This window comes from Corynebacterium marambiense (genome assembly GCF_016342275.1).
GTDB classification, from domain to species: domain Bacteria; phylum Actinomycetota; class Actinomycetes; order Mycobacteriales; family Mycobacteriaceae; genus Corynebacterium; species Corynebacterium marambiense.
Genome location: NZ_JAEIOT010000004.1, coordinates 403,700 through 460,689 on the forward strand (window position 1 = coordinate 403,700; position 56,990 = coordinate 460,689).

The 56,990-nt window shown below is 62.8% G+C and carries 55 protein-coding genes (2 of these 55 running past the window's edge); 26 read left to right on the forward strand and 29 right to left on the reverse strand.

The window, feature by feature from the left end; translation table 11 throughout:
- From JDV76_RS01930 to JDV76_RS01945, 4 genes are all read left to right on the forward strand, one after another.
- A protein-coding gene (locus JDV76_RS01930) for a hypothetical protein (protein WP_198735163.1) crosses the window boundary here: on the forward strand, positions 1-3 show its end. 417 nt of this gene lie to the left of the window's left edge; the window shows 3 of its 420 coding nt (coding positions 418-420); the start codon falls outside the window, past its left edge; the stop codon is at positions 1-3.
- A 65-nt stretch (positions 4-68) separates the two neighbouring features.
- On the forward strand, positions 69-1,964 hold the full coding sequence (locus JDV76_RS01935; protein WP_198735164.1) for a hypothetical protein: 1,896 nt from the start codon (positions 69-71) through the stop codon (positions 1,962-1,964).
- Between the two features lie 202 nt (positions 1,965-2,166).
- Positions 2,167-2,499 (forward strand): hypothetical protein, encoded by a 333-nt coding sequence (locus JDV76_RS01940; RefSeq protein WP_198735165.1) that lies wholly within the window; start codon positions 2,167-2,169, stop codon positions 2,497-2,499.
- Positions 2,500-2,785: 286 nt separating this feature from the next.
- Positions 2,786-3,331, forward strand: a complete 546-nt coding sequence (locus JDV76_RS01945; RefSeq protein WP_198735166.1) for an AbrB family transcriptional regulator — start codon at positions 2,786-2,788, stop codon at positions 3,329-3,331.
- Here the strand turns inward: JDV76_RS01945 and JDV76_RS01950 are convergent.
- Together JDV76_RS01950 and JDV76_RS01955 are read right to left on the reverse strand one after the other, a co-directional pair.
- Complete coding sequence (locus tag JDV76_RS01950) at positions 3,296-4,288, reverse strand: replication initiation protein (protein WP_198735167.1); 993 nt, start codon at positions 4,286-4,288, stop codon at positions 3,296-3,298. The two genes, JDV76_RS01945 and JDV76_RS01950, sit on opposite strands and share 36 nt — an antisense overlap.
- Positions 4,289-4,558: 270 nt before the next feature.
- Positions 4,559-4,705 (reverse strand): hypothetical protein, encoded by a 147-nt coding sequence (locus JDV76_RS01955; RefSeq protein WP_198735168.1) that lies wholly within the window; start codon positions 4,703-4,705, stop codon positions 4,559-4,561.
- Positions 4,706-5,103: 398 nt separating this feature from the next.
- Here JDV76_RS01955 and JDV76_RS01960 point away from each other — a divergent pair, with 398 nt between their 5' ends.
- Complete coding sequence (locus JDV76_RS01960; RefSeq protein ID WP_198735169.1) at positions 5,104-5,301, forward strand: hypothetical protein; 198 nt, start codon at positions 5,104-5,106, stop codon at positions 5,299-5,301.
- A gap of 1,047 nt (positions 5,302-6,348) precedes the next feature.
- Here the strand turns inward: JDV76_RS01960 and JDV76_RS01965 are convergent.
- On the reverse strand, positions 6,349-6,918 hold the full coding sequence (locus JDV76_RS01965) for a recombinase family protein (RefSeq protein ID WP_198735170.1): 570 nt from the start codon (positions 6,916-6,918) through the stop codon (positions 6,349-6,351).
- Positions 6,919-7,695: 777 nt separating this feature from the next.
- Between JDV76_RS01965 and JDV76_RS01970 the strand changes: the two genes are divergently transcribed.
- Positions 7,696-8,049 (forward strand): hypothetical protein, encoded by a 354-nt coding sequence (locus JDV76_RS01970; protein WP_198735171.1) that lies wholly within the window; start codon positions 7,696-7,698, stop codon positions 8,047-8,049.
- Positions 8,042-8,839, forward strand: a complete 798-nt coding sequence (locus JDV76_RS01975) for a nucleotidyl transferase AbiEii/AbiGii toxin family protein (protein WP_198735172.1) — start codon at positions 8,042-8,044, stop codon at positions 8,837-8,839. The genes JDV76_RS01970 and JDV76_RS01975 overlap by 8 nt, the downstream gene beginning before the upstream one ends.
- A gap of 9 nt (positions 8,840-8,848) precedes the next feature.
- Here JDV76_RS01975 and mobF read toward each other — a convergent pair whose 3' ends face one another.
- The 7 genes from mobF to JDV76_RS02010 form a co-directional block, all read right to left on the reverse strand.
- The gene (mobF, locus tag JDV76_RS01980; protein WP_232958787.1) at positions 8,849-12,895 is read right to left on the reverse strand and encodes a MobF family relaxase; all 4,047 of its coding nucleotides are present in this window, start codon (positions 12,893-12,895) and stop codon (positions 8,849-8,851) included.
- 175 nt (positions 12,896-13,070) lie between these two features.
- A complete protein-coding gene (locus JDV76_RS01985; protein ID WP_198735174.1) occupies positions 13,071-13,703 on the reverse strand; it encodes a hypothetical protein in 633 nt (210 codons plus the stop codon).
- A complete protein-coding gene (locus tag JDV76_RS01990) occupies positions 13,696-14,724 on the reverse strand; it encodes a hypothetical protein (protein ID WP_198735175.1) in 1,029 nt (342 codons plus the stop codon). The genes JDV76_RS01985 and JDV76_RS01990 overlap by 8 nt, the downstream gene beginning before the upstream one ends.
- Positions 14,721-15,626 (reverse strand): DUF8175 domain-containg protein, encoded by a 906-nt coding sequence (locus JDV76_RS01995; RefSeq protein WP_198735176.1) that lies wholly within the window; start codon positions 15,624-15,626, stop codon positions 14,721-14,723. Before JDV76_RS01995 ends, JDV76_RS01990 begins: the two co-directional genes overlap by 4 nt.
- A gap of 214 nt (positions 15,627-15,840) precedes the next feature.
- The gene (locus tag JDV76_RS02000; protein ID WP_198735177.1) at positions 15,841-16,083 is read right to left on the reverse strand and encodes a hypothetical protein; all 243 of its coding nucleotides are present in this window, start codon (positions 16,081-16,083) and stop codon (positions 15,841-15,843) included.
- Positions 16,074-16,649, reverse strand: coding sequence for a ParA family protein (locus JDV76_RS02005; RefSeq protein WP_198735178.1), 576 nt, complete (start codon positions 16,647-16,649; stop codon positions 16,074-16,076). The genes JDV76_RS02000 and JDV76_RS02005 overlap by 10 nt, the downstream gene beginning before the upstream one ends.
- A gap of 532 nt (positions 16,650-17,181) precedes the next feature.
- Positions 17,182-17,997: a hypothetical protein gene (locus tag JDV76_RS02010; protein WP_232958716.1), complete on the reverse strand. Its 816-nt coding sequence runs from the start codon at positions 17,995-17,997 to the stop codon at positions 17,182-17,184.
- A 1,182-nt stretch (positions 17,998-19,179) separates the two neighbouring features.
- Between JDV76_RS02010 and JDV76_RS02015 the strand changes: the two genes are divergently transcribed.
- Together JDV76_RS02015 and JDV76_RS02020 are read left to right on the forward strand one after the other, a co-directional pair.
- On the forward strand, positions 19,180-20,040 hold the full coding sequence (locus JDV76_RS02015) for a hypothetical protein (protein WP_198735179.1): 861 nt from the start codon (positions 19,180-19,182) through the stop codon (positions 20,038-20,040).
- A complete protein-coding gene (locus tag JDV76_RS02020) occupies positions 20,040-21,209 on the forward strand; it encodes a DNA adenine methylase (RefSeq protein ID WP_198735180.1) in 1,170 nt (389 codons plus the stop codon). The genes JDV76_RS02015 and JDV76_RS02020 overlap by 1 nt, the downstream gene beginning before the upstream one ends.
- Positions 21,210-22,273: 1,064 nt before the next feature.
- On the opposite strand, the gene JDV76_RS02025 is transcribed toward JDV76_RS02020, so the two are convergent.
- Positions 22,274-22,450: a hypothetical protein gene (locus JDV76_RS02025; RefSeq protein WP_198735181.1), complete on the reverse strand. Its 177-nt coding sequence runs from the start codon at positions 22,448-22,450 to the stop codon at positions 22,274-22,276.
- Between the two features lie 359 nt (positions 22,451-22,809).
- Here JDV76_RS02025 and JDV76_RS02030 point away from each other — a divergent pair, with 359 nt between their 5' ends.
- A complete protein-coding gene (locus JDV76_RS02030) occupies positions 22,810-23,163 on the forward strand; it encodes a hypothetical protein (protein ID WP_198735182.1) in 354 nt (117 codons plus the stop codon).
- A 420-nt stretch (positions 23,164-23,583) separates the two neighbouring features.
- On the opposite strand, the gene JDV76_RS02035 is transcribed toward JDV76_RS02030, so the two are convergent.
- From JDV76_RS02035 to JDV76_RS02045, 3 genes are read right to left on the reverse strand one after another with little or no spacing between them, the layout of a single operon-like run.
- Positions 23,584-24,435, reverse strand: coding sequence for an SDR family NAD(P)-dependent oxidoreductase (locus tag JDV76_RS02035; protein ID WP_198735183.1), 852 nt, complete (start codon positions 24,433-24,435; stop codon positions 23,584-23,586).
- On the reverse strand, positions 24,432-26,108 hold the full coding sequence (locus JDV76_RS02040) for a DUF885 domain-containing protein (protein WP_198735184.1): 1,677 nt from the start codon (positions 26,106-26,108) through the stop codon (positions 24,432-24,434). Before JDV76_RS02040 ends, JDV76_RS02035 begins: the two co-directional genes overlap by 4 nt.
- 29 nt (positions 26,109-26,137) lie before the next feature.
- Entirely contained in the window at positions 26,138-27,211 is a 1,074-nt protein-coding gene (locus JDV76_RS02045; protein ID WP_198735185.1) for a TIGR00730 family Rossman fold protein, read from the reverse strand.
- Between the two features lie 72 nt (positions 27,212-27,283).
- Here JDV76_RS02045 and JDV76_RS02050 point away from each other — a divergent pair, with 72 nt between their 5' ends.
- The 3 genes from JDV76_RS02050 to JDV76_RS02060 all read left to right on the forward strand — a co-directional run bounded on the left by JDV76_RS02050 (position 27,284) and on the right by JDV76_RS02060 (position 30,654).
- Complete coding sequence (locus JDV76_RS02050; RefSeq protein WP_198735186.1) at positions 27,284-28,042, forward strand: NAD-dependent protein deacylase; 759 nt, start codon at positions 27,284-27,286, stop codon at positions 28,040-28,042.
- Positions 28,039-29,490, forward strand: a complete 1,452-nt coding sequence (locus JDV76_RS02055; RefSeq protein WP_198735187.1) for a phytoene desaturase family protein — start codon at positions 28,039-28,041, stop codon at positions 29,488-29,490. The genes JDV76_RS02050 and JDV76_RS02055 overlap by 4 nt, the downstream gene beginning before the upstream one ends.
- Before the next feature lie 87 nt (positions 29,491-29,577).
- Positions 29,578-30,654: an ROK family transcriptional regulator gene (locus tag JDV76_RS02060; RefSeq protein WP_198735188.1), complete on the forward strand. Its 1,077-nt coding sequence runs from the start codon at positions 29,578-29,580 to the stop codon at positions 30,652-30,654.
- On the opposite strand, the gene JDV76_RS02065 is transcribed toward JDV76_RS02060, so the two are convergent.
- The 4 genes from JDV76_RS02065 to JDV76_RS02080 all read right to left on the reverse strand — a co-directional run bounded on the left by JDV76_RS02065 (position 30,645) and on the right by JDV76_RS02080 (position 33,361).
- A complete protein-coding gene (locus JDV76_RS02065) occupies positions 30,645-31,190 on the reverse strand; it encodes a gamma carbonic anhydrase family protein (protein WP_198735189.1) in 546 nt (181 codons plus the stop codon). The genes JDV76_RS02060 and JDV76_RS02065 overlap by 10 nt on opposite strands.
- The gene (locus JDV76_RS12450) at positions 31,178-31,753 is read right to left on the reverse strand and encodes an HAD-IA family hydrolase (protein ID WP_198735190.1); all 576 of its coding nucleotides are present in this window, start codon (positions 31,751-31,753) and stop codon (positions 31,178-31,180) included. Before JDV76_RS12450 ends, JDV76_RS02065 begins: the two co-directional genes overlap by 13 nt.
- A gap of 146 nt (positions 31,754-31,899) precedes the next feature.
- Positions 31,900-32,766 carry an EamA family transporter gene (locus JDV76_RS02075; RefSeq protein ID WP_198735191.1) on the reverse strand — a complete coding sequence of 289 codons (867 nt, stop codon included), beginning with the start codon at positions 32,764-32,766 and terminating at the stop codon, positions 31,900-31,902.
- A gap of 13 nt (positions 32,767-32,779) precedes the next feature.
- Positions 32,780-33,361 carry a nitroreductase family protein gene (locus JDV76_RS02080; RefSeq protein ID WP_198735192.1) on the reverse strand — a complete coding sequence of 194 codons (582 nt, stop codon included), beginning with the start codon at positions 33,359-33,361 and terminating at the stop codon, positions 32,780-32,782.
- A 105-nt stretch (positions 33,362-33,466) separates the two neighbouring features.
- Here JDV76_RS02080 and JDV76_RS02085 point away from each other — a divergent pair, with 105 nt between their 5' ends.
- The 3 genes from JDV76_RS02085 to JDV76_RS02095 are packed head-to-tail and all read left to right on the forward strand — an operon-like array spanning position 33,467 to position 35,347.
- Entirely contained in the window at positions 33,467-33,949 is a 483-nt protein-coding gene (locus tag JDV76_RS02085) for a MarR family winged helix-turn-helix transcriptional regulator (RefSeq protein ID WP_198735193.1), read from the forward strand.
- Positions 33,946-34,521: a DNA-3-methyladenine glycosylase gene (locus JDV76_RS02090; RefSeq protein ID WP_198735194.1), complete on the forward strand. Its 576-nt coding sequence runs from the start codon at positions 33,946-33,948 to the stop codon at positions 34,519-34,521. Before JDV76_RS02085 ends, JDV76_RS02090 begins: the two co-directional genes overlap by 4 nt.
- 40 nt (positions 34,522-34,561) lie before the next feature.
- The gene (locus tag JDV76_RS02095; protein WP_198735195.1) at positions 34,562-35,347 is read left to right on the forward strand and encodes a glycosyltransferase; all 786 of its coding nucleotides are present in this window, start codon (positions 34,562-34,564) and stop codon (positions 35,345-35,347) included.
- 368 nt (positions 35,348-35,715) lie between these two features.
- Here JDV76_RS02095 and JDV76_RS02100 read toward each other — a convergent pair whose 3' ends face one another.
- Positions 35,716-37,467 carry a gamma-glutamyltransferase family protein gene (locus JDV76_RS02100; RefSeq protein WP_198735196.1) on the reverse strand — a complete coding sequence of 584 codons (1,752 nt, stop codon included), beginning with the start codon at positions 37,465-37,467 and terminating at the stop codon, positions 35,716-35,718.
- Between the two features lie 74 nt (positions 37,468-37,541).
- On the opposite strand from JDV76_RS02100, the gene JDV76_RS02105 reads away from it, so the two are divergent.
- Positions 37,542-37,787, forward strand: a complete 246-nt coding sequence (locus JDV76_RS02105) for a hypothetical protein (protein ID WP_198735197.1) — start codon at positions 37,542-37,544, stop codon at positions 37,785-37,787.
- A 38-nt stretch (positions 37,788-37,825) separates the two neighbouring features.
- On the forward strand, positions 37,826-38,158 hold the full coding sequence (locus tag JDV76_RS02110; protein ID WP_198735198.1) for a hypothetical protein: 333 nt from the start codon (positions 37,826-37,828) through the stop codon (positions 38,156-38,158).
- A gap of 93 nt (positions 38,159-38,251) precedes the next feature.
- On the opposite strand, the gene amn is transcribed toward JDV76_RS02110, so the two are convergent.
- The gene (amn, locus tag JDV76_RS02115) at positions 38,252-39,697 is read right to left on the reverse strand and encodes an AMP nucleosidase (protein ID WP_198735342.1); all 1,446 of its coding nucleotides are present in this window, start codon (positions 39,695-39,697) and stop codon (positions 38,252-38,254) included.
- 381 nt (positions 39,698-40,078) lie between these two features.
- Here amn and JDV76_RS02120 point away from each other — a divergent pair, with 381 nt between their 5' ends.
- The 4 genes from JDV76_RS02120 to JDV76_RS12455 are packed head-to-tail and all read left to right on the forward strand — an operon-like array spanning position 40,079 to position 44,000.
- Complete coding sequence (locus JDV76_RS02120; protein ID WP_198735199.1) at positions 40,079-41,272, forward strand: sensor histidine kinase; 1,194 nt, start codon at positions 40,079-40,081, stop codon at positions 41,270-41,272.
- Entirely contained in the window at positions 41,269-41,901 is a 633-nt protein-coding gene (locus JDV76_RS02125) for a response regulator transcription factor (RefSeq protein WP_198735200.1), read from the forward strand. The genes JDV76_RS02120 and JDV76_RS02125 overlap by 4 nt, the downstream gene beginning before the upstream one ends.
- A 51-nt stretch (positions 41,902-41,952) precedes the next feature.
- Positions 41,953-42,636, forward strand: coding sequence for an ATP-binding cassette domain-containing protein (locus JDV76_RS02130; protein WP_198735201.1), 684 nt, complete (start codon positions 41,953-41,955; stop codon positions 42,634-42,636).
- A complete protein-coding gene (locus tag JDV76_RS12455) occupies positions 42,633-44,000 on the forward strand; it encodes an ABC-2 family transporter permease (RefSeq protein ID WP_232958718.1) in 1,368 nt (455 codons plus the stop codon). Before JDV76_RS02130 ends, JDV76_RS12455 begins: the two co-directional genes overlap by 4 nt.
- On the opposite strand, the gene JDV76_RS02140 is transcribed toward JDV76_RS12455, so the two are convergent.
- From JDV76_RS02140 to JDV76_RS02155, 4 genes are all read right to left on the reverse strand, one after another.
- A complete protein-coding gene (locus JDV76_RS02140) occupies positions 43,945-45,099 on the reverse strand; it encodes a hypothetical protein (protein ID WP_198735202.1) in 1,155 nt (384 codons plus the stop codon). The genes JDV76_RS12455 and JDV76_RS02140 overlap by 56 nt on opposite strands.
- Positions 45,100-45,554: 455 nt before the next feature.
- The gene (locus JDV76_RS02145; protein WP_198735203.1) at positions 45,555-46,454 is read right to left on the reverse strand and encodes an endonuclease/exonuclease/phosphatase family protein; all 900 of its coding nucleotides are present in this window, start codon (positions 46,452-46,454) and stop codon (positions 45,555-45,557) included.
- Positions 46,454-47,389, reverse strand: coding sequence for a Sir2 family NAD-dependent protein deacetylase (locus JDV76_RS02150; protein ID WP_232958719.1), 936 nt, complete (start codon positions 47,387-47,389; stop codon positions 46,454-46,456). The genes JDV76_RS02145 and JDV76_RS02150 overlap by 1 nt, the downstream gene beginning before the upstream one ends.
- Positions 47,386-48,153 (reverse strand): SDR family oxidoreductase, encoded by a 768-nt coding sequence (locus JDV76_RS02155; protein WP_198735204.1) that lies wholly within the window; start codon positions 48,151-48,153, stop codon positions 47,386-47,388. Before JDV76_RS02155 ends, JDV76_RS02150 begins: the two co-directional genes overlap by 4 nt.
- A gap of 12 nt (positions 48,154-48,165) precedes the next feature.
- Here JDV76_RS02155 and JDV76_RS02160 point away from each other — a divergent pair, with 12 nt between their 5' ends.
- The 4 genes from JDV76_RS02160 to JDV76_RS02175 all read left to right on the forward strand — a co-directional run bounded on the left by JDV76_RS02160 (position 48,166) and on the right by JDV76_RS02175 (position 52,946).
- The gene (locus JDV76_RS02160) at positions 48,166-49,665 is read left to right on the forward strand and encodes a succinic semialdehyde dehydrogenase (protein WP_198735205.1); all 1,500 of its coding nucleotides are present in this window, start codon (positions 48,166-48,168) and stop codon (positions 49,663-49,665) included.
- The gene (locus tag JDV76_RS02165; protein ID WP_198735206.1) at positions 49,652-50,905 is read left to right on the forward strand and encodes an FAD-binding domain-containing protein; all 1,254 of its coding nucleotides are present in this window, start codon (positions 49,652-49,654) and stop codon (positions 50,903-50,905) included. The genes JDV76_RS02160 and JDV76_RS02165 overlap by 14 nt, the downstream gene beginning before the upstream one ends.
- A 37-nt stretch (positions 50,906-50,942) precedes the next feature.
- Positions 50,943-52,007, forward strand: a complete 1,065-nt coding sequence (locus JDV76_RS02170) for an alpha/beta hydrolase (RefSeq protein ID WP_198735207.1) — start codon at positions 50,943-50,945, stop codon at positions 52,005-52,007.
- A 105-nt stretch (positions 52,008-52,112) separates the two neighbouring features.
- Positions 52,113-52,946 carry a MerR family transcriptional regulator gene (locus tag JDV76_RS02175; RefSeq protein ID WP_198735208.1) on the forward strand — a complete coding sequence of 278 codons (834 nt, stop codon included), beginning with the start codon at positions 52,113-52,115 and terminating at the stop codon, positions 52,944-52,946.
- Here JDV76_RS02175 and JDV76_RS02180 read toward each other — a convergent pair.
- The 5 genes from JDV76_RS02180 to JDV76_RS02200 all read right to left on the reverse strand — a co-directional run.
- A complete protein-coding gene (locus tag JDV76_RS02180; RefSeq protein ID WP_198735209.1) occupies positions 52,922-53,419 on the reverse strand; it encodes a DinB family protein in 498 nt (165 codons plus the stop codon). The two genes, JDV76_RS02175 and JDV76_RS02180, sit on opposite strands and share 25 nt — an antisense overlap.
- 804 nt (positions 53,420-54,223) lie before the next feature.
- Positions 54,224-54,997 (reverse strand): glycosyltransferase family 2 protein, encoded by a 774-nt coding sequence (locus JDV76_RS02185; RefSeq protein ID WP_198735210.1) that lies wholly within the window; start codon positions 54,995-54,997, stop codon positions 54,224-54,226.
- A gap of 178 nt (positions 54,998-55,175) precedes the next feature.
- Positions 55,176-55,616, reverse strand: coding sequence for a hypothetical protein (locus JDV76_RS02190; protein WP_198735211.1), 441 nt, complete (start codon positions 55,614-55,616; stop codon positions 55,176-55,178).
- Between the two features lie 34 nt (positions 55,617-55,650).
- Positions 55,651-56,082 (reverse strand): hypothetical protein, encoded by a 432-nt coding sequence (locus JDV76_RS02195; RefSeq protein ID WP_198735212.1) that lies wholly within the window; start codon positions 56,080-56,082, stop codon positions 55,651-55,653.
- A gap of 868 nt (positions 56,083-56,950) precedes the next feature.
- Positions 56,951-56,990: the 3' end of a hypothetical protein gene (locus tag JDV76_RS02200; protein ID WP_198735213.1), read on the reverse strand. It continues 119 nt past the right edge of the window; only the last 40 of its 159 coding nucleotides appear in the window; its start codon lies off the right edge, out of view — the gene reads right to left on this strand; it ends in the stop codon at positions 56,951-56,953.

Genomic DNA, 56,990 nt, shown 5'->3' on the forward strand with positions numbered 1-56,990 from the left:
TAGATGGCAGTTGTGCCGTTGCATGGACTTTCGCATGATTAAGACTTGATTCAGTTTGAAGGAAAGTAATGGCAACTGTGACATGTAGCGGTGTTTCATCGTCCGCGGGCTTCAAGCACTCTGTGCGCGTGCTGGCCGTTGCGCTGGTGTTGGGTGCGTGGCAGATGCTGCTGTTTACGGGATCAACCCCAGAAAAGCGGCGGGCAATCAACGTCGACGACACTTGGTATCGGTACCCGGTTGACGACGTGCACATCACCGCCGGTATGCCGCAGGTTGTTTTCTGTGCTGTTTTCTGTCTCGTGACCTGGCTTGCCGCCACCGGGTTTTCCGTCGTGAAAAACCGGTTCGTCGCCCCTGCTGTGGTTGCGGGTTTCTGGATTGGCCTGTTTGTTGTGCCGTTTATGCTCCTGCAACAAAAAGGAGAGTCGCTGGGGGGACCTTTTGATGGCCTGATCGCCGGCATGTTGTGGCTTGTGCTGCTCGGAGTTACCTCTGGATGGCTGCTTTCCTGGTGGCTGACAATACTGAACGTGGCTGAATCGGCGCTTGTGTTTGCACCAGTTGCGGGATGTGCTTTTGCCTGCAGCCCAGGGCTTGCGGCGAGCGGTACCAACAGCTTGTTCGCGATAGCTGCAGGCCTGTGCGCGATGCTCGGCGCGGGGGCTCGGCACTCAGCACGCTATCCGGTGCTCATCGGCCCGGTGGCATGTGTCGGTTTATGGATGATGTGGCCGGAAACAGTGCTGGCCGGTGCGCCGGAATACACGGCACGGGCTGTGCTGTCGGCGGCTTTTGTGCCGATTGTGTGCGAAGCGGTGTACCGCCGCGAACTGGTGTTGCCGCGTGGATCTTCCCCACAGGTAGGAGACGGCACACATGTGCCGCTGGATAGGGCGGAACTGGATTGGCTGAGTCCACCTCCTAATGCAAGTCGCCGGGAACCGACCAACGGACTCGACCCCCGCGAAGCGGAATTTCGACACGCGAAAGAACGGGGCCTGGCAACAGGATTGGCCGCATACTGGTGGACCGTTATCGCCCTTGCCGCTGTCACTGCCGCAGTTCCGGCAATCCTGATGAGGACACTGTTTGTCCGGGAGAACGAATTCATCGGTGTTGCGCCGACACCGGACGGGGTTCCTTTCTGGTCGGGCACACTGTTTCCGATGGGCGTGCATCAGTCGATCGCTGGCGGAATCGCTGTAGGCGCGCCCATGTCCGACAACAGCGACTGGTTTTTCATTGATCCTGCCGCCCAGGATCCGCTCACGGTTGTCTGCGTGCTGGCGGGACTGACCGGACTTGCTGTCATGATGCGGAAACTCAAGCTCATGAACTTCTTGATGGCCGCCTACAGTGTGACCGTGGCCGGTGGCGCATACATCGGATATGCCACGATTGAGGGCATGGAGAGCGATTTCAGGGTTGAACTGATGCTCGTTGCAAGTCTTGTCATGGGGCTGCTTGTCGTCATCCTCCCAGCGGCTGCAAGCGTCGTTTCCCGTAGCAGCGCGGCACACACGGAAAGCTATGCGCCGAGCAAAAGCCTGGTAGCCTTTGTCGTCTGTCTGGCGGCGGTGCTTGTCGCCGGTACTTCCTCCTGGCTGAGGGCCGGTGTCTTTGACCCGGTGCTCACGGCGTCCGACAAACCGACCGACCTCATCCTCGGGCAGATGTTCACACCGAATCTTGCGTTGGTGATCACCGTGGTTGCGGTGACGGTTGCGGCATCGCTTGGCTGCTGGTGGCTTCTGGGAAGTGTGCGGTGGCAGTGGTGTGTGCTTGTGGCTGTCGCCGGGTTGCTGGCGCTGCAAACCGCCGGGCTATTTACCAGCGGGATACCCGGGTGCGCTGTTGTTGGTGCCGGGGTTGCCGCCTGGGTTGGCGGGGTGATGAACGTAATAAAAATCCCGCGGCAGATCCCCAGGGATCTTGTATCCCGGAAAGCACGCGCACTGTAAGTGCCGTCCGGTCCTACGTCAGCTTTCTGTTTCCACCAAAAACTCTGCCGTCCCGAGCCGATATGATGCTTTCAGAACGGCAGGTGTGCTCATGGTGTTTCTATGCGGACCCACAAGTAGATTTAAAAACAGCCACATCCCCGCAAGGAGCCATTGACTTACGACCCACTACGCCCCCGTTATTAAATGGGACCAAGGACGAGTGTTCATTGCAGACCACAAGCCTTATCTCGCGCCCGATAGTCTCGACGATCTGAAAGGCCCCTACGAGGGAATCTTCATCCTTCCCCATTCAGTCTGTTGGCGAAACGAAGAGGTACGCACCTTTGATGAGACAGTAGACGTAGAACACCGCTGCGCCTCCCGTGACCTGATCTCCGAAGGCACGGACGAACAGTGGCGAGATTTCATCGACAAAGAACTACTGATCCAGGACTTCCCACATTTCTACCTACCCGAGAAAATAGGTCATGCAAAAACTGCACACAATCCGTTTGGCGTGCTTCACATCAAGTGCTGTTTTACTGTCATGTAGCCATAAAACTTAGTGCCACTCCCCAACAATGCTAGTCTAACAGCGAAAATAGGCACTAACCGCCAAAAGCACCACCGCTACATATGCGGTGGTGCTTTTTCCTTAAGGTGGTTAGTCGCTTGTCGGATCGGCGTAGTTTTTGAACAGTATTTCTAGCCGCCGTTCCTCGGTGGTGAACTCGCATGAATCCCCCAGCGCCTTATCCACCACCGCACCACCCCGCCAGACGCTCCCCTCACCACGCTAAAATCAGTCCCCACCGGCCACATATAACCCGTTTTCTCTAGTGCGATGGGACACGGGCGCCGACTGCCGCTACGTCACCCTCACCCAGTACCTCCGACTGCTGGCTGTGGGGCAGCCCGTGGGGACCCGGCTGCACATACCCGCACCATCGATACTCGGGCCGATGCTGCTCACCGTCCTCGCCCACACGCTTCTCGACGACCGGCTCACCCTCACCCTCCCCGGAGCCGTCACCGCAGTCGCGTTCATGGCAATCGGCTGGATGGCCGGCGGGGCACTATCCGTCCCAGCGCTGAAATCCTTCGCCCGGACCCTGCCCGCCACACTGCTGTTCATCACCGCCCTCATCGCCGGCTGCGCCGCCACCGCTCTACTGCTGACCTGGTGGCTCGACATCCCCTACCTCGACGCGTACCTCGCGACCAGCCCCGGCGGACTCGAGACCGTCCTCATCATCGCCGACGAGGCCGACTCCGGGCCCGTCGTCGCCGCGGTCCAGATCATCCGACTGATCGGCGTACTGATCCTCGCAAGCTGGATGCCACAGGTACTACACCGGATCGCACGCGTCCGCCACCGGGACTGAACAGGCTGGACGATAGGCCAGCACCGTATGACCGCCACTGGCCGGGGCGGTTTGCCCACGGGACTCTCGAGACCCACTTCCGCGCCGCAGATCTGCACCCAGCGCGGCGGGCCATCGCCGGACGGTCACGCACCGGAGGCATATCCCCCTAGCGGCCGCGATCCGCTCCCACCCGGATGAGAACTGCGTTTTCGCCAGCTTTGTCGACGGAGCCGGTTTCGTCCGTCCGGGCATCGCCCGTACCTCCTGAATCAGCATTCCCAACCGGTCTATACGCCAATGTTGAGCGTGCCACCGGTAAGCCAGAGCGTCTGGTCCAGTGTAGAGCGGCCAGCGGGACCACCCGTGGGAAAAGTGAACGTCGCCCCGCAGCGCGATCTCCAGTTCCCGCATCGTCTGTTCCAGCAACTTCCAGTTGGAGCTGCTGTGCCCATCGGCCCGGTAGACCGGATCAATCAGCCAGATCGCTTGACTCTTCCCCGATGAGGGGTTGACGCCGATCCACGCCGGGCCTGCCCCGCGCGCGGCGAGCTGTTCGAGTGATCTGCGTGTCACCGTCGCCAGCGCATCGAGGCTTTCCCCGGGACGGCCCGGAGTATCGACATCCATCACGATCACCGCCGCGCGCTGCTTGTGTGTGAGCATCGCGTACTGGCACGCGGCCAGCCCAGCGGAGTCCACGCGGTACGCGCGGGGTGCTTTGCTGCCGTCTTTCTTGGTGACGAATGCCCGGGAGAAATCGCGGCCGCGGCTACCTGGGATCGTGTGGCGGCCGAGATGCCCGATCAGGTGGGTAGCGTCCTCGCGGGTCCATCCAGCCGACCGCAGCGCCGGGGCCGCGCCCAGGTGCTCGGTGACCAGATCGACGGCTGCAGCCAGTGCAGCACTGTGACCAGTGGGGCGGGTGTGGACACCACCCGTGGTTGTGCGCAGGTTACCGTCTGCTGCTAGAGTCATGGGCAAGCTTTCTCCCGACCGCGAATCGGGGGGTAAGCGAGCGTCACACTGGCTGGAACCGGTGTGGCGCTCTTTCATTTGTATGGGTAAGCATACCCGATGATCACCTGCTAACGCGCCTTACCGCCCGCCCCCACAGGTTTGTCACCGTTTGCAGTGACCCGTGCGCTTGGTACGCTGACGGCAGCATTAGATAGCCACCACGGAGCTAGTGCGAGAGATCGAAATAGAAAAGCCCCAGGAGGCTGCCACCTCCTGGAGCTTTTGGGACTAGGTCCCTTGGGTGAATAATTCACCCAATGCGGCCGCTAGTTTTACCAGCCCGGTCAGCAGGTCGATGGTTGCATTCCATCTGCTTTCCGGGCTTTCTTTTTTGCCACCGGGCGTGCCATCGTTTGGCGGTGTATCTTTTGCCATCGTCTGACCACCCTCCCTTGTCTTAGGTACGTTCCCCCGCTGAACCAGCGTGGCCACGCCCCTCGCAAGCGTGCGGGTGTGGCCACGCTGCAACAGGGAAGTTCCGCAATAAGCGGACACCGATAATGATTATTTAGTCAACACCGCAATTATGGCAACCAATACAAGATGCAGAACATAACAGCATTGTTATGTTCTGCATAAAGCGCTGGTGGAACCATTTTCACAGCCCTATCGTGGCTACCGTCCCTGAGGTCATGGACACAACATGTGGGGATGCTCCAACGCTGGGACCACTTAGGTACTCGGCTGCAGTCACACCGAATACGCTGAACGCGCTGGCTGCAGAGATAGACCGAGCAGAACCAGACCCCCAGTTCGGAATGCTTCGCACTGCAATGTCGCCGCGCGAAACACTCGAAGACCTCCGCGCCGTCGACGCCGACCCCGCTGCGATCGAGGCGTTCGAGGCAGGTATTGGACAATCACCCGAATCACCGTCCGCAGCGCTTTCAGAGCAGCACATCGAAAACGGACACGCACACGCCTCCGAAAGCTCCACCACCCAGGAAGCCGCCCCGGCGAATGAACTCTAGGAAGCTACCTAGCCCCGGTCCCGCAGCCTGCCCCGGCTCCCCCTGATTGCAGCAAAATGTATCCTTGTTTATGATGAGGGCAGCACAACGGTATTTCGACAACGAAGTTACTCTTGCCGAGGCACAGGAACAATCAGAGGAAAACAGCGTATCCGCACGTTCGTTAAAGAAGGAATACGGTCCTTGCGTGCTAAACCCCTCTGCCTTGCACATCCGAACAGACCCGAGGCCCGACGGAGATACTGGACCTTATGTCGCCTTCAAACCACAAACTCAGTGCGGAACAAAGAAAGCCCCAATCCGAGTCAGTAGCATCCATCATCATGGAAGAATCATGTATAAGTACTATACTAAGTGGAATCAAGCAGCCGAAAATGATGTAAGCAACACCAACTCTTCCAGCCTCTTACAGAAAAAGCTCGAGGAAAAGTGTGATGGCACGGCGGTAAACACTCTTCTGTGGGGCTCAGTTCAAGGGACAATCGTTTATAATGGGAAGACCTACTACGCCACTGTGAAGCCACCGCAGAAAAAACTTGACTGCCGTGTCCACTAGGAAGAGATCAAACAATGTCAGAAAACCTCGAATAAAAAGGTCTTCAGATGTAGCCCACGTCTTTTATTCCACGTATTATGATGATCCCGAGAATCGTTTCTCCGGATATGTTCTGTGTGTTACAACTGATAGTAACATATCAGAAAAATCTACTTCACACCCCGACCGTTGGATAAAATATCACCATCTACAGAGCGAGCCAATCTACACTTCTTTGCATACTGCAAACAGTGACGGCGAGTCAAGGAAAGTGATTTGGCTGGTCTTGATGGGCCTGCTGTGGCCCATAGAAGAAGATTGGGAGTCCTTTGAACCTACTTGCGTAGGGGCCGCTTGGGATATTGCGACCGCAAAGAGGCTTCAGAACGACGTCGACCAAGGTGGAAATACTGTGGTGATGGGTTTTCCTGACGGTTGGCTCTATGGTCGTGACAAGATTCCACCCGTCGCCTGATCTGATATGACTTAGAAGGTGCGGAACAACCTCAGCTTCAGTCCGCCACGTTATTGCTCTCAAGTGCCCGGTAGATCGTCGAGCGACTGACCCCGAGCACTCTCCCGATCTCTGTCACCGTCATCGTCTTCGCCTCATACAGTGAGCGGGCGGTGGCGGTCTGCTGTGCGGTGAGCTTTCGTGGGCGGCCCCCAACCCGCCCCCGTGCCCTGGCAGCAGCTAAGCCGGCAGTGGTGCGCTCTATCACCAGGTCACGCTCGAACTGCGCCAACGCCGAGAACACATGGAACACCAACCGGCCGCCCGGCGTCGTCGTATCAATCGTCTCCTGCAACGAGACAAACCCAACCCCGCGGGTCTGTAGATCCTCCAACTGATCAATCAGGTGCGGGACTGACCGACCCAGCCGGTCCAATCGCCACACCACCACCGTGTCCCCGGAACGTAGCTTGCCCCATAACCGGTCCAGCTCTGGGCGATGCGCCCGGGACCCGGACCCGACATCGGTGAAGATCTCGCTACAGCCGTGCCGGCTCAGCGCATCGCGTTGCAGACTCGCATCCTGATCCGCTGTTGATACTCGGGCATACCCGAATACTTCACCCATAGAACCCGCTTTCGTGTGCCCAGGTGTCCGAAACTCGTCGCGGACAAGTCTAGTGACACCTTGATTCTGACACAGTGTTCTGAGACAACGCGACCTGCAATGGCACGCTCCGGTACCGATGTGCAACCTGGTGTGTCATAAACGATCGTCTAATGCAACAACCACCAGGCGGGCTTAGTAGTTGCACAAAGTACGGAATAATACCCCCCCCATAACCCCCCCCCCGGAAACCATGCCTACGCGGAATGAGTAAGGCCCCCAGGAAAATCAAAACCTGGGGGCCTTTACCTTTTTACGACGGTTTTTGTTCCTTACCGACATTCCACAGCAAATACGTGACCATTGCTGCGCCGACACTACCGGCAACGAGTCGGTATCCGGAAAACCATAATACTCCTTCAATTACGGCTACAACAAGCATGAATGTCAGAAACAGAAACAACTTCTGATTTTTAGAAAGACGGTCCACAGTTCTCCTTTCTGAATTCCGTTCCACTCAAGACCACAGGGACTGACGTCACCATGCACAAGGGAAACATGTGCATGACCTAACCAAACTGTCCGGTTAGACAGTTCATCCCCTAATAGAAATATATTCCGGGGAAACATTTTGCGTCGGCAAGAGTCCCCACATGGGGGTATTTAGAGATAGGCCCCCAGTCTGCTACACCCACCAAGTACACAGTCACGACAGCAACGCCGACACGGCGATAACCTGCACGTTTTACGGTAGAATCAGCCGCCTACCGGAGTTTTACGTTCAAGGAGCCCCGCACCATGCCCCGATTCGCACCGGTCACCGTCCGGCCGGACGGCAGGGTCTTCATCGGCGACCACAAGCCCTACGTCGCCCCCGACAGCCTCGATGAGCTGCGCGGCCCATCGGAGGGCATCTTCGTGCTCCCCCACTCGGTCCGCTGGCTCAACGAGAAAGCACGCACCACCGACGTCACGAACAAGATCCGTCGGCGCTGCGCGTACCGTGATCTGCTCGCGGAGGGAACCTACGAGCAACAGTGCGAGTTCATCAACCGCGACCTGCTCATCCGCGACTTCCCCCACCTTCCGCTCCCCCGGAGAGTGACCAAGCTCTGGACAGACGCCTTCCCCGAGCTGGTATCTGGTGGATAGGCTTCTCGCAGAACAGCGAACAATCACCCGGCTCTGCCTGGAGGTCGCCGCCGACAATGGCTTCGTTCTCGCTGGTGCGGGCGCGCTCCGGGAGCACGGCATCACCAACCGACCGACCGAAGACGTTGACCTTTTCAGTGTCATGGACAAGATCGACTCTTTCGGTGAATCCATCGCGGCGATCGAACAGCAGCTAACCAAGCACGGCTACACCGTCGAACACGGACGCACCACCCCGACGTTCGCTCACATGGATATAGCTACCCCCTACGGGAGAATCGGCCTCGATGCGGGGCTAGATTGGCGGGCCAACGACCCGGTACATCTCCAACTCGGCCCGGTCCTCGACATCGAGGACGTGGTGGCCAGCAAGCTCATCGCTCTGGAAGGTCGCAGGACCAGCAGGGATTATCTGGACGTCGATGCCATCCTGCGCTCCGGGCGGTTCACCGGGGAACAGCTTCTCACGATGGCTGAGAACAGAGACTCCGGATTCAACAGGGAGTTCTTCTCCCAAGCACTCCGCGATACAACATGGCAGGAACTCTCCACAGAAGAAATCGAGATGTACGAACTAGATGGAGCGTATCTTGACGCTGTCACCCACAACCTGACGGCCTGGGCTGACCAGATCGACAACCCCCACCAAGGGAACACCTCTCTACTAACCGTCTTGTACGACGATCACACGACCTGGACCCCGAACAAAACCACCAGCGCCACACGCGACACCACCAGCACCCAGCCCTCCGCCCCGGTCAACGAAGACTCCTCCGAACAGCAGCTATAGCCCGCTGTCTCACAACTCGGGACCGGTGTCCTGGTCTAGGTGGCGTACCGGGTTACTTATCCCAGGCCCGATTCGGGTTACTCGCCGTGTTGATTCCTCGGCCGACCTGGTCTTCGCCGCGGCATCGGTGTTCGCCTTCGCCACCAGCGCCACCGCATCCGGGTCCCCAGTGAGATTCACAACGTGCGTATCACCAGGTACATGCAGCCGCTCATCCCACCGCGTATCGGTGAGATCCATCGCCCTCCACACTGTCTTGTTCAGCGTGGCCCCCACGAAGCTCGCGCCTGTGGCGTCGATGTTTCGGAACGTCGCCCGCACAATATCAGTGCCCTCCATCGTGGCCCCGCGCATCGGACAACCAACAATATCGACCGGGAACGGTGACGTGTAGGACCCGAGTGTCGCGCCGGTGAAGTCAGAACCATCGAGTGTGCAGTTGATAAACCGCACGCGGTCGAACGACGCGCGACTGAAGTCCACGCCGGTGAGATCGCAGTCGCGGAACACCACATTGGAAAACGAACAGTCGGCAAACGACGTGGCGGTGAGATCGCAGTCGGTGAACCGCGCCCCGGAATACTGCCGGGTTGTTGCTTGCATCCCGGACCACGCAGCGCCGGTGATCTCCTGGCCGTCGCCCACAACCGGCATCGGTTCGCGCACCGTTGCCGACTGTTCACCCAACTGCGCGTAGGTGGCTTCCACCCACTGTGCCAGTTCGTTGTCCTGCCCGACGAACCTCACCGGCGGGGCCTGGAGTGGGTGTTCATCGGTGCTAGTTTCGCGCTTTGTGCTGTGGCCGTAGGCAGTGGAAAACAGTCGAGTGAGATCATCCGAGGCAAGTACACCAGCGACCGGGATTGACACCTCGCGGGGGTCTTTTCCAGCTTTCAGTGCGTTCTTCCAGATCGCCCGCAGCACGCCTTCAGCGTCCTGGTCGATGATCTTTTCCACCGCTTCGGTGGGCAGATTGTCGATGGTTTCGGGCAGATAGGTATCGATGAACTGATCCATCAGTAGATCAACACCGTGGTCGTAAAGCTCGCGGAGTCGGGCAGGTGAGTGCCCGATAGTGACCTGCTTTCTATGCTCATCAATCGCGGTCGTTGCATCAGCAGAGGTACCGACCGCACGCTCAAGAACCGCCAGTGCAGTTGGTGCTTGATCGTTGCCAGCCATGTGGAAGTGGGGGTCTTCGGCGTCGAGATCGAACTGCAGATCGGTAACAACGTAGGACCGGTTTTCCATCTTCCCGCGCGTCAACGCGACGTAGAGCGCTTCGCGGCGGACGGTCATATCGACCAGACTGTGGCACACATCAACGCTCGCGCCCTGGGCGCGATGCACGGTTGAGGCGTAGCCGAGATGAACGTTATCGGCGGCGTAGTCGGCAGGAATACGTACCCGCGCGTTGGTTTTCAGGTCACGAACGTCGAGTTGTCCATCAGCAGACGGTCCGATCACAGTAAACATCTGGCCGTTGATCACCCGCCCACCGCCGGGAAGGTAGGCGTTTTTCCGGGTGATAACGATGTCGCCGGGTGAGACACGATCGCCTCGTGCGACCTCCATTTCGACGGAGGTATCGACCAGTCCTTGTTCGATGCGTACCGCGCGGATCATCTCGTTTGCGGCGTCAACATCAGCGTTCGACGGTGCGATCACCAGTGAGGTTCGACCCGCATCAATGTCGGTCAGATAGCTGTCAACGGCTGTGGTCAGCATCGTCTCGCGTGTGCCATCTTTGACCCATCCGCGCTCGAAGTAGAGTCCGAGTCCAGTGGTGTCCCCGGCTCGAATCTTCATCGAGGCTTCACCTTGTGCGGTGTCAGCTCCCCGCGAAAACCGCATGATTTCGGTCAACGATGCCGCCCCGGCCCGCTGGCACAGCGTCTTAAACAGCCCACCGGAACCAATCGCCGAGAGCTGGTAAGGATCGCCGATCAAGCGCACGACAGCTCCTGCTTCACGCGCTATATCGACCAACGCACCGAGGTTGGTTGTCGAGGCCATACCGGCCTCATCGACCAGCAACATATCACCGGGATTGATCTCTACCGGTAGCTCACCTAGATCACCTCCGCGACGATCCGGGTGCTTACCAAGCCAGGTAAACACCAGCTTGTCGATCGTCATTGCTTCGGCCCCGATTTCTTCTTCGAGCACCTGCGCGGCCGCGGCAGACGGTGCAAGGCCAATGACTTTCCGCCCCTCGGCGGCCCACACATCAGCAACGATCTGCATGGACGTGGTCTTACCGGTACCTGCCGGACCAACACCAGATGCCACCAGCGTTCCGGCGTTGAGCAGATGCTCCGCTAGTTCCTTCTGCCCGGCGTTGAGGGCGAAACCACTGGCTCGCTCGTGGTCATTAAGCGCCTGGGCGAGAGTGGCGTTCCGGGCGAAAACCGCGACCGGTTCAGCACAGGCGTTGAGTACCTTGCGCTCGGTTTCGATGACCTCCTCAGTGGTGAACCGCTCGGCACCCAGCAACCGATCGACACCATAATCACGGGCGTTGACAAGCACGAACGGCAGGGTCAACTGCTCGTCCGGGGTCAGTGAAACCGCCTTGTCCAACGCCACAGTGATGATCTGCTCCCGGGCACGATCAAGCTCATCAACGCTTGAAAACCGCCAGCCTTTCAACGCCGTCGAGCACGCGGTACGCACATGATGCTCACCGAAGTTCGCGCGCTTTTCCGAGACCGCTTCAATGATCTCCCCGGCGATCGTCTCCACGTTCTCGCGCCAGTTCTCCGCGTCGAAGATGCGCCCCTGAACACCCGGTTTTTCGTCACCGACGATACTTCGCACGGCTGCAAGGTAGTCGGTTCCACCGTCCATCTCGGACACCACCTGCGCCCATTCGCGGCGCAAGGTATCCAACGATTCCGCAGGTTTCTTCGCGTCCCGTGTAGTCAGGATCGCTTCTTGCCAGAACCGTTTCTTGGTCAGTTTGTCCGGCTGGCGACCGTGGTTCCGTATGTAGTCAGCGACGAGTTGATCGAACACCGGCTCGGCGTTGGTGCGCCGCTGCGAGAACTGTTCGACCACCTCCTGCGGCACTCCCTTGACCTCCCACACGCCCTGGGTGTTGCCCTTGCGGGGGCGTTCCTCGAACTCAATTCCGAGTTCTTCGCTAAGAATCTGGTTGAGCACCGCGTCGTAGTGCGCGCTGATTGCCTGGTGATGGGTAAACAGTGTCCGGCCGTCAAGGGTGCGCCACTTGCCGTCTTTTCCCTGAACCTTGTTCGAGATAAGGACATGCGAGTGCAGGTCTGGATCACCGGCGCGGGTATCGAAATGAGTGAACTCCGATGCCACAAGCCCTTGGGTTTCCACCTGCGCTATACCTGCTTTTCCCATGCGGGTACGAACGATGTTGGCCTCGGCCCACGCGAGCGCTTCGGCCACCGCACGGTGGTGACAGCGGGCGATCTTCGTGGCTGTTTCTTCATCCGCCAGCGCCCACACCACGGAGATGCTTTTCACCGGGGAGAACGTGAAATCGTAGGCAGATACCGCCTGTTTGACCTGTTCCTGCTGCTTGTTCACCCACGCAATGACGTCCTTGTCGGCGGCGTTGTCGTAGCCGGTTTCCTGGACGTAAAAGGGCCGTCCGATCGTTGCCGCCATCTCGGAGCGCTCGACGGTACTTGGCAGTCTCTTGGTGTTTTTGGTGAACTCCTGCTCGGCGTCCCGGAGCGCGTCGAGCACGGGAATGGCGTTGGTGTAGACGGGGAACTTGCCTCCGAGTTTGCACTCCGCAAGCGGTGTTCCAGCGGCGATCTTCGCGTCGGTATCGGGGTGCATTCCGACCCCGTAGAGCGAGGCCATCTGATCGGCTTCGATCGTCGCCCCGGCCACGATCGTCTCGGTGTTGAACCCTGCCAGCCCGGACCCGAACCACCGGCCGGGCGGGGTGCCTTTGGCTTGGTAGTAGTTCGCCAGCGACCCGGTGTCGGTGGTCTTGTCGTGTGCGTCGTTGGTCGCAACAGAGCGGAGCAGGTACTGGTATCCAGCACCTGCGTGGACCGCTCGGAGACTCATCACGGGGTGAGTCTACCGCGTTTTTCTACCCGACCACTAAAAGTGCATACTGTGTATTGATTCTTTACTGTTAAACGTAGTCAGGTGTCGCAGAAAAGCTATCGACGTGATGGTTGGGAGGATATGGATAAGGCCCATTGCTTGGAGCAATGGGCCTTATGTGAATCTGGTTGGTTTATCTGTGGATTTGTCCGGGGTATCCGAGTGATCCCTCGAAGTTGCGGCCGAGATGATCGGCGGCACGGCCAGCGGTGTTCGCTGCTCCAGGAACCGCGCGCCCCGCAGCCCCCACGCCGCTGGCGGCACCGCGCACCGCGCCCCCGGCCATCGCCTTGGCACCCATTGCGGTGAGCTGTGCCGCGGTCAGAATCCGCGGCCGTCCGCCTCCTCCCTGCGGAGCAGCCCCCACATTGCCGCCGCCACCTCCACTACCGGAGGGGATCGCTCCCTGCCCACGGCGCGCGCCACCACCACCGGCACCGCTCGCGCCACCGCCGCCACCACCCGAGGCAGACAGTGGTGCGCCCGCCGCTCCACCAGCTCCACCCCCGAGTGCGGCCGCCGCCTGGCCCGGGGCACCACCAGCGGCCCCGCCTATCTTCGATCCCATCGCCGCGCCAGCCATACCGCCAGCCATACCGCCGAGCGCAACTCCGGTCGCCCTGGCACCCATACCGACCATGCTCGCCGCACCGGTCAACGCACCGGAGGCGTTACCGCCACCGGCCTGCGCCACTGCAGGCACGATCGAGCGCACCAGCGCCGGGGCAACGAACCCGGCAAGACCAATCATCAGCGCGTTAATCACCGCCGTGTCGATCCCCCCCGAGAGAGCCGTCGGTGCCCGTTCGACTGACGTTCCACAGCACCACCGCGTACAGCAACGCCGAGACCGGCTTGAACGCGATCGCCGCGATCATGTACGCCACCAGATGGTTCAGGCCGTTGCGTCCGGTGTCGGTGAAGCTCAACGCCGCGAACAGCGGCGCAAGACCAACCGCCAGCGGCAGGACCAGGACACGAATAACGAGGGCGACAAGCTGCATCACGGACCCGGCGAGACTGATACCGGCCAGCAGCAGCATCACCACAGGTCCATAGGGCGTGCCTTCCAGGCTCGTCAGGTTGACGAACGTCTCTGGACTCGTCGCCCCGAACTGCTTCATGATCTCATCGGCGACGATGTCACTGGCCATCAGCGCCCCGGGCACGATCACCGGGATACACGCGGAGAAAATCAGCCAGCGGCCGATCACCTCGCCCATGTCCTCCAGGCCGTCCTGGAGTCCAGACCGGCGCGAAGCCGCAAGCCGCGCGCCGCCGACGATGAACGACGCGATCAGCGCGAACCCGGCGACCGCGAGGACGATGTTGCGCACACCTTCGATGTTCTCGCCGAGATCTGCGCCTCCGAGACTCGTTGATGAGTACGACATCCAGAACGTCATCACCGACTGCATGGTCTCGGTGTTGCCCTCCATCAGGGCGCGGGTGAACTTACCGATCGGGTCATTCCAGAATCCCGATACCTTGTCCTTCGCACCCTTCACGGCATCCACCGGATGCGCAGCAGCAGCAAGTGCACCGCATTCAACGTAACGGAGCCCTTTGGTTATATTCCCTGCTAATCCACCCTTGTTAGCAATATCTTCGCCTTGGATGAACGTGTCTGCTTTCCCCATGAACTCCTCGCAGCTCTCCATCGTTGCTGCGAACTTCTCCCCGTTCTTGACTGGAGCGGCGTCCTGGGCGAGCGCGGGTGAGACGGCGATCAGCAGGGCCATGACTACAGCGGCAACCGCCGCCAGTGACCGATTGATAGTGCTCACTGGGCATTCACCTTGACCCACCCGTCGAGACTGTAGATCGTCGGCTGCTCAGTGCGCTCTCCGTCGAGATCATCACCGATTACTTCCCACATGCCGTTGGCCCACCTCATCGGCAGTCGGAAAACGATCCAGCTTTCGCTGCCGACATTCTTATATGCCAGGTGAGCAACGACGATATTGCTGCTGCACGTCTCAATCTTGAACCCGTTCATACCGGGCAGTGGAGCGTGATGAGGGCCTGCTGTCTTTGCTCCGAGTTCAACGCGCTCGGCGGCATCGGGCGTATGGATGTGATCCCGCCAGTATTCAAACGCGAGCTGGTCATAATAGGTAGTAGCCATTGTCGCGGTGTTGCTGGCTGCGACGGCTGCGCCGACCGCGGAGTGCGCGTAGCCGGTTGGTACGAGGTGATCGAAGTTCGTCGGCCCGTCGTGTTCAGAGACCAGCATGAACCGGCCGTGCACGTACTGCTGCTGCGCGTTCACGACGCCCGGGAGGGAACAGTCCATCTCCTCGCGTGGCTCAAACTCGCCGAACGGTTCACCGTTGACAGCGTGCGGTGTGTAGACGGGATTACCGTTCCAATCAACGACGTACTCACCGACCTGGTACTGACTATCGTCAAAGAACTCGCGGGGGAAGTGCCGCTGCTCCGGATCAAACTCATCAGGTCCGGGGATAGCCAAAGTTGAACTCTCGACACTCCCTGTTTCTTTCCCATCACCGTTTTCGCCCCTACTGACAAAGTAGACAGCGATGATTATCGCAATCACCAGCACCACCAACACGATTGCTACCCTATTTACTTTCATGGTTACAGCACCTTTCCAGAGCTCACAGCCAATATTTCCCAAAATAAAACCAGATAACATAATCATGTTACCGCACTTGAACAGGATCACGCTTTTGCGTTATACCGCTATACCATAAGTGGTAATAGTGTTTTTATTTTCTAACGTTGTTATGTTGTTATGTAACAACGTTCCAAAGTGGACAGAGAGCATAATGGGCACGGAGCAGATCCAATTAGCATCGCAATATAAAGACCCCTAGACGCATTAGATGCCTAGGGGTCTTTATGTTGTAGCGCTGTTAAGTTATACCATTATCGCTTCTCTATGGCCTATCTCCAATAGCGACGCCCTCAGACTCAAGATGCTCGACCAGCAGGCGTTCAACCAGTCCGCTAAGACTCATGCCGTTGCCAACCGTGTATAACCGGGCAGCGCGGTGAACGTCGACCGGAAGGTATACCGTTGTACGCTTTCCCGGTTCAGGTTTTTCAGGAGCCACAAAGGTATCGGCGACCGCCGCTTTTTTCTCACCTTTTTTCGTCCTCATCGTGTCTTTCAGTGCCATTTCAGTGCCTCACTTATCTCGTCATAAACCTCGCCATAGCCTGCAAGATCAGCAGGAGTAGTACCCCAAGCCTGTTTGAACGCCTCTTTGTGTCGAATGAAATTCTCCGCGACCGGTACTCCCTGTTCTTCAAACAGCTCACGTAGCTCGGCAACCAGCCGTGCCCGAGTGTTGATCTGCGTCAGCAACACCACAGTGGGAAGATGGCTTGTCACCTCCAACGTCGGCCATACCCGTTCCAGATCCATTGGCGATGCAGCAGTAGGAACGATCGCAACGTCCACGCAGTCAAGAACTTCCTGGAGAACATCAGCTTGCCCCGGCGGAGTATCAATGAGGATCAGCTCGCCAGACTTTGCCCGCGGCGCCCCACTGTATGGTTCCACCGCAAATGGAAGTGGATGGCCCGCCCTAACCGCTGCGCTAGCCCACATCGTCGCCGAGGCTTGCGGATCAGCATCAACCAATCTCACAGGTACTCCACGACGATGCGCCGCCAACGCCAGATAGAGCGAGGTCGTGGTCTTGCCCACGCCGCCCTTAGTATGCACAACTCCCCATAACATAACCGCATTCTAACGTAACCACTCCCTAACATGAGAATGCATCACGCAAAACATTCGGGAGAAAGCAACTACGGGGCAAGCCAGTCCGAGGACTGGCGCGGCAGCACGATGCAAATTAGAACATCCGCAGCACAAGCCGCTTAGGGCTCTCCCCGCTTCCCTGCTTCAGCGGAACCGGAGAGACCTGTTTATGTCGCACCGCTCCACGGAGAGACAGGCATCAGAAGGATTCTGGGACGAGACATCATCCGCTAGAGCGGAGGGGAACCGTATACCGCTGACGGCATTATGCTTTTTTCGGGCGTCCCCGGGGGGGCCTGCATCCCGAGTGCTTCTAGGTGTGTAGGGGTCTAGGTCTAAAGAACCTCCGCTAGAGCGGAGGGGAACCGTATACCGCTTATGTCATTATCCTTTTTTCGGGCGTCCCCGGGGGGGCCTGCATCCCGAGTGCTTCTAGGTGTGTAGGGGTCTAGGTCTAAAGAACCTCCGCTAGAGCGGAGGGGAACCGTATACCGCTTACGGCGTGAACCATTTAATTTGAGGTTGCTCGTCGGCCACGTGGAAGCGTGATGTTAGCCGCTTTGAGTGCTCGTTTTACGGTTGGACGCGACACGTTGTACTCACTCATTGCGTCGGCGATAGTCGGCCATGCCCCTACTTCTGCGTAGGTGGTTAGGAACCAACCAGCGATGGTTAAACGTTCGCCTTGGGCTTCGAGGACGCGCTTCTGATTGGCTTTTTTCAGGGGCTGTAACGCCGCCTGCGCGATAGGTTGCTCGGGGTCGGCCCACTTCCTGGCGGCGGAGTTCTTGCCGCCTCTGCGGCCCATCGTCGCCAGCGCCTTACGCCCCGCACTGGTCTGCCGCTGGGTGGAGCACTGCCCCTTACTCGCAGACGTCTTGCCCGACACGACGTATCCCCGCACACGGCGTGCCATCGTCAGACGGTCACGCACCGGGGGCATAGCCTCCTCGCGGCCATCCCCACCGACCGCCTGGGCGACCTTATAGGCGCGCTCGTAGGCATCGATGATCAACGTGTCCTTCATCGGTTTGCCCTCGGTACGCAGCCGGTGCGCGGTCGCCAGCGCGTGCCGGAAAGCGGTCTCGTCGCGTGCCGCTCGTCCAGGAGCTGACCACCGCACCCGCACCCCGTCGATCAGGTCAGCCGCAGCGTCGGCGGCACTCGGTAGGCCCTCATCGAGCGCGGCGATCATCCGCGCTTCATCCGCGGCGGCCTGCGCGGCCGCGATCCGCTCCCACCCGGATGAGAACTGCGTTTTCGCCAGCTTTGTCGCCGGAGCCGGTTTCGTCCGTCCGGTCATCGCCCGTACCTCCTGAATCAGCATTCCCAACCGGTCTATACGCCAATGTTGAGCGTGCCACCGGTAAGCCAGAGCGTCTGGTCCAGTGTAGAGCGGCCACCGTGACCACCCGTGGGAGAAGTACCGGTCCGCACCCAGCAAGATCACACAACGCGCCACGAGTGCCTTGGAGAAGCCGCTGGTCTGCCTGGTGGTCGATAAGGGTCTTGGCGCCTCAATGCAGGCGGGCCACCAGTTGATCTTGAAACCATCGAGCTGTCCGATAAAGACCCGCTGGTCAATCGTACTATCAAGCGAGCCGGTGCGCTGGTCTTCTTTCTCACGGATCGCGACGACAATACCGGTCTCGATTTTGCGGAGCTCTCGGTAGGCGACGACGAAGACGTCACCGCAGATACATGCGGAACCGCCGAGCCTATCAAGTTGACTACTGCGCCCTGCGGGATACGGTTGTGGGAAACTAAGCGCAAATGCTGTACCACTAGGTAAAACCCGCGACCTTAGGCGCCTCCAATTTGCCTTCGGCGGCGGCAGCGACCAGGCTCTCGACGTGGTTCCAAGGCGTCGGCGGACGTCGTGAACCACGACGGGCGTCGGTGTGAACCAAGCGCCAAAAGTCTCGGCAGCTCCGAAGGGGCCTCGGGGATCTGGCCGACCGCACCTTAGCCTTGTGTTGGTCAGCGACAACATCTTCAACGTTGAACTGTTGCAGCAGGCTCTCGGCACTCAAGAGTTCGGCAAGGGAATGGTAGGCGATGATGTCGCGCTGATCGATCCACCAGATACCCCTCCACCGATTCACCAGCAATCGTGGCCCTCGCCTGATCGTCTGCTGGGTCAACACCTCAGAAGCCATTCCCCACATCGTCAAACGACAGCGAGGATCTTGACGCCCCAGATCTAGGCGAGAGTTTCGGAAGTCCACAGCCATAGTCGGGATACACTAGCGGCTTGTCCGGTCTCGACGCGGTCTCCGGACACCGCGCCCCAGCTGAGACGAGCAAAGCGTCTCGCCAGAGTCTTTCCACCCGCCACGAAGGTCGAGCAAAATCAAAGATGCTTCGCCGATATCGGTCAGCACCAAATGTGACCCTTCACCCGGCGAGCCCAAGTGTGTCCGAAAAGGTGTGAACTATCCCGACTGATAGACTGACAAATCGTCACACTTTCTTGGGTTGCAGAGCCACACATCCAAAGGAGTTCAATATGGTCGCCTCAATTAAGAGAACACCCTTCCAGCAGTTTACCTTAGATTTACAAACGTTCGCGGGTAAGAACTCCCATTTAATCGAAAACACCCTCTCAAACATTTTTACGATGCGCCTGCTGGGAAACAAGACGCACGGCGATTTAGCTGAGATCGGAATCACCGAATTTATCAACCAGTTCCTGCCGGCCTATGAAGCTCAACATGTTGGCAAGGACTTGTTCCGCGCAAAATCATCGGAAGAGGATATCCTCGTTACGCGACTGGAAGATCTATCGCAAATCAAGGTTTCACTGAAGGCGTATGGCGTAGGCCCACTACAGCTTAGCACCGATAAGGACGCGGTGTTGTTCCCGCTTTTGGAAGGCCTCGGAAAGCCCCGTCTGAATGACGCAGAAGAGATTAAGGAACTACTGAACCGTCACGAGTTTTTACACCTCGGGGAGCTGAACGTACTCCCCTTGATATACCAGGAGGACAAAAAACAGTGCGCCATTATGGTATTTGATATTTCTGCCCTACCAGAGCGAACATCAGTGATAGAACGAGTTGAGCCCGGATCGAGAGGGCGCAAGCATCCGGTCTGGCATTTTCTTGACTCTGACGGAGAATATATTTGCGAGGTTAGATATGGCGGAAAGTCTGCCAATGCCCTTCAGCGAGGCCTGTGGACTGATTCTAAAAAGGCAGCGAACCATTTCAGATTCATCACTGATGGCTGGATCACCTATGACCATAATTTGGTGCTAACGGATCTTTTTGCCAAGGCGCTGAACAGTACTGCTGAAGCCCATCAGCTGGCGCTTCAGCCCATGAACATTGAACTACAAAAAAGTGCACACGATTCTAAGACTGATTGATGAGACAACAACTCCCCATTCCCCTATTTTCAACAGACCAGACTCTACTTTCGGATGCGCTGCAATGGGCACACGAAGGCATTAAGTATGCAGGGTCAAAGCAAAAACTTTTGGCCCCTATTTTTGAAGCTGTTAAAGATATTCCATGTGATTCTGTGTTAGATCTATTCTCCGGCACTACACGAGTAAGTAGGCTATTTGCAGGCATTGGCTCTTCCGTTGCCTCTAATGACCTCGCGGAATGGTCAGAATGTTTTGCAACCGCATATTTGCTGAATGATCGAGAGGCAAGTGCATATCAACCTCTGATCGACCATCTAAATTCCCTGACACCTATAGACGGATGGTTTACACAGAATTATGGCGGAATCGACTACGAAGGTAGCGCTGTTCAACAGAATGGCAAGAAGGCCTTGTGGCAACGTCACAATACTATGAAATTGGATGCTGTCCGAGAAGAAATTGATCGACTTTCACTCACGCCGCTAGAGCGGTCCATTGCTCTTACAAGCCTAATCTACGCTTTGGATCGAGTCGAAAACACAATTGGGCACTATGTTTCATATCTCAAGAGGTGGTCACCAAGATCTTACAACCAGATGACGCTGCAAGTTCCAAACTTGAGAATTTCTAACAGAGAGAACTTTGTTTTCAGGGAGGATGCCGAAACTCTGCTTGACCATTTTCGGGCGAGTGGAAAGCATTTTGATCTTGCCTATCTAGACCCACCTTACGGCTCAAATAATGAAAAGATGCCACCATCTCGCGTTCGTTACGCATCCTATTATCACATTTGGAAAACGGTTATTTTGAACGACCGACCGGAAATTTTCGGGGCGGCACATCGGCGCGAGGACTCCAGGGATAAGATATCAGCTTCTCCATTTGAGGAATATCGAAGAGATGAGGAAGGATCATCGCTAGCCTTGAAGGCACTTCATCGAGTTGTCAAGAAAACACCTGCGGAACACCTTTTACTTTCATACTCTAACGGTGGCCGTGCCACGTATGCCGAGCTTGTTGACGTGCTGGCGGATTCTGGTGAATTGATTACCGCCATCCAGATGAATTACAAGAAAAACGTTATGGCTAATATGACCTGGACAAACCAATGGATTCCGCCGGAGGATATTCCAAATGTCGAGTACCTTTTCTTGATCAGGAAGTAAGCTCCCGCAAGGGGATAGCTCGCCCGTATAGCGGGATATTTTGGCTTCATTCAGTCTTTTCTCGAGGGTGAATGTTGACACTAGGGCTTCGCTACCATCAATTCAGGTGGAGGTGTTTAATCGAAGATATCGTGTCGCTCAATCAATGCGGGCTGTTCTAACTGTGGAGCGTGGCTTTACTCTTCCTCGTCTTCGCGCAGATCAACGAGCAGATCAAGTCGGTCCACATGATCGTTGGACCGAATGCAGGCTCGGTCGTGTCTCTAGGGGTGAAATGAGTGGTGGCGTGACATCAGTGTTGTTGAGAATAATGAACTGCCCGTACTCACCAGTATCAAACGTGTAGTCGAACAAATTTCGCAGCAGACCCGTTAATAGACCCAATTTCCATAGGCAGCCACCACTCTCTCCCATTACACCTTCCGTGAATTCGCGGTTTCCTGGCTACAAGCCGCCCTCAAGTAGGAACACGCCACCCCGTTTGCCCCCTCAATACGCGAAATCAGACCTTATTGGCCGTGTACGACTCGTTTTTAGTTCAGTGAAAAAACTCAACATCTACGACCTGAAAACCAACACGCATGCAGTCAAGGATTCCAGTCGCATCCATCGGCGCTCGTGGCTCCCATACCGCGTCCCCCAATACCCGTCGACCCAAAATAAGGCGCGTTCCTCCCCCTGAAGCCCCCTACATAGTTCCCCCCTTCCCGCCGTCATCCACGTCCCGTTGTACCTCTCGGATCAAGTCCCACCCCGCCTGAGTGAATACTCCAAACCACATCATGTTTCGCGGCGGCGAACTCCCTAGGAGTAATTTCGTGCTCGAACCGTACAGCGATGAGAGAGTGAGCAGCCTCAACGAGGTCGGCGCGTGCATTTAGTGAGGTGAGTGGTTCTAGGCTTTCAGCCACGGCGTTGATAAGAAACTCCGTATAGTGTTTCCATGATGTGAACTATCGTCTGACGTATGGCAAAAATCACCCCCACCTCCAACCGCCATACCTACGCAACATGAGTATAGCTCCCAAAAACATCACGACCTGGGGGCTCTACATTTTACACTTTTACGACCGTTTCTGTTCCTTACCGACATTCCACAGCAGATAGGTGACCATTACTGCACCGACCGTTCCCGCCACAAGCCGGTATCCGGAAAACCACAATGCCGCCTCGACTATGGCGACGGCAAGCATGAAGGCAAGAAACAGATAAAATTTCTGTTTTTTAGAAAGACGGTTCATAATTCGCCTAATTCTACTTCGGTCAAGACCTCATGACCTGACGTCACTATGCACAAGGGGAAGATGTGCATGACCCAATCAATTAGCCTATTGGAAAGCTTATTCCCTAATGGAAATATATACCAAGCAGAAATTATAAACCGGCAGAAACCCCCAAAACGGGGGTAACGAAAAATACCCCTCACGATCTGCTACACCCACCAAGTACACAGTCGCGAGAGCCACACTGGCGCTGGCGAGAGTGTGTAACGAACACTGTAATACCACCCTCACAATCAATCGCCGACACGGCGATAACCTGCACGTCTTACGGTAAAATCAGCCACCTACCGAAGTCTTACGTTCAAGGAGCCCACGCCATGCCCCGATTCGCACCGGTCACCGTCCGACCGGACGGCAGGGTCTTCATCGGTGACCACAAGCCCTACGTCGCCCCCGACAGCCTCGATGAGCTGCACGGCCCAGCGGAGGGTATCTTCGTGCTCCCCCACTCGGTCCGCTGGCTCAACGAGGAAGCGCGCACTACGGACGTGTCAGATGAAGTGGGGAGATGGTGCGCGTACCGCGATCTGCTCGCGGAGGGCACCTGCGAGCAACAGTGCGAGTTCATCAACCGCGACCTGCTCATCCGGGACTTCCCCCATCTCCCGCTCCCCCGGAGAGTGACCAAGCTCTGGACAGACGCCTTCCCCGAGCTGACATCCGGTGGATAGACTTCTCGCAGAACAGCGAACAATCACCCGGCACGTCAGTGTTTTATCGGGATTCGGGGAAAGAGCGGTCTGGGACCGGCAGAGTGGTACTTGAAGAGCCAGAGGATGAGGCGGAGCCGTCAATGATGGTCCGGTGATGAGCGGAACCTGATCTCATCGTTGTGGCTGTGCGCAACGGTAACAACTCATCACTCGTCAGGCACCGAGCTTCAGAACACCCAACAATGGTGAAAATATTCCAGAGGCCACTACTCCGGGATCGTCACCACTTCGATCACCCCTGCCTGATCATGCTTCAGTATGCCCACACACCCGATACCGGAGCCCATTCCTTGTCGCGAACGGTCTTCAACGGTGGTGAGGCCGACCTCGCGAAACTGGGAGGCAGGCATGCTCACTTGAGACCCCGCCCCACCCCGGTCACAGCCCGACGCGGCGGGCGGATTCCTCCCAGAGTCGCCGGGCGATCTCCGGATCTCGACTGCCGGGATAGTCCGGTCCCTTCTTCTTTCCGATGTAGTACCCACCGGGGATGAAGTCGACGCCGACGGTTCCGGTGGCCAACCGGACGAGCCGATCGGCCCCCTTGTCGGAGCTGCTCAACGCCATGCGGATCAGCGGGTTGGTGTAGAAGAACTCGAGGCGTCCCCCGGTCCCGGAGCCGAAGTTCGAGGCGATGACGCCGGGGTGGAAGGAGACGCCGTAGATGCCCCGGTCAGCGTGGCGGCGGGACAGTTCACGGGCGTGGATGATGTTCATCATCTTCGAGTCCCCGTAGGCCTTCATCGGGTCCCAGGGCCCGTCGGCGTTGTCGAGATCGTTCACGTCGAGTTTTCCGTAGTACTTCGCGGCGATCGAGGCCGTCCCGACGACGTACCCGAGTCCGGCGGCGAGGTTGTCGGCGAGCAGTTCGGTGAGCAGGAACGGCGCCAGGTGGTTGACCTGGAGGGTGAGTTCGTTGCCGTTCCCGGTGACCGTGCGCTCCGGTCCGAAGACTCCGCCCGCGTTGTTCGCCAGAACGTCGATGCGCGGAGCGATCCGGCTGATTCCGTCGGCGAGTTCACGGACCTCGTCCAGGGATGAGAAATCAGCGGTGAAGTGGGGCGCACCGATCGCGGTGGCGACGAACCGGGTCTTGGCCGGGTTCCGTCCGACGACGATGACGCGGTGCCCGAGGTCAGCCAGTTTCCGGGCGGCGGCCGCCCCGATGCCGTCGCTGGCTCCGGTGACAACGATGGTGCGGGGTACCTCGACGAGTGGGGGTCGGCTCATCGGTTCACGCCCCCGTCGAGACCGTCGAGGACACAGTCGCGCAGTATGCCCATGGGTATCGAGCCGAGGGCGAGGGCTTCGGCGTGGAACTGCGGGAGGGTCATGCCACGGTCGAGGGCCTCGTCGCGGAGCTGCTGCCAGAGGCGCTGGCCGAGGGCGTAGGACGGGGCCTGTCCCGGCCAGCCGAGGTAGCGGTTGAGCTCGAAGTCGAGGTTGGGGCCCGCCATCGCGGAGTTGGCGCGCAGGAATGACGCCGCGTAGTCGGCGTCCCATGTCCCGCCGTCGGGGTTGGTTTTGCCGAGGTGGACGCCGATGTCGAGGACGACGCGGGCAGCCCGCAGCCGCTGACCGTCGAGGAGCCCCATGCGGGTGGCGGGGTCTTCGTGGTAGCCGAGGTCGGCCATGAGTTGTTCGGCGTAGAGCGCCCAACCTTCGCCGTGCCCGGAGTTCCAGCAGGCGACGCGGCGCCAGAGGTTGAGGTTGTCGGATTCGCAGAGGGTCTGGCCGACCTGGAGGTGGTGTCCGGGCACACCCTCATGGAAGACGGTGGTGAGTTCCTGCCAGGTGTGGAACACCGTCTCGCCCCTGGGTACGGACCACCACATGCGCCCGGGTCGGGTGAAGTCGCTGCTGGGCGGGGTATAGAAGATGCCGCCTGTCCCGGCGGGGTCGATGCAGCATTCGATGGTGCGCACCGGTTCGGGGATGGTGAATGCGGTTCCGTTGAGATCAGTGATCGCCTGATTGGCGGTGGCCTGCATCCATTCCTTCAGGGCGTCGACGCCGTCGAGCCGGTAGCGTTCGTCGGCGTTGAAGCGGTCCATCGCCTCCTCGACGGTGGTGCCCTCGCCGAAGCACTCGACGGCGATGGCCTCCTGCTCGGCGACGATCTCGGCGAGTCGGGTCAGTCCCCATTCGTAGGCTTCGTCGAGATCGACGGTGGCGCCGACGAACTCGCGGGAGAAACGCTCGTAGCGTTCCCGCCCGACGCCGTCCGCGGCGGGGGCCTGCGGCAGGAGAGTCTCGCGCAGCCAGGTGGCCATGACGACGAAGGCCTTGCGGGCCCGGACGAGCTCGGCCTGGTCGGTGTCGATTCCAATGCCGTTGAGGGCAGAGTCAGGTCCGGCGAGATCCTCGCACTGGGCGATGACCTGTTCGACCTGGCGGCGGGCGGCGACGTGCCCGCGCTCCGCGGCGAGCATGAGGGAGGCGCGGTGTCCGTCGAGTGCACGCGGGACATGGCCGAGCCGGGAGATGATGTCGGCCCGTGCCTCGGCGGTGTCCGTGGGCATGATGCTGAAGGTGTCGCGGATCCACTGGACGGGGGATGCGATGTTGTCGAGCTGGCGGATGTCCTCGCCGGCCTCGTGCAGTTCGAGCCGCAGCCCGAGCCGGTCCCGCAAGACGGCGGCTGTGACGCGGTCGACGTCGTCGAAGTCGACGTCACCGTCGACGGCGGCGGTCTCCTCGAGGGTGTTGACCTCGTGGAGCATCCGCCGGGAGCGCTCAGCAATGGCGTCGTGGTGCTCCGGGGAGAAGTCCTCCATCTCACCGTTGTATTCGGTGAATCCCCATTCCGTCGCGGACAGCGGGGACAACGCCGCGAGGTCGTGCACAAAGGTCTCACAGACTAGGTCGAGTCGGGACGGGGGCCGGAAGTTCTCTGAGCTCATACCACTCCAGTGTAGCGGCGGCGGGCAGGTCAACCGCAGAGTTCCCGGTTCTCCCACTTGGTACCGGGGGCACGCCATTCCGCGAGTCTCCCGAAGAGTTCATCGGGATCATCGGTGACGATGAGGGCGTTGATGTAACGGCGCTCGATGAAGCCTTCAGCGGACATCCGTTCCAGAGCGTCGACGAGGGGCGCCCAGTAGTCATCAGCGTTGAAGAGAACGATGGGCCCCGTTCCGGGGACGAGCTGCTGGCGGGTGAACACCTGGAAGAGTTCCTCAAGGGTTCCGGCGCCGCCGGGCAGGACGATGAACGCGTCGGCGAGCTCCTCCATGCGGGACTTGCGTTCAGCCATCGTCTCGACGACCTCGAGGGAGGACAGGCCGTCGTGGGCGATCTCAAGTTCGACGAGGGAGCGGGGCATCACACCGATGGTCTTTCCGCCCGCCTCGATAACGGCATCCGCGACAACCCCCATGAGCCCGACGTCGCCACCGCCGTACACGAGGTCAATACCGCGTTCTGCGAGGGCCCGCCCGATGGTCTGGGCCGCGTGGGCGTACTCAGTGCGGGCACCGGGGGCGGATCCGCAGTAGACGGCGGCCCGGTTGATCGGCGGGGTGAGGTGCATGACCATGGTCCCGGGGCAGTCATCACAGGTGAGGGACTCGAAGCCGAGGCGGGCGTAGAGCCGACGCGCTGGATTGTCGTGTTCGACGTGGAGGGAGATGCCGGGCCAGCCGACGTTACGGCCGTGTTCGACGACGGCTCTGATGAGGGTGGTACCGATGCCTGCCCCTTGGAAGTCGTCGTCGACGCTGACGGAGAGCTCGGGGATCTCCGGCGCGACGTAGCCGTGGGAGCGGATGAAAGTAGCCCAGACAACGCCCGCGGTGCGCCGTTCCCCAGTGACGGGATCGAGCATCTCAGCGACCATGCCAATGTCGCCGCGTTGCGGGATGAACTGCAGGTAGGGGGAGAGCCCTTCACTGGTGGTGTCCGCCTCCGCCCCGATATTGTGGATGGTCGCCCATTCACGGAGCGGGAGATCGGCGATAGTCATGGGCCGCAGGGTCACGGGGCTGTCAGAGGCGTGTGCAGTCATGCGTCACACCCTAGCGGCAGTGGAGCCCGGGCATCCTTGTGCACGCTTCGATAGCGGTCGTACGCTGGGGCTGTGAATTGTCCGGGAAATGCATTGGCGCTGGTTCGCGACGCCGCACGTGTCGTGGTGTTCACGGGAGCGGGGGTGAGTGCGGAGTCGGGCCTGGATACGTACCGCAACGACGAGTCCGGCCTGTGGGAGCGGATCGATCCGGAGGCGATGGCCAGCATCGACGCATGGCGTCGGGATCCGGAGCCAATGTGGTCCTGGTATCTGTGGCGGGCACATCTGGCACGGGCGGCGGAGCCGAATGCCGGGCACCGGGCGGTCGCGGAATGGGGCCGACTGCGAACGGTGACGGTGGTGACACAGAACATCGACGACCTGCATGAACGGGCTGGCAGTGAGGATGTAGTGCACCTTCACGGCAGCCTTTTCGAGTTCCGGTGCACGGAGTGCGCGATCCCGTTCGAGGTCGATGGTTTTCCCGCGGTGCGTGAGCCGCGGATGACGCCGCCCGCCTGCCCGCGGTGCGGTGCGGTGGTGCGGCCGGGGGTCGTGTGGTTCGGGGAGGCGTTACCCGCCGCGGAGTGGGAGCGCGCCGCTGACGCGATGGCGGGTGCCGATCTGGTGGTGATCGTCGGTACGTCGGGCGTGGTGCAGCCGGCGGCGTCGCTGCCGCTGCTGGCGGTGCAGGCCGCGGTCCCGGTTCTGGAGATCACCCCGGCACCGACGGAGCTGACCCGGTTCACCGATGTGAGTTGGTCGACGACCGCGGCGCGGGGCCTGCCGCTGCTCGTCGACGCCGTCCGTCCCCGGGGGATCTCGTGAGTGCGCGGGCGTTCGTGGTGGGTTCCGGCCCGAACGGGTTGGCCGCTGCGATCGAGCTGGCGCGCGCGGGATTTCGCGTAACAGTGCTGGAGGGTGCCGCCGAGATCGGTGGCGGTTGCCGGAGTTCCGCGCGGCTTGTGCCGGGCATGATCCACGACGACTGTGCGGCGGTGCACCCGCTGTTCGCCGCGTCGCCCTTCTTCCGGACCCTCGAACTCGACGTAAAGCTGGCTCATCCGGAGATTCCACTCGTGCATCCGCTGGCGGGTGGGGACGCCGCAGTGCTGCACCGGGATCTCGAAACGACGGTCACCGGCCTCGGCCGGGAGGGCCGACGGTGGCGGAGACTCTTCGCTCCCCTGGTCCGCTACCCGGACCGGATTGCGGATCTGGCGTTGACCCCTCTGCCCGGTTCGATCGCGCGGCACACAGTCCTGGGGCCGCGGTTCGGTGCGCGCGGCCTGCCTCCCGCCACGGCGGTGAGTGGTTTCCTCGGTGGGGACACCCCTGCGGCGGCACTGTTCGCTGGGCTCTCGGCGCACGCCTTCAGTCGGCTCGATCGACCGCTGACCTCTGCGGTGGGGCTGATGATGGGGTTGACGGCACAGACGTGGGGCTGGCCGGTTGTAGTCGGCGGTTCGGGGCAATTGACCGCGGCCCTGGCGGACTACGTCCGGGAGTTCGACGGGACGATCCGCACCGGGGTGCTGATCCGACGGCTCAGTGATCTGGTGGGCGTCGGATACCGGGGCGCCTCGGCCGGCGACGTCGTGGTGCTGACCACGACGCCGGGGCACGCTGCGAAGATACTGATGGGCAATCAGCCTGCCAGGCGTCGTCGTCGGTACCGGCGCTTCCGGCACGGCGCAGCCGCATTCCGGGTGGATCTTGCCGTGCGTGGCGGTGTTCCGTGGCGGAACCCCGATGCCCGGCGCGCGGGCACGCTACACCTGGGTGGAACCGCCAGAGAGATCGCGGCGGCGGAGCGGATGACCACGTCGGGTCGCGTAGCGGAGAACCCGTTCATTCTGGTCGGGCAGCAGTACCTGGCTGATCCCTCGCGTTCGGTAAAGCGGGACGGCGAGTGGCTGCACCCGGTGTGGACGTACGCACATGTCCCCGCCGGTTACCGCGGCGACGTGACGGAGCGAGTGATCTCCCGGATCGAGGCGTACGCCCCGGGGTTGCGTGAACGGATCGTCGAAGTGTCGACGCGAAGTACCGCGGAGCTGGAAGCGGACAACCCGAACTACGTCGGCGGGGACGTGGCCGGAGGCGCGAATTCCCCGCGCCAGTTGCTCGCGCGTCCGGTTCTGCGCAATCCGTACGACACGGGTGTCAACGGCGTGTTCCTCGGTTCGTCGTCGACACCGCCGGGCGGTGGGGTGCACGGGATGGCCGGGTTCGCGGCGGCGCGGCGGGCGGCGCGCTGGGCCGGCATATTGTAGACCGTTCAGTCTACTTTTAACGCAATAGCAAAGGCATTTTGCTAACACTGCTAGACAGTTCAGTCTGTAATTAATAGACTTATCGTTATGAGCACTCTGGCTGTATCCGCACACACCCCCGCATTCCGTCGCCCCACCATGCCGACGGCCCGGTGTCTGCACCACATGATGCGCGGCCACCTGGCAATCCGAGGCGATCTCGTCGCAGCAACGGGACTCTCCCAACCCACCGTGACCCGCGCCGTCACCAGCCTCGTCGGCGCGGGGCTCATCCACGAACGCCCCGACCTCGTCCGCGCAGCCGGCCCCGGGCGGCCTCGCATCCCCCTGGAGATGGCCCCTACACCGTGGCTCCACATCGGCGCCGCGATTACGGAAGACGGAGGCACCCTCGGGTTCTTCGACACCCGTGGCCGCATCCTCCGCGAGACCACGTTCCCCCTGGGCACCGACACACCCGACACCGCAGAACACCTCATCGCCGGGATCCACCGACTGCTGTCCAGGCTGGCGGTACCGGTCGCCGACATCGGCGTCGCCGCCACGGCACCGCACACCGGGTTCCTCGGTGAACGGCTCACCGAGGAATTCGGGGCCCCGGTGACCGTCGGCGACCTCACCGCGTCACTCGCCGCAGCGGAACTCCTCACCACGGATGCCACGACCGACCCAATCCTGATCATCCACCTCGACCGCGGACTCACTCTGGCAGTCGCCAACGACAACGGGGTGACGACCCACCCGGTTGACTCCGACCTCGGACCGGAGTCCCTCGCCCGCCACCTCACCAATGCCGACATCCTCCCCGGCCAAAAACGGCGCGGCTTCACCGGTCTCCTGCCCGCTGAGACACCGCAGTCCCCGGAGCTCCGGTTACTCCTCGACGAACGTGCACGGGAGCTGGGCGAGACCGTCGCACGACTCACCCAGGACACCGGCGCGAGGACGGTCGTGCTCGCCGGCCCGGGCTTTACCGTCGACCCGGACGGCTACCGGAAGCTCGCCGCCACGGTGAACCCGAACGTCGACAAGCGCACCGCCATCCGGATCATTCCCGACGCGGCAACACTCGCCCGAGCAGCCGCCCGCACCGTGGCCCTCGACCGGCTGCTCTCGGACCCGGTCGCCGTGCACGCCGGGCTCGTCGACCGGAATCAGCTGTAGCGCACCTCGTCGAGACGCAGCCGCTGATCCGACTGCCCACGCGCAATGTCGATGTACCGGCCCGCGTGCGGGATGAACGACCCCGACTGCTCCTCCGACAGCTCCCGACGCACCTTCGCCGGGACACCCGCCGCCAAGGACCGGGCCGGGATCTCCTGCCCCTCAAGCACGACAGCGCCGGCCGCAACGAGCGACCCCGCACCCACCCGCGAGCGCGACAACAAGGCGGCCTTCATCCCCACCAGCGTCCCGTCCCCCACCGTCGTACCATGCAGAAGAGCCATGTGTCCCGCGGTGACATCATCACCCAGGGTGCACGGCGCATCCGCGTCGACATGCATGACACAGTTGTCCTGGATGTTCGTCCGTGCACCGATCCGGATCGCATTGACGTCACCACGCAGCACACAACCGTAGAACACCGACGAATCAGGGCCGATCACCACATCTCCGATAATGGTGGCGTTCGGCGCGATGAACGCCGAGGCGTGGATACGCGGCGCGACGCCGTTGAACGGAAGAATCAGTGGTTCCATTCCACCAGTCTGCCCGTGACCTCCACCGCCCGCATCCCGAACTCCCGGGCGGCCGCCACATTCACCGGATTGTCGTCAAAGAACAGAACCTCCCCCGGCTCCACACCGAGCGCCGCACACGCCGCCCGGTAGGCACCCGGATCGGGCTTCGCGACACCGATGTCACAGGACATCGTCACCGCATCGAAACGCTCCAGCCACGTGTGCCGCGCCCGGACCCGTTCCGCGAGAAACGTCGGGATGTTGCTCAGCAGGCCAACCCGGTGCCCAGCGTCGATCAGCTCCCCCACATACGCCACCGCGTCGGCGTCCTCGTCCAACCAACTGGCGATGTCCGCCTCCACCACCGCGTCGACGTCGAACGGCGGCAACTCGAGCGTCACCCGGATCCGCTCCCAGTACTCCTCCGGCGTCAACTCACCCGCGTCGAGCGGACCCCGCAACTCCCAGTACACCGGCCACAGTCGGTCATCCGTACCCACAGCATCCTCGATGGCACGCAAGTGGGCATCGGTCTGGGTGGTCAACAGGACACCGTAGAGATCGAAGAGATAGGTCTGCACGCACGCCAATCTACCGACGCAGACGGTAGGCGCGCTTCGGGCTATTCGGGTTCTCGGTAGTGGGCACAATCAGACCCCGCTCCTGCAACAGACCTCAACAACTACTGTGCAACTAGATAACTTGCCTAGTTACCCACCCGCCACCTTTACGCAGCCACCGCTTCCCGTTTCCGGGCCCGTGCCCCGACAACCTGCGCAACGATGACCGCACCGACAACCGCCACCGATCCCACACCCTGTACAACCGTGAAGCGTTCTCCGTTGAACAGCACCCCCAGCACCGTCGCGGTCAGCGGACTGATCACGCTGAGCAGGGAAACGCTCACGGCGTCGAGAAGCGCGAGACCCCGGAACCAGAGCCCGTAGGCGATGAGCGCACCGACGACCGTCAGATACATGTAACCGGCGATATTGGTTCCCGTCAGATGATCGGGCAGGCCCTCGAACAACAACAGAGGGGTCAGGGCCAGGCCACCGAACGTGAGCTGCCAACCCGTCACCGCCAACTGCGGCACCCCCTCTGGCCGACCCCACCGCTTAGCCAGCACCAGACCCGTGCCTGTGCACACCGTGGCCGCCCCCGCGGCAAGAACCCCCTCCGTGTTCAGTGCCGTCCCCGGGGAGACTACGAGCGCCGCAACCCCCGCGACCGCCACGAGTCCGGCCCCGATCTGCGCCTTGTACACCTTCGACCCCAACAACACGGGGCTCAGACCCATCACCACCAGCGGCGCAGCGCTGGTCAGCACCGCAGCGATTCCACCGGGCAGCAGATAGGCCGTGAGGAAGAGGAGGGCGAAGAACGCCCCAATGTTCACCACGCCGAGCACGATGGCTTTGATCCACCAGATGCCCTTCGGCAGCACTCGGAACCAGGCGAGCAGAATCAGACCGGCGGGCAGGGCACGCATCACACCCGCGAGGATTGGACGGTCGTCCGGGAGCAGTTCGGTGGTGACGATATAGGTGGTTCCCCAGGTAAACGGGGTGATGGCCGTGAGGAGGAGATTCATAACCAGTTATCTTCTAGTACCGTTCGTTGACCCGACGCGAGGCGTGGCGACCCGGATGCTCGGGAGCGTCCGCACCGTATCCCATGGCGATGACCAGCGCGATGACCCGGTCGTCCCGACCGCCGATACCGATGGCTTCCTTCACCTTCTCCTCATCCCACCCTGTTGTCGGGCTGGTGGCCAAACCTTCACCGGCGGCGGCGACGAGTGCAAACCCGGCGACGAGCATCGCATCCCGCAGCGCTGCCTCCCGCAGTTCCTGCGGGGTCTTGAGACTGTTGAACTTCTCCACCATGGCACGCGCCTGACCGGAGAGGATCTCCTCGGCATCCTCCGGCAAGACCTCGACACGCCCAACAGCCACAAGGACAACCGGAGCGTTGATGAACTGGCGCTGACCGGAGGCGTCGACGAGCGCCTGGCGAATCTCCGGGTCCCGGATGACGACGAGATCACGCGCCTGGGCGTTGAACGCACTCGGGGCTTCGAGGGCCTGGTGGACGACGCGGTCGAGAACCTCCACTGAGATGTCATCGGGAAGGTAGTTTCGGACGGCGCGGCGGGTGGCGATGGCGTCGGCGACGGTGCGGGACATGGTGACTCCTGAGTTAATTATTCGATATCGAAGTGTTCGACGCCAGACTAACCTCATGTAAGATTCATGTCAAACACTTCGGCGTCAAACAGTAAGGGGATGGCAATGGCCGACCACATCGACCAAATCATCGACCAATGGCGCACCACCCGCCCCGACCTCGACCCCGCACCGATGCAACTTCCTGCCCGACTCCAACGCCTCGCCCGGGCCGTCAGCGACCGTGTCACCGACAACCTCACCCAGTTCAACCTCGAACGATGGCAGTTCGACGTCCTCGCCACACTCCGCCGCACTGATCGAGCACTCACGGCCGGTGAACTCTGCACCAACTCCATGATCTCGGGCTCGGCGATGACCAACCGCATCGACAAACTCGAAACCGCTGGCCTACTCACCCGCTGCACCGACCCCGACAACCGCCGCTGCGTCCGCATCACACTCACCGACACCGGACGCAAACTCGTCGACACCGTCCTCCCCACCCACCTAGACACCTGCCGCGACACCCTCGCCGGACTCACCGACGACGAACAGGCAACACTTGTCCACCTGCTCCGCAAAGCACTCGCGGCCCACACCGAATGATCGACTTCGCACAGCCCGCCGACCACGTCGCACCCCTGCTCCTCGGCTGCACACTCAGCCACGCAGGCGTCACCATCCGACTCACCGAGGTCGAAGCCTACCTCGGCGAACAGGACGACGCCTCCCACGCCCGCCGCGGAAAGACACCACGCAACGCCGCCATGTTCGGCCCACCCGGTCGAATGTACGTGTACATCTCCTACGGCATCCACCACGCCGGCAACATCGTCTGCCACCCACCCGGCGGCAGCGGCGGAATCCTCCTCCGCGCCGGCGAGGTCGTGGACGGCCACGACACCGCGCGCGCCCGGCGCGGCCCGACGATCCCCGACGCCCGCCTCGCACAGGGACCGGGCAACCTCGGCCGGGCACTCGCCCTCCACGTCGACCACAACCACTCCCCCGTCCTTCACTCCGGAACCGACGGCTTCGTCCTGAAGGACCGCGACCACGAGCCGCACTGGACCACCGGCCCCCGGATCGGCATCACCCGCAACGCCGACGCGCCCCTGCGCTTCTACCTGCCCGGCGAGCCCACCGTCACCAGCCCCCGGGGACGCGCGCGGCGCTGACCTGCGCCGAATCCCACACCACGCACGTTAGGATCCGGACATGGAGCAACTGCAACCCGACGCCGTCACCGTGCTCATGGGCGTATCCACCACCACGCCCGCCGACCTGATCAGCACCACACTCGCCAGCCTCACCAAGCAGTCCCTGCGCCCCACCCACATCATCGTCGCGGCGGACGCACGCCTCCACCCGACCCTCGAGAAGCAGCTCACCTCCCCCGAAGCCCACGACATGGGCATCATCTACACCGTCGCCGATGAACCGGGTCCGGCCGCCGCACTCGACACGGGCCTCGCCCACGTCGACACGGAGTACACCGCCCGCATCAATCCCGGCGACATCCCCCACCCCGACCGGCTGCGGCGCCAACTGGACACCTTCCACCAACGGCGCGTCGACATCCTCGGCACCGCCGTCATGGAACTCGACCACACCACCGACGCCACCGACCCCGTCAGCCTCCTCGCAGCGGACCTCTCCGTCCGCACCATGCCCAGCTCACACAACGAGGCCACCCGTCGCCTGGGGCGTCGCAGCCCCGTCATCGACGGCACCACCATGGCACGCACCACCGCCATGCGTGACGCCGGTGGATACCGCGGCGGCGGCCACGAGGCCGACCGGGACCTGTGGGTCCGCATGATCGGGGCGGGTGCCCGGGTCCGCAACCTGCCCACCCCGCTGACCTGGCAGCGCATCGACATCAGTACCGGACCTGCACCGAGCCGCGCAGACAGGCGGGCCGCGAGTCGGAGAGTCCGCGACACCCTCGACGAGCAGGGCCTGCCCCGGAAAAGGTTCTGGCGGAGGTTGTTCGGGCGCTGAACGGCGGTGGTGCACCGGGCCGACACGTTGACCCAGATCCCACCCCATGCCCGCCGGGCGTCGATGGGTGGAGCTTCTCCTGAACCTCTGCAGTGGCGCGCCGATACGTCGTCAGTGCGTGCAAACACCGGCGCACACCGCGAAACGTCCAGATGGCTCCTCCAGTCAGTGCGTGTTAACACGCACTGACGATCCACCACTTCACCACCGGAGGTACCGGCAGCCCGCACCCAGTCTGTGCCCCGGGACGCTCGTCACCGGGTGCGAAGAGAATTCACGTAACCGAAAATCCCTGAACGGGGCACCACACCGGTACGTGTTAGCACGCACCAGTGAGAGGAACGGCCCCCGCACCTGACCGGGTGGAGTCAGACCCCGCCCACGGTCCCCTCACGGCGCGGATCCGCCCCGCCGCTGATCCGGCCGTCGGGCCGCACGACGAGCACGGCGGCACCGCTCGGCTGATCGGCGAGCTGCACGCGGTGACCGCGTGCCACCAGACCGTCGATGAGGGCCCGGGCCAGACCGCCTTCCGCCGCGCCGATCAGGGGATGTTCGCCACCGACGCCCGTGACTTGGGTGTTCCGAGCCCCGAAGTTCGGGGCACCCACCGCCTGCTGGGAATCGAAGCCCCAGTCGATGAGGGCGATGAGGATCTTGACGACGTACTGGATGATCACCGCGCCACCCGGCGCTCCGACCACGGCCCGCAGGTCAGGACCGTCGAACACGAGAGTCGGGGCCATCGAGGAACGCGGCCGCTTGCCTGGTTCAACGCGGTTCGCCACGGGACGTCCGTGGGAGTCGGCGGGTTCGGCGGAGAAGTCGGTCAGCGTGTTGTTCAGCAGGAATCCGCGCACCATGTGGAAGGATCCGAACCCGATCTCGATGCTCGTGGTCAGGCTGACCGCGTTGCCTTCGGCGTCGATGACACTGACCTGACTGGTGCCGTACTCGGGTAGGTCTCGTCCGGCGGCGAGTCCGTTCGTGGGGAGCCCCGGTTCAGCGGTGCCCATGGTCCGGTCCGGGTCGATGAGTGCGGCGCGTTTCCGCAGGTAATCATGATCCAGCATCTCGGGCAGGGGATACCCGTCGGCGATGAAGGTGTCCCGGTCCGCGTAGGCCAGGCGCTCGGCTTCACTTACGAGGTGAACGAGTTCAGCTGCGGGTGCCCCGTCCCGTGGCGGTTCGCCGAGATCGTGGTATTCGAGCATCCCGAGGATCGCCGCGACCGTGACCCCACCGGACGAGGACGGCGGCATGCCGGCGAGTCTCAACCCCCGGTATGTGGACCACAGCGGCGCACATTCGACAGCCCGGTACCCGGCGAGATCGGCGAGCGTCATCAGGCCCGGTGTCACGGTCTCTGAGGGTCGGCAGACGCGCTCCACTATCGCCTCGGCGAGCTCCCCGGTGTGTAGTGCGTCGGCGCCACGTTCCGCGATGAGCCCACACGTTCGCGCGTAGTCGGGGTTGGTGAGCACGGTGCCCTCCGCCTTAGCCTCGCCGACATCATCGAGGAAGTAGCGCGCCGCTTCGGGACAACGGGCGAGATCGGTCTTCGCGTCGTCGATCGACGCCCAGAGACGGTGGCTGACCGGAAACCCCTCCCCAGCGCGCCTGATCGCGGGGGCGATCAACTCCGACCAGTCGGTACGCCCGAACTTCCGGTGCGCGAGCTCGAGGGCCACGACCGCCCCCGGCACCCCAACGGAACGCCCCGAACGCAGGGCGTCAGGGACCGGAGGCCGGGGATCATCAGCGCTGATCCGCGTCAGATAGGTTCCCGTTGCCGCAGCGGGTGCAGTCTCCCGCCCGTCGAACGCGGTGGTTTCCCCACTTGCGGCATCAAAGTGCAGCAGATAGCAGCCGCCGCCGATCCCGGAGGACTGCGGTTCTGTGAGACCGAGCATGAATTGCGCGGCGACAGCGGCATCGAGAGCCGACCCCCCATCCGCGAGGATGCCTGCGGCGACATCCGTGGCGTAACGATTGGCCGTCGACACGGCATAGAAGTCAGTGAGAACCTCCACCATGTCCTCGCGATAGCCGGTCGAGATCTCCGGACTGGTCGTCGTGTCACGGCCACCGGGGGCCGGATCCGAGGAGGGTGGAGTCATAGCAGGATTTTAGCCTCCACGGTTTACCAAACTGTTATTATCTACGAATAACTCCAGCGTATCTAAGGAACATCATGAAACTTCGCCGTACCATCGCCGCCACCGTCGCCGCCTGCGCGATCAGCACCGCCGTCGCAGCTCCCGCAACCGCCGCGCCGATCGACAATCCGATCGCGGCCCTCTCCGCCCAGATCAGCGCACCTTCGAGCAACACGCCGGCACCGGGTAGCCCGGAAGCGCAGATCCGGGCTCTCATTGGGTCGATCTTCTTCCTCCTCACCGGGGGTATCTTCGGCTCCTCCGGAATCATTCTCCGGTAGAAACAACATCACACCCATTACCTTTTGAGGAGCCCCCGATGTGCCTTCGCCGAATCACCGCTTCCGTAGTAGCCACGGGGGTCCTCGCCCTTGGTCTCGCCGCTCCCGCCGGCGCCAACCCCTGGCCCACGCCGGAGCCCGGCAGTCCCGAACACCGGGACTCCCGGGAGATCCTCGACACCGCCGCTTCGGAGCTGAGCTCGTACACCTCGTCGAACTACGAGACGATCATCCGCGACATCTTCTTCCCACCCACCGACGGACGCACACCCGCCTGGGCGCAGGCCTCCATGCTCGGCCTGATCGCCAGTGGTGCCCTATACGAGGTCACACAGGGCCTGTTCGGTTCCTCCGGGGTCAACCTGCGCTGATCGACGAACCTGCAGGTTCGTCGATCAGACCTGCCAAACCTCCACTGGAGCCGTATCCCCTGTTGGCTGTTCTCCGTCCGGATCTCTCCGGACCTACCGCATCGGCACTTCCCCGATCGTGCGGCGCAGTTTCCTGGTGTGCAGTTTCTCGGGCTTGGCGGCGAGTTCCTCCATGGCGCGCATCGCGCAGATGAGGTGCGCCTCCTTCGATGAGGAGTAGAACGCCTGGGCGCCGGCGGGCAGCTTGGGCACATTGTGCAGCGGGAGATCGGAGACGCTGAGCAGCGTGCCGTAGGGAATCCGGTAGCGGTATCCGTTGGCGGCAAGGGTCGCTGACTCCATGTCGACAGCCACCGCCGTGGAGCCACGCAGGATCCGCCACAGATCCCGCGGCGTATGCCATTCCCAGTTCCGGTCGTCGGTCGACATGACCGTACCGGTGCGCATGAGAGAGTGATTGTCGCCGTAGACCGCGTTCACCGACTTTTCCAGAGCACGCTGTACCTCGGGCACGGCGGGAATCGGGATGTCGAGGCCGATCCGGTCGTCGAGGATGTGATCCCGGCGCTGGTAGGCGTTGCCGAGAATGAGGTCGCCGATGCGCATGCGACCGTCGAGACCCGCGCAGTGGCCGATCATGATCCAGCACTCGGGCCGGAGAACCGCCAGGCAGTCGGTGATCGTCTTGGCGTTGGACGGCCCCACCCCGATGTTGATGATCGTCACGCCGGTGTTGTCCTCGGCCGCGAGATCGTAGCGCGGCATCTGGCGTGACGACAGCCCGAGCAGTGTCTGCAGTTCCACGCCGTCAACCTCCCCGCGCCGGAGTACGCGACCGTCGTTGAGGCGGAGCTCCGTGTAGCGGGATTCGGGGTTCGCCAGCTCCGACAGTGCGTATCGGACGAACTCGGTGGTGTGCATGGCGTAGTTCGTGAACAGGATGTACTTCTGCACACCCTCAACCCGGATGCCGGTGTAGTGCTCGATGCGTTCACAGGCGATGTCGAAACGCTGCGGTGAGAAATGGAACAACGGCATCTCGGAATCCTGGAACACGTCCCAGGACCCGTCAATGATCCCATCGTGCACGTCGTCGAGGCTCGGTCGCGGGATGACACCCGCGTCATCGTGGACACGCGGCGGTGGTGGGCAGTCGGCGGGAAGGGAGAGGTACTCCGGCGGGATACGCACCTCCGACGGGCCGGTGGAAATTGTGCACGGATAGTTGGTGGTCAGACGATCCAACTGCTCCGTCAGATAACGCCGCATGAGCCGGGGGCGGGAGATGGTCGCGGCGTAGCGTCCCGCCCGGTCGACGTAGCCGAAGGGTTCGGTGCGGTCGATGGGACGCCAGGACTTCACCTCGACGATGAGCTTGGGGTAGACGACGCCGGTGTAACGGCTGTAGTCGGCCGGCCCGTCGGTGGCTTCTCCGGAGTTGAGGATCCCGCAGGCGAGTTCCACCGCGGCATCGTAACGTCTGATCAGGTCGTCGACGGCTGCTTCGACTGAGTCGTGTGTGATCCATCCGGTGGGCATCTGCGTTGACCGTGTCTCCATGCCGCCCAGACTAGCCACGGTCGACGGGGCCCGGTACCCCCTCCGGTTCAGAGCCACGTTCATGTCGTCGGTGCGTGTCAACACCCACTGACGAAACGAGTGAGCAGGCGTTTCCCTCCATCATCGACACGTTTGCACGTGGTGACGACACGCGGGCCCTGCGGCGAACAGCCAGCCCCGGTTGTCGTCGGTGCGTGTTAACACGCACGAGTGATGAACACCGGCCTGGGTTTTCTCCGTTCTTCCGCCGGGTTCGCACGTACCGACGACATTTCCGACGGCCCGAACACCGCTCATACCCCGCCGACGCGCCGCACCGTGCAGATCACTGCCCGCACCGGCGCGCCTAGACTTTCGGCCATGGGGACCACACCGGCACCATCTACCCACCGACCGGAGCTCGCCGACACCACCGGCAACCGGCTCCGGCTTCTTGACCTGGTGTTCGCCGCACTGGCGGCCGCGCTGACGGTGTTCCACCTGATCGTCGCCCTGTCCGACACCCCCGCTCCGTCCACACTGGTTGAAGTACTGCTCGCGGTTCTCTTCGTCCCCGCGTTCGCGGTGTGGCGTAGCCGGGTCGTCCCGGCGGCGATCGCGCTGACGATCCTGACCGTGGCGTGGACGGTGAACTGGCTCACGGCGCTGCCGGTGAACCTGGGTATCAGTCCATTCCTGGTCGCGGTGCCGATGGTGGTGTACTCGACCGCCCGGTACCGCTCCGATCTACTCGTCCCGGGTGTTTTCACCGCCATTCAGTCCATCTGGTGTTTCTTCTCCCCGCTGCTGTGGTGGTGGACACCCGATCATTTCGAACGCGCCACCGGCGTGCAGGCGGCGAGCTGGATCGCGCTTCAGTGGCTGGCTCTGGGCCTGGTGTTCGTCTCGGCCCGCAGCGCGCGGTCCGCGGAGCGGCACCTGGTGGCGGAGCAGGAGGCGGCGCGCGAGCGGGAGCGTGCGGGTGTCGCGAGGGAGATCCATGATGTGCTGGCGCACAGCCTGACGCTGATCAACATGCAGGCCGGGGCGGGTGTGATGCTCGGCGGTGGGGCGACGGACAGGCGGGCGGAGATCCTGTCGACGATCCAGAAGGTCAGCTCGGAGGCCCTCGAGGAGGTGCGCGGGATCGTGGGGACGTTGCGTGACGATTCCCCGCCGACGTCGGTGACGGGCATGGCCGGGATCCGGGACATGGTCGGGGAATTCAGGTCCGCCGGGCTCACGGTTGAGGCATCGTTGCCGGAGGGGGAGGTCTCGGACTCGCAGGTTGTCCGCCTGACGCTGCGCCGGGTGGTGCAGGAGGCGCTGACGAACGTGCTGCGTCACCAGGGCCCGGGCAGCACCGTGACGCTCACCGTGGAGGTCACCGATGAGGTACACGTGGTGGTGGACAGTCGTGTCGGCGGCCCGATTCCGCGGCGGACGCGGCATTGCGGCGCCGGGTTGACCGGTGTGCGCGAGCGGGTGGAGCACCTCGGCGGGACACTGGATGTGGATGTGTCCGATCCGGCGCACGCGCAGCTGGTGGCCAGCTTCCCGGTGGTGGCGCCGTGATCCAGGTGCTGCTCGCGGACGATCAGCCGCTGGTGGTTGAGGCGCTGGAGATGACCCTGTCGACCCAGCCGGACATCAAGGTCGTCGCCACCGCCGCCGACGGCGCGGAGGCCCTGGAGGCGGTCGCCGCACACCGGGTCGATGTCGCGGTTCTGGACATCCAGATGCCGCGTGTCGACGGGATCGGTGTGGCGCGCGAGATCCTCGCCCGACACCCGGGCGTCCGGGTGCTGATGCTGACGACATTCGACGCGCACGAGCTGGTCCGCGACGCCCTGACCACGGGTGTGCACGGTTTCCTCCTGAAGGACTGTGGGCCGGAAGCGCTGATCGACGCCGTACGACGCGTGGACGCCGGAGCGTCGGTGCTGTCCCCGGGAGTCACGGACTATGTGCTGCGGGTGTTCCGCGGACACACACCCACCCCACCCGCGGAGCCGTTGACGGACCGCGAGCGGGACGTCCTGGCGGGAATCGCCCGGGCCCGCACCAACGCCGAGATCGCCGCCGACCTACACATCGGGGAAGCAACGGTGAAGACGTACATCTCCCGCCTGCTGGCGAAGACGGGGACCCGGGACCGGGTGGGACTCGCACTGTGGGCCAGGGACCACGAGCTGCACCTCTGATTCCCCCGCGCGACGGATGTGCCGACGGCCAGTCGACGTTTCACTGGTGTCATGAGCAACCACGAATCAGCAATCGAGTGTCGCGACATCTCCATCAGCTACCGGAACCAGCAGGTTCTGGACGGATTCACCATGACCGTCGACCGGGGCCGGATCCACGCGCTGGTCGGCCGGAACGGTGCGGGCAAATCCACGTGTTTCCGGATCATCCTCGGACTCGAGGACCGGGCCGGCGGCACGGTGGAGGTCGATCGGGCGTCAGTGGGTGCCTCGGTCAACGGACCGGCGCTGTACCCGCACCTGAGTGCGCGGGACAACCTCCGCGTCCACACCCTGCTCCTCGGCCTCGACGACGCCGAGATCGACCGGGTTCTCGGGGTCGTGGGCCTGACCGGTACGGGTCGGAAGAAGGTGCGCAGTTTCTCCACCGGCATGAGATCCCGCCTGGCGTTGGCCGTCGCCCTACTGGGTGGACCGCAGATTCTGCTTCTCGACGAACCGCAGAACGGCCTCGACCCGGAGGGCACCGTCGCGCTGCGGGGACTCCTGCGCGGCTACGTCGACGCCGGTGGGACCGTGCTGATCAGCTCACACCAGCTCGGCGAGATCGCCCGTACCGCCGACGACATCACCGTGCTCCACGACGGGCGGGCCGCCTACTCCGGCCCACTCGACGCCTTCGCGCCGGCCGGCGAACTAGAGTCCCGGTTCCTCGACCTCACGGCGATCCGATGATCCGCGTGATCCGGGCGGAACTCGTCCGAACGAAGAACACGACCGTCGCCTACTTTCCGCTCCTCGGTTTCGCGCTCGCCGGGCTGGGAATCCTCACCAACTACTCGGATGCCGGCCGCGGCGCCTGGCAGGCACTCTACGTCACCGGCATGGCGGCACCGCTCATGGCACTGCTGTCCGGCCTCCCGGAGAAGCGGGAGAAGACCTGCCGGGAGGGCGGGACCGGGATCCGGCCAGTGTCACCGCGCCTGATCCGGGGCGCTCGCCTCATCGTCCTGCTGATCATCCTGGCGGCCATGCTCGCCTGCGATTTCGGCACTCTCCTACTCCCGGTGGCCTGGGTGTACGCCTGGATCGGCGGCGCCGGTCTCGTCGCGATGTTCGGCGTGATCAGCCGGTGGGTCGGCCTGATCCCGGCTCTCCTGGTCGCGGTGGTGTGGCAGGTCGCGGGCACACTGACCGCGGAACATCCGCTGTGGTTCCTCCTTCCACCAACGTGGGCGGTACGACTCATGCTGCCGGTCCTCGGTGTCCACTCCAATGCCGTCCCCCTCGACCCGGGCGATCCACTCACCACGGAATCCCCGACCCTCGCCGCGGTCCTCTGCCTGGTGTTCGCGGCCCTCGCCGCCACCGCATACGTCCTCATCGGGACACCCCGCACCCGGCCCGACAGATCAACCGCAGTGGCCACATCACACACCGGAACCTGGGCCGCCGAACCCGCCGCAGACCTGCGGAAGGGACGGGCGTCGACAGGCGCGGCACTGAGCCACACGCTGCTCCGCACCGCACTCACCCCCCTCACTCTCGCGGCGCTGGCGCTGATCGCCGTCGCCGGATCGTGGACCGCGGACCTCGCGGTACACCTGATCCTGCCCCTGGGGTGTGGTGTCGGGGCCGTGGTCACCTGGTCCGCGCTGCAGCCCGCATGGCGGATCACCGTCTGCCGGACACGGCGGGTGATCCCCGGTGTCATCGTCTGGCTCGACGTGCTGGTGGCTGCCGTGGGACTCGGGACCGGCGCCGTCCTCGCACTGCGCGGAACACCACTGCCGGAGATCCTGCGAATGATCGGACTGCTGGTAGTGGTCGGGGCCGTCATGGTCACGGCAGCTCTCGCCCTCTGCGTCCGAACCGGGACAGGCGCGGTGATCGCCGCGACCGTGTTCCTCACGGTCCTGTCCGTCACACTCGGCGGATCAGTACTAGCCGACACGCCACTCTGGCTGCCTGCGATGCCCGCCTGGCCGTTGACGGCCACCGGTGCCCGCCTCCCCGTGGCACTGGCCCTCAGCACCCTACTGCTCACTGTGTCCACCGCATCGGCACACCGGGAGTTACGCCGAGCAGCCGCACGATAAGAGACGCCACCGACCCCCGCGCGGCATCCACCACCACCTTCGGATGCCGCCACGCGGGCACACCACGGCACGCAACAGCGGGCGCCTCAAGCTCCAGCAACCGACGCAGGTGATCCGTCCACTCCCCACCCCGGAACGTCTCCCAATTCACCCGCACCACCCGGAAACCCAGAGCCTCCAGACGACGCTGGCGACGCTGCTCCCCCATCAACGCATCCCGCGTCCGCAGCGTCTTCGCGACCCGCGCCCCCACCAGATCATCGCCACTCAGCCCGTCGAACTCCCCCGGCTCATCAACCACCCCGTACTTCGGCCGCCCGTCATACTCCACCACCACCCCGTGGTCGGGGAAACAGAAATCGGTGCGCGCGACGAACGCGCCACCCCGATCCCGCACCGTCGCCTGCACCAGCGGCAACGGGAAACCAAGGACCCACAACCGGTACCGGACCAACGTCTCCCGCGGACTCTCCGACGCCCCATTCACCACCACCAGGATCCGGACCACCCGGGCGAGACGGTGCACCGGGCCCAGGGCCAGAATGCGGGACACGACGTCGTCGAGCGTGAACAACCGTTCCCGCAGGCAATGATCGAACACCACCAGCGCATCCTCCACGCTCCCGTAGCGGGCGACATCGATCGCCGTCTGCAGCGGCGACGTCACCCACACCGGCCCCCACACCGTCTCCACACGGACACGATCAGCCCGCGCCACCGTCGGTGCCGACCGGAACCGAACCCGCCCACACGACGGGAACGTGGTCCGGCGCGGATACTGCAGACTCGGCTCCCGTGCCGCATCCGCCAGCGGAAACCCGTGGAGCGACGCCGCGGTCTCCGCCATCGCGACCGCCTTCGGATAGCGGTGCAGAAGAGCGACCGCGTACGCCCGCCACTTCGCCTCATCCGACCCATCGACCGTGTCCGACCGAAGATAGATCCCGCGGGTCGCACACATCAGATCGTGCTTCCGGGCCGACGCGTAGACCCGGGCCCGGGCCGCGCCCCGGAGCGGACGCGTGTCGATCAACGGCGGGGCAGACCCGGGCGCTGCCGATGCTTCACCGGGAGTTGTCTTTTCCGTTCGGGTGGTCATGCCCCGTCAGACCGTGGGACCGGACGATCGGTTCCGGAGCGGAGCCGGGTTGCCGCCATGAAAGCGGCGGACCACGGTGGGTCGGGCTGGATCAGGCAGGTTCAGCGTCGCTGCTGCGTGTCAACACGTGGTGACGAACACAGTTTTACCAGGTGGGCGTCTCGGCGGTTCGGTGTTTGCACGCGGTGACGAACATACCCGGTCCAATTGGGGACGGCCCCGCCCGACGGCACTCTCCTGCCAGCCAGCCCATGGTCCTCGCCACCGCGTGTCAACACGCACCAGCCATGGACTTCACCAGTTCGACTCCGGGCAACCGGAATCTTCACACGCACTGACGCCATCGTCGACGGCGCACCTGTCCCCATCACCTGCGCACCGGCAGAGGACGGGCTGGACCAGCCAGCCACGGGCCATGATCCACCCACGAGCGGGGCACGTCATTCCTCCCCGACCTAGTCCCGGCGAATGTGCGCGACGACCGGGGCGTGGTCGGATCCCCCGGTGTCGAGGACACGCACGCCTCCGTCGACGACGCTCCATCCGTGGGGGATGAGGATGTGGTCGATCGGCGATCTCGCCCAGCCGGGGAGGGCGGTGGGCCAGGTTCCACGACCGAGAAGCGGAGCGGCGGCCGCCGCGTCGGCGTGCGTGTCGGTACGTGCTAACACGCCATGACGAGGCACGGCATTGAGGTCCCCGATGATCAGCGCATCGGGGTGCGTCTCGGCGAGGGACACGATGGTTCCCAGGTCATCGTGCCACCGGCCCATGAGTCCGGGTAGTGGTGGTGCGGTGTGGAGGCCGATGACGTCCGGTGTCCGCTCCCCGGGGCGCCCGGTGGAGACGTGCACGGTACCAAACGTGACCTCGGATGATCCGGGGACCTCAACGGCTCGGTAGTCCCCGAGTTCTTCCGCGACCAGGACGGTGACGGGCATCTCGCTGCTAACGAAGGACCGGTACCCGGCGGGAGCCGCACCGGAGTACTCGGGGAGGACGGCGATGTCGGGGTCGACGTCTCGAATGAGGGTGGCGAGGGCCTCCGGGGTGACGGAGTCTCCGGTGTTCCACTCGAGGACGACGAGCCCGCCGTCGTCCGCGTCACTAACGGCGGGCTGTTGGACGGGCAGGAAGCTGCCCGCACCGGCGATGACGAGAACTACACCGGCGGCGAGCAGCGGCCGGAAACGCCGCAGTAGTACACCGACGACACCGATGAGCCCCAGCCCCGCACCGACCACGACCGGAAATGCGGTGAAGTGGGCGATGAGAGGCCACGTGGTGGCTGTGTTCCCGGGAAGAAGCGCCCAGGCCAGGGCCGCGATGAAGATGCATAGGGACAGGATTCGCATCACAGTTCCAGGGCGTCGAGGATTCGGTCGGAGGCGTCGGCGACGCTGGTGCGCCACAGTACGTCGGCGCGGCTGTCGGCGCGCCCCGGGCCACCGTTGATGACGATGAGGGGAAGCCCGGCGTGGCAGGCGTCGAGTGCGATGCGGTATCCACTCATGACGGCGAGTGAGCTGCCCATGACGATGAGGATGCGCGAGTCGCGGAGGAGCCTGCCGACGGCGTCCCGCCGACTGGTGGGGACGGGTTCGCCGAAGTAGACGACGTCGGGTTTGAGGAGTGTGGAGCCGCAGGTGGTGCAGCCGACAAGCCGGAAGTGCGTGACGACGTCGGGGGTGAGGTCGATGTCGCCGTCGGGTCGCACGTTTCCTGTGCCTGTGGCCAGGGCACGTTCGAGGTAGCCGGGGTTTGCCGCGTCGAGGCGGCGGTCGAGGTCGTGGCGGGGTTCGCGGTTGCCGCAGTGGAGGCAGGTGACGACAGAGAGATCGCCGTGCAGTCCGATGACGGTGCGGGATCCGGCGGCGGTGTGGAGGCCGTCGACGTTCTGGGTGATGATTCCCGTGATGAGCCCGGCGCGTTCGAGTTCGACGAGGGTGTGGTGGGTGCGGTTGGGTCTCGCACCGGCCATGTGGCGCCAGCCAATGAAGCTGCGGGCCCAGTAGCGGTGGAGTGCTTCGGGGTCGTGGCGGAACTCCTGGTAGGTCATGGGTCGGCCGCGGGTGAGGGACCCGGCGGGGCCGCGGTAGTCGGGGATGCCGGAGTCGGTGGACACCCCGGCGCCGGTGAGCACGAGGACACCACCGCGACGCAGTGCGTCGGCGGTGGCGGACAGTGCGTCGTCGGGTGGGGTTGGTTGTGCGGTTTCCCTGATGACGCGGGAGATGGAGCGGAGTGCGGAGTCGTGGATGCGGGCGATGTCCGGGGTGAAGGGGGTCAACCGGCGACCAGCCTGGTGATGATCTTGCCCATCCAGTGTGGGGTGAGTTCGCGGGCGGTGTGCATGATGTGGTCGGCGGTGGACACGTTGTAGTGGACTTTTGCGCGACTGAGGCGGCTGGTGGGATGTACGGCGTCCCAGAGGACGTCGGCGATGGCTTCGGGTGTGATGTTGACGCCGAGGCGGCGGACGGATCCGGCGTTGACGGTGGCGAGGCTGGTTTTTGCCCAGAGGGGCCACAGGTCGACGACGCGGATTCCGTCGGCGTGCCATTCGAGGTTCAATGCCTCGGTGAGACCGGCGACATAAAACTTGGTGGCGGAGTAGACGCTGATGTCGGGCTGGCCGTAGATCGCGGACGCGGAGGCCATGTTGACGAGGTGGGAGCCGGGCGTCGCCGCGAGGTAGGGGTGGGCGGCATGTGCGCCGAGTGTGACGCCGAGGCAGTTGACGTTGATCTGCGCGGCGATGTGCCCGGGGTTCATCTCGGCGAGGTGTCCGTCGGCGATGATGCCGGCGTTGTTGTCGAGGACGTCGAGTTGCCCGCCGGTGTGGGCGGTGAATTCGGCTAGTGCGGTGTCCCAACTGTCCGGATCGGTGACGTCGAGGTGGCCGCTGATCATGGTGCCGCCCTGTTCCTCGCTGATGTCGGGGCCGTCGATGGAGATATCGTAGACGCCGACGGTCCAGCCCTCGCGGAGGAAGCGGCCGGCGACAGCTGCCCCGATTCCCTGGGCGCCGCCCGAGATGAAGATGTTTCCCATAGGTTGGAGTGTATGACTGATTCTTCCACGACTGCCGCTGCCATCACGATTACTTGTCCGGTGGATGGTCGGATGGTAGGTCGGGTGATGGGCCACACGCGAGCGGATGTCCGTTCGGCGTTCGCCGTCGCGAGGCGGGCTCAGCCGGTCTGGGCCGCGACGCCGGTGTCGGACCGGAAGGCGATCATGTTGCGGTTCCATGATCTGGTGCTGTCGCACCGGGACGAGTTGTTGGATCTGATACAGGCGGAAACGGGCAAGAACCGGGCCAGTGCGTTCGATGAGGTACTCGACGTGGCGGTGACCGCGCGGCACTATGCGTTCGCGGCGGCCGGCCTCTTGGCGCCGCAGCGGGTGAAGGGGGCGTTGCCGGTGCTGACCCGGACCGTCGTGGAGCGGGAGCCGGTCGGCGTGGTGGGGGTGATCTCCCCGTGGAATTATCCGTTGTCGATGGCTGTGTCGGACGCGGTTCCTGCTCTCTTGGCGGGTAACGCGGTGGTGGTGAAGCCGGATTCGGCGACGCCGTTGACGGCATTGAAGGCCTCAGAGTTGTTGTCTGCTGCGGGTCTGCCGACGGAGCTGTTCCAGGTCCTCCCCGGGCCTGGGGAGGAGGTCGGCGGGGCGATCGCCGACGAGTGTGACTACCTGATGTTCACGGGTTCCACGGCGACGGGCCGGATACTGGGGGCGAAGGCCGGTGAGCGGTTGATCGGTTATTCGGCGGAGTTGGGCGGCAAGAATCCGTTGATCGTCGCACCGGACGCGGATCTAGCGCGCGCGGCGCGTGGCGCACGTCAGGCGTGCTTCGCGAACACGGGCCAGTTGTGCATCTCTGTGGAGCGGATCTACGTGCATGAGGAAGTCGCCGGTGGCTTCACGGCCCGGTTCCTGGCGGAGGTGTCGGCGATGACGGTCGGGGCGGGTCCCGGCTGGGACGTCGACATGGGTTGCCTGATCTCCGAGGAGCACTTGGAGCGGGTGCGGTCAGTGGTCGATGATGCGGTGTCGAAGGGCGCGCGGGTTCTCGCCGGTGGCCATCCGCTGCCGGAGCTGGGGCCGACGTTCTACGCGCCGACGGTGTTGACGGATGTGCCGCCGGACGCGGAGTTGTATGACGGGGAGGTGTTCGGCCCGGTGGTGTTCCTGGAGACGGTCACTAGTGTCGACGAGGCGGTGGAGCGGGCCAACGAGACCATCTACGGGCTGAATGCGAGTGTGTGGGCGAAGCCGTCAACGGGCAGCCGGATCGCCTCGCGCCTGCATGCGGGCACCGTGAACGTGAATGAGGGTTTCGCCGCGGCGTGGGGGTCGGTGTCCGCCCCGATGGGTGGTTGGCGGGCTTCGGGGCTGGGTCGACGGCACGGGGCGGTGGGGTTGACGAAGTACACGGAGACCCGCACCGTCGCGACGCAGCACCTGGTCCCGGTGTCGGGTCCGCCCGGTGTCGACCGGGAGCTGTTCTCGGACGTGATGTCGACGGCTCTGCGCTGGGGCAAGCGTGTCCTGCGCTGACCAGGTTGTCTGGCTGCGCCGGGATCTGCGCCTGCACGATCATCCGGCGCTGGCTGCGGGCGGTCCCGGTGCGCGGGTCGTCGTGGTGCGGGAGCCTGCGGCGAACGGGTTCCAGCAGGCGCTCCTCGACGCCGCGTTGGATGAGGTCCGTGCGCACCGCATGGTGGAGGTTTTCGACGGCGATCCGCGCGAGATCATTCCGGGGTTGAACCCGGCGAAGGTGTGGGTGAGCGCCGATTTCACGCCGTCGGGTCTGGCCCGTGACCGGGCGGTCTCGGACGCCCTGGGTCCCGGTGTGATGGAGGCCGCCGGGTCGGCGTACGCCGTCGATCCGGGGATTCTGCGCACGGGGCAGGGCGGGCACTACAAGGTGTTCACGCCGTTCTACCGGGCGTGGTGTGACTACGGCGCCGATGATCCGGTGGGCGCTCTCCCCGGTGACCGTGGGCTGCCGGTGACACGGGCGTGGCGGGACTGGTGTGAGTTCCTGCGGGATCGGTTGGGCGGTTACGCGGAGAACCGGGACATCCCGGCGATCGACGGCACGTCCCGGATCTCGGGGTGGCTGGCCGTGGGTGCCCTGCATCCGCGGAGTCTGCTGGCGACGCTGGCCAGGGCAGATGCGCCGGAGGTGGATAAGGAGGCGTTCGCGCGGGAGCTGGCATTCCGTGAGTTCTACTCTGATTTTCTCTACCACCGGCCCGAAACGGCGCATAGTGACGTCAATCCACGGTTCGCGGGTTTCCGGTGGAACGAGGCGGGCACGGAGTTCGACCTGTGGGCCCGGGGACTCACAGGCTTCCCAATCGTGGATGCCGGGATGCGTCAGCTTGCGGCGACGGGCTGGATGCACAACCGGGTGCGGATGCTGGTGGCCAGTTTCCTGACGAAGGACCTCCACTTGCCGTGGCAGTCAGGTGCGGAGCACTTTCGCCGGCACCTGGTGGATTTTGATGTGGCTAGCAACCAGCATTCGTGGCAGTGGTGTGCGGGGACGGGTACGGACGCATCCCCCTACTTCCGGGTGTTCAATCCGATGACGCAGGGTAGGAAGTTCGATCCGGATGCCTGCTACATCACCCGCTGGGTACCGGAGTTGCGGGGTGTTCCGGCCGGTGACATCCACGCGATACGGAATCTGCCCCCTGAATATCCGGCACCGATCGTCGATCATGCGGAGGAGCGACGCGACGCACTGGCACGGTACGAGGAAACCAAGGGGGCTTCCGGAGTGCTTTAAGGTGCGTCACGGTCGCTGATCGCCTAGGTTTATTCCCATGAGTGCACTTCACACCCGTTCCGCTGGTAATACCACCGGACTTCTTCGTCTTTCTTCGGTGGTTGCGGCGGTTCTCACCGCGCTGGCGGTCATCCTCACCCTGACCGCTCCCCCGGCGCACGCCGCGGGTAACCGCGACTGGCTGCGGCCCGGATGCGAGTGGGATGGGCACGGGCACTGGATCCAGAAGTGCTGGGTTCCCTCACCCGCCAACGGTCGGGACATGGCTGTCCTGGTTCAGCCCGCAGCGTATGGCGGTAACGGTGGCCTCTACCTGCTTGACGGCTTGGAGGCCCCCCGGGACAGCAATGACTGGGCCCGCACCGACGTGATGAACCAGTTCCTGGGGGACAATGTCACCATCGTGATGCCCGTCGGGGGCCGAGGCCAGTTCTACGCGGACTGGGCGCAGGCGGGTCAGCCGTTGTCCTCCGGCTACAGTTCGGAGATCGGCCAGGTGCCGCCACTGCAGTGGGCGCAGTGGGAGACGTTCCTCACCGCTGAACTTCCCGGCTGGTTGCAGCACCATTTCGGGGTGAGTCCGAACCGGAACTCCATCGCGGGAATCTCGATGGGGGCGCTGCCGACGTTGACGCTCGCGTCCCGGCACTCTGACCAGTTCAAGCAGGCCATCGCACTGTCCGGTTTCATCGATCCCGCTGCGGCGACGCACATTCCGATGATCGCGGCGGTCGGTTCCGCGGGTTCCTCGTTCGGTGGCGGCCAGGTGTGGGAGCTTTTCGGTTCCTCACCGGCGTTCAGCTCCAACATGAACAAGCTCGACCCGGTGGCGAACATCCAGGGGCTGCGGAACGTCGACACCATCGTCTACTCCGGCAACGGACTCAAGCACCCTGCGGACGGGTTCCCGCCGCCAGCGAACATCCCGCTGTCGATCCTGGGTGAGTTCTTCATCAACCTCTCCAGTATCAGCTTCGTCACGAAGGCCCGCGCACAGGGTCTTAACGTGGAGCACCAGCAGGGCGACGGGATCCACACCTGGGCACCCTGGGTCCGCGTCATTCAGAATAATCACGGCAGAATCCTCGGCGCCGTCGGCTGATCCCAGCGGTGTCTCGAAACCCCCGCCACTGCAGGTCAGTGTGCGGGGTTTTCACATGCCGGGGAGCTTGACCCTGCCACTGTGTCAGACTGTTGACTGGAAACCATGAACCACTACCACGGCCTCAGAATAGGTGTTTTCTCCCAGCTCACCGGCATCAGTGTGCGAATGCTCCGGCACTACGGCATGCACGGTGTCCTCACCCCGGCGATGACTGATCCCGCGACGGGATACCGCTTCTACTCCTCGGATCAGATCCCCCAGGCACTCCTCGTCACCCGGCTGCGCGACGCCGGGTTCCCGGTCCGTGCTATCAGCACAATCCTGGAATCCAGAGGAGACTCAGTTGTGCTGTCGACACTCACCGAGGAACGTCGAACCGCGATCATGCAGGACATGGCGACGGCTCAGGAGCAGTTGCGGGCACTCACCAATCTGAATCTTCGGGAAACGGTCACGCCCGTGGCGGTGACCCGGACCGTGTTCCCCGCCACGGATGTCGTCAGTCTGCGTGAGGTGCTCCCCACCTACAACGACGAGCACGGCCTGTGGGAACGTCTCCAGGCGCTGACCATCGAGCAGGCCACGCCCTGTGCTCTGGGCGGTATCGCGGGGGCGGTGTACCACGATGCCGAGTTCCGGGAATCGGAGACGGACGTGGAGATCTTCGTTCAGGTTACCGAGCCGTGCCAGCCGGGGTCGCCGTTGGTTCACCGGGCGCTGCCGGAACGGGACGTCGTCACCGCGACGCTCCACGGATCCTACGAGCGGATGGGCACGGTCACCGCACAGATCGGCGCCTACCTCGTCGAGCACGGTCTGGAGGCAGGGCCGATGATCAACCTCTACCGGGTTTCACCCGCGCAGGACCCGAATCCGGACAACTGGGTCACCGACGTCGTGTTCCCCCTGATTCAGGATGACATGCCGGCGACATAAGCCACCTGGCCGACGTGCTGGGCGGCGTCATAGAGGATGCTGACGAGACGGGTGGCCCGCGTGACGGGTGGGTCGTAGGAATCGTCGATGATCTCCGCCCACTGCCCGTTCCGCAGGCTCCCGGCGTACCGCGCCGCAGCGGAGCACGCGGCGATGAGATAACCGGTGAGTCCCTCCTGATCATCGGACACAATGCGGGCCGCGTCGTCGGGACTGTCGCCGTACCCAATGCCGTCACCGGCCGGGCCGAGGCACAACCGGTCGCGCCATCCGTCGGCCCACACCTCGGTACCGCCGGTGAGCTGCGCGAGCTGCACATCCATCTGACGGGCCGCGTGCCAGAGCAGCCACGCCGGTGAATTCGGGTGGCCGCCGGGGTGACCGTTCAATACCTCCGGAGTCAACATCGGTAGGGCTGCAGCGGCTGCGGCGGGGCGATGGGCGAGATCGGCGAATAGGGCGGAGGTGTCCATGCCCGCCAGTGTAGGCCCCGGGGTCACTCCGGCAGCGGGATCGAGGACAGTCTCCCAGAGCCTCTTGACCACGTTTTCCGGGCAGGGTCATTGCTCAGCGTTGTAGCGACCCTCAACTCGTGCCCTTGAAATGCTCCCGGACAGGAAAGCCGACTGCCGCAGCGTGTGTGCCGACCCCAGCGCACCCACCGCCAGGAGCTGTCCCGCTCGGAAAAATCACCGGGTACCGAGAGTCCCCCAAACGACGATACGTTTGGTTAGGTCATCGACCCCGATCCATCGACCTATCTGGTCGCTGTCGGTATCCCCGATATCCTCGACGAGCGTGATCGTCCAGGACCGGTAAGCGTCCATGTAACCGAGTTGTGAGCCCGCGGGAACCAGAATCAGCACGACCCGTTGGGGTATCGGGGTCCAGCACCTTTCCGGGGTGCGGATTACTGGTCCCTCACCGGTTTTTCGGGCAACTGGTCGGTTCGGCAGGGAGCAGCACATTCTCGGTGTGGTGGAGCTCGGCACAGCTGACGACGCCCGCAGACACCTGCTCAACCTTTCCATCCGCCCGCCGGATGCGCGCAACGCTCGTAGTCTCCACCTGGCCCTCCGGCGGATTCGAGGTGCCTGTTCAGCGCGGACCCGTCCCCCAGCTCGATCCGGTGTCCCACCTGAACCCGGTGGTGTCCCCGACGGTGAGACCCCCGATGTAGGCATTCGCGTCATAGACGGTCACGGCAAGTCCAGCGACTCAGGCTCCAACGCCCACAGCGGTGCAGGGAGATTCTCCGTACTATTCATCGGTACCCGTCATCGTTCCTCCTCCACGGAGCTCCGGTCCCAGCGACGCGTGGTGGGTGACTCGCTGAGCAGGTTCACCGCCAGGGTCCGGACCCCGTCCCTGACCTTTCCCGGGACACCGGGCCCAGGGCGCGCCGCCACGCACAGCTCCGGGGCGTACCAGATGGTTTCACCGGGCCGCACCGCGAAACTCAGGTGTACATCCTCCGACACCCGGACGCCGGCCTCGCGCACCGAACGACGGACCGAACACCACCAGTCCCGGCGGAGACTGTAGTTCGTACCGTAGAACGGCTGATGTCCGAGGATTCTGCCCACCGATGCCCCGTGGGCTCGCCGGTAGACCCCGCTCAGAAGATCACCACGCCAACCGGGGATCTCGAAGCGGGTAGGACCACTGACCCCCACGACAGTAAAGCCGGGAGTCTGGGTGCAAGCTCTGTCCCAAGCTGAGATCAGACGCACGAGATGATCCGGGGCCGGATTGCTCCGCGGGTTGACGCGGAGGAGCACTGTCCCGGAGGCGGCATCGAAGCCAGTCCAGGTTGGGAGGACGTACTGGTCGGTGGACACCGTGATCACGTCATGGGCGGCGGCGACCCCCGAAACCCCACTGGGGGTCCCCGGATCTGTGACCACGATGACCTCCCGGACGGGGATGGTCTGCCGATCGAGGGCATCGAGGCATCGCCGCAACAGTTCAGCGTCGTGTCCGGCGGGAACTATGATACTGATCTCCTGTGCCCCGGCCCCTGGCCTGTCGGATGATCCCGGTGACATCATCTACCTCTCTCCACGGTGTCCGTCGAGTGCGGAGCACTGGCCAACAGTGTAATCCGGCTCGCTCCGGTGGTCCCCTGTCCCGGTGGCGGGATCGACACGATTGAACACATGAAAAGACCCCGCCAAGGCGGGGTCTTCATGCAACCTGAACCTGTCAGACTTCAGCAGCCGGGAAATCCTAGGTGTTGAAGATGTTCAGCTGCTTGTTCAGGATCGGGAAAATAAACAGGCCAAGGACCGAAGCCACGATACCGGCGATGGTGACGCCGTACCAGATCTTGGACCACTCGGGCTGGTTCTCCCAGTTCTTGGTGGAGCCGAGGAGATCGTTACCGGTGACGACCTTGTCGGCATCGTAACGGTCGCCCCACTCGGAGGAGCCGGGGGCGTCCGAGGAGAGGTCATTCAGGAACGAATCGGTGTTCTTCGTCTTGATGTCCGGGTTGTTCGGATCGACCGAGTCCTCATTTGCACCATCGTTCTCGCCCGGAGCCTCAACGACAGCGGCTCGCTGGTTCTGGGCGTCGTTTCCGGTTTCCTCGGCGACAGCAGTGGTGGCGCCGAGGGCGAGGGCGAAAGCGGTGGTTGCTGCGATGGCGGCCTTACGGATGTTGCGCATTTCTATGTCCTTTCAGGGGATTCTTCGGGAGATCCTAGCGGACCCAGTTGTTGAACTTCAGGAAGTTGTAGACCGGGAAAACAACCAGGCCGAAGAAGCCGGTGACCAGGGTCGTCGCGGTGATCAGGCGAAGAACGCGGGCCCAGGCAGGGATGTCGGTCTCAATCTCGGAGCCAAAGACATCGCGGCCGTTGACCGGCTTGTCACCGTCGAGCATCTTGCCGAACTCACTGGAGTTCAGGCCGCTGTTGCCCTTGGAGGACAGCTGGGAACCCTTGTCCTTGAGATCAGAGGAACCCTTGTCGCCGTCCTTCTTTTCAGAAGAATTGGCCTTGCCCTCGATCTGGGAGGAGATCTGGTTCTGGTCGTTCTCGCTATCTTCGTTTGCGACGGCGACGGTGGAAGCACCGAAGGTCAGAGCGATGGCGGTGGCGCTCGCCAGAGCAGCACGACGGAAAGTACGCATGTTGCGGGCCTTTCTGGGTTGTGGGGACTAACTGTGCCAACTCCTAGGCCAAGCTTGACCTGTTTGGACACTGGATACATCGTTACTGTAAGGCGCCGCAGGGGGCTTTTCAAACGTTGTGGGCGATTTTGGTGGGAAAAAACGCTGCACACAGAAAAGTCAGTGTGCTACTTTCCCCCGGTCAGTGATACTGATCGGTTGAGAACACGTGGAAGACACCCGGCATTAACGGGCAATTTGGGTCATCTCCAGGGCACAATGGTAACAGTGTTAGGCACTGAACCAGCATAAAGGCCGTTTATGTTCAAGATACCTGCCTCACAGCTCACCAGGCTCCGGCGCGTGATCCACGGAGTGGCGCCATGGGCGACCCCACGAGATCTCGACCGTACGACCGATCACCTGGCACCATACCCCTTACACCCCCGATACCACCCCCATTGCCATCATCCAGTTCTCATCGGCCATTTCGACCTTGCACAGCCACTCCTCAAAAATCGCCGCGACGAAGCTTGACCGCTGACTAGATCGACCTCCACAAGGTGCGATTCAGGGTCAACCAGATCTGTCGCGTTCTCACCGAGTACGGCATCACGACCTCCCAGACCCCTCAGTTCCACCGGCGACACAGGCCGAGCTGGCTGACGCCGCATCACCCACGAAGTACTCGGGTCTACTCTGAGTGTTTCGTTGACACCTGGTCTTCCGGGGCCCTCAGACGCCGCAACCGCGAGCTGAGAACCGAGAACGAAGTCCTACGCCGGGCCACTGCGTGCCTGTACCCGGCTGAACCCGAAGCTTGTCCAGTCCCCACCACGACCTCTCCCGTCGTCTCTGACCCGCCGCCGACAAGATCCCCCTCCAACTGTCATGCTGGAGCCAGGGCTTCGCTCGACGGGCTACTACCA

What these genes read in the sequence shown, in the direction of transcription:
- JDV76_RS01935 (WP_198735164.1), top strand. Translation starts at nt 69, where the DNA reads ATGGCAACTGTGACATGTAGCGGTGTTTCATCGTCCGCGGGCTTCAAG.
- JDV76_RS01950 (WP_198735167.1), bottom strand. Translation starts at nt 4,288, where the DNA reads ATGACTCTAGCAGCAGACGGTAACCTGCGCACAACCACGGGTGGTGTC.
- JDV76_RS01955 (WP_198735168.1), bottom strand. Translation starts at nt 4,705, where the DNA reads ATGGCAAAAGATACACCGCCAAACGATGGCACGCCCGGTGGCAAAAAA.
- JDV76_RS01960 (WP_198735169.1), top strand. Translation starts at nt 5,104, where the DNA reads ATGTCGCCGCGCGAAACACTCGAAGACCTCCGCGCCGTCGACGCCGAC.
- JDV76_RS01965 (WP_198735170.1), bottom strand. Translation starts at nt 6,918, where the DNA reads ATGGGTGAAGTATTCGGGTATGCCCGAGTATCAACAGCGGATCAGGAT.
- JDV76_RS01970 (WP_198735171.1), top strand. Translation starts at nt 7,696, where the DNA reads ATGCCCCGATTCGCACCGGTCACCGTCCGGCCGGACGGCAGGGTCTTC.
- mobF (WP_232958787.1), bottom strand. Translation starts at nt 12,895, where the DNA reads ATGAGTCTCCGAGCGGTCCACGCAGGTGCTGGATACCAGTACCTGCTC.
- JDV76_RS02000 (WP_198735177.1), bottom strand. Translation starts at nt 16,083, where the DNA reads ATGGCACTGAAAGACACGATGAGGACGAAAAAAGGTGAGAAAAAAGCG.
- JDV76_RS02005 (WP_198735178.1), bottom strand. Translation starts at nt 16,649, where the DNA reads ATGTTATGGGGAGTTGTGCATACTAAGGGCGGCGTGGGCAAGACCACG.
- JDV76_RS02010 (WP_232958716.1), bottom strand. Translation starts at nt 17,997, where the DNA reads ATGCTGATTCAGGAGGTACGGGCGATGACCGGACGGACGAAACCGGCT.
- JDV76_RS02015 (WP_198735179.1), top strand. Translation starts at nt 19,180, where the DNA reads ATGGTCGCCTCAATTAAGAGAACACCCTTCCAGCAGTTTACCTTAGAT.
- JDV76_RS02020 (WP_198735180.1), top strand. Translation starts at nt 20,040, where the DNA reads ATGAGACAACAACTCCCCATTCCCCTATTTTCAACAGACCAGACTCTA.
- JDV76_RS02025 (WP_198735181.1), bottom strand. Translation starts at nt 22,450, where the DNA reads ATGAACCGTCTTTCTAAAAAACAGAAATTTTATCTGTTTCTTGCCTTC.
- JDV76_RS02030 (WP_198735182.1), top strand. Translation starts at nt 22,810, where the DNA reads ATGCCCCGATTCGCACCGGTCACCGTCCGACCGGACGGCAGGGTCTTC.
- JDV76_RS02035 (WP_198735183.1), bottom strand. Translation starts at nt 24,435, where the DNA reads ATGAGCCGACCCCCACTCGTCGAGGTACCCCGCACCATCGTTGTCACC.
- JDV76_RS02040 (WP_198735184.1), bottom strand. Translation starts at nt 26,108, where the DNA reads ATGAGCTCAGAGAACTTCCGGCCCCCGTCCCGACTCGACCTAGTCTGT.
- JDV76_RS02045 (WP_198735185.1), bottom strand. Translation starts at nt 27,211, where the DNA reads ATGACTGCACACGCCTCTGACAGCCCCGTGACCCTGCGGCCCATGACT.
- JDV76_RS02060 (WP_198735188.1), top strand. Translation starts at nt 29,578, where the DNA reads ATGAGCACTCTGGCTGTATCCGCACACACCCCCGCATTCCGTCGCCCC.
- JDV76_RS02065 (WP_198735189.1), bottom strand. Translation starts at nt 31,190, where the DNA reads ATGGAACCACTGATTCTTCCGTTCAACGGCGTCGCGCCGCGTATCCAC.
- JDV76_RS02075 (WP_198735191.1), bottom strand. Translation starts at nt 32,766, where the DNA reads ATGAATCTCCTCCTCACGGCCATCACCCCGTTTACCTGGGGAACCACC.
- JDV76_RS02080 (WP_198735192.1), bottom strand. Translation starts at nt 33,361, where the DNA reads ATGTCCCGCACCGTCGCCGACGCCATCGCCACCCGCCGCGCCGTCCGA.
- JDV76_RS02085 (WP_198735193.1), top strand. Translation starts at nt 33,467, where the DNA reads ATGGCCGACCACATCGACCAAATCATCGACCAATGGCGCACCACCCGC.
- JDV76_RS02090 (WP_198735194.1), top strand. Translation starts at nt 33,946, where the DNA reads ATGATCGACTTCGCACAGCCCGCCGACCACGTCGCACCCCTGCTCCTC.
- JDV76_RS02095 (WP_198735195.1), top strand. Translation starts at nt 34,562, where the DNA reads ATGGAGCAACTGCAACCCGACGCCGTCACCGTGCTCATGGGCGTATCC.
- JDV76_RS02100 (WP_198735196.1), bottom strand. Translation starts at nt 37,467, where the DNA reads ATGACTCCACCCTCCTCGGATCCGGCCCCCGGTGGCCGTGACACGACG.
- JDV76_RS02105 (WP_198735197.1), top strand. Translation starts at nt 37,542, where the DNA reads ATGAAACTTCGCCGTACCATCGCCGCCACCGTCGCCGCCTGCGCGATC.
- JDV76_RS02110 (WP_198735198.1), top strand. Translation starts at nt 37,826, where the DNA reads ATGTGCCTTCGCCGAATCACCGCTTCCGTAGTAGCCACGGGGGTCCTC.
- amn (WP_198735342.1), bottom strand. Translation starts at nt 39,697, where the DNA reads ATGCCCACCGGATGGATCACACACGACTCAGTCGAAGCAGCCGTCGAC.
- JDV76_RS02120 (WP_198735199.1), top strand. Translation starts at nt 40,079, where the DNA reads ATGGGGACCACACCGGCACCATCTACCCACCGACCGGAGCTCGCCGAC.
- JDV76_RS02130 (WP_198735201.1), top strand. Translation starts at nt 41,953, where the DNA reads ATGAGCAACCACGAATCAGCAATCGAGTGTCGCGACATCTCCATCAGC.
- JDV76_RS12455 (WP_232958718.1), top strand. Translation starts at nt 42,633, where the DNA reads ATGATCCGCGTGATCCGGGCGGAACTCGTCCGAACGAAGAACACGACC.
- JDV76_RS02140 (WP_198735202.1), bottom strand. Translation starts at nt 45,099, where the DNA reads ATGACCACCCGAACGGAAAAGACAACTCCCGGTGAAGCATCGGCAGCG.
- JDV76_RS02145 (WP_198735203.1), bottom strand. Translation starts at nt 46,454, where the DNA reads ATGCGAATCCTGTCCCTATGCATCTTCATCGCGGCCCTGGCCTGGGCG.
- JDV76_RS02155 (WP_198735204.1), bottom strand. Translation starts at nt 48,153, where the DNA reads ATGGGAAACATCTTCATCTCGGGCGGCGCCCAGGGAATCGGGGCAGCT.
- JDV76_RS02160 (WP_198735205.1), top strand. Translation starts at nt 48,166, where the DNA reads ATGACTGATTCTTCCACGACTGCCGCTGCCATCACGATTACTTGTCCG.
- JDV76_RS02170 (WP_198735207.1), top strand. Translation starts at nt 50,943, where the DNA reads ATGAGTGCACTTCACACCCGTTCCGCTGGTAATACCACCGGACTTCTT.
- JDV76_RS02175 (WP_198735208.1), top strand. Translation starts at nt 52,113, where the DNA reads ATGAACCACTACCACGGCCTCAGAATAGGTGTTTTCTCCCAGCTCACC.
- JDV76_RS02180 (WP_198735209.1), bottom strand. Translation starts at nt 53,419, where the DNA reads ATGGACACCTCCGCCCTATTCGCCGATCTCGCCCATCGCCCCGCCGCA.
- JDV76_RS02185 (WP_198735210.1), bottom strand. Translation starts at nt 54,997, where the DNA reads ATGATGTCACCGGGATCATCCGACAGGCCAGGGGCCGGGGCACAGGAG.
- JDV76_RS02190 (WP_198735211.1), bottom strand. Translation starts at nt 55,616, where the DNA reads ATGCGCAACATCCGTAAGGCCGCCATCGCAGCAACCACCGCTTTCGCC.
- JDV76_RS02195 (WP_198735212.1), bottom strand. Translation starts at nt 56,082, where the DNA reads ATGCGTACTTTCCGTCGTGCTGCTCTGGCGAGCGCCACCGCCATCGCT.